The sequence below is a fragment of the Paenibacillus sp. S28 genome, from assembly GCF_016624415.1.
Taxonomy (GTDB): domain Bacteria; phylum Bacillota; class Bacilli; order Paenibacillales; family Paenibacillaceae; genus Paenibacillus_AQ; species Paenibacillus_AQ favisporus.
Genome location: NZ_JACVTM010000018.1, coordinates 57672 through 115342, shown reverse-complemented (window position 1 = coordinate 115342; position 57671 = coordinate 57672). Strand labels below are relative to the sequence as shown.

At 53.6% G+C, this 57671-nt stretch carries 51 protein-coding genes (2 of these 51 cut by a window edge); 17 read left to right on the top strand and 34 right to left on the bottom strand.

What is annotated here, in order from left to right:
- The 3 genes from IAE55_RS28850 to IAE55_RS28840 form a co-directional block, all read right to left on the bottom strand.
- Nucleotides 1-539: the 5' portion of a M15 family metallopeptidase gene (locus tag IAE55_RS28850; protein WP_200634555.1), read on the bottom strand. 487 nt of this gene lie to the left of the window's left edge; only the first 539 of its 1026 coding nucleotides appear in the window; the start codon lies at nt 537-539; its stop codon lies beyond the left edge, outside the window.
- Nucleotides 540-718: 179 nt separating this feature from the next.
- Nucleotides 719-1261 carry an NADPH-dependent FMN reductase gene (locus IAE55_RS28845; RefSeq protein ID WP_089547757.1) on the bottom strand — a complete coding sequence of 181 codons (543 nt, stop codon included), beginning with the start codon at nt 1259-1261 and terminating at the stop codon, nt 719-721.
- Between the two features lie 31 nt (nt 1262-1292).
- Nucleotides 1293-1658 carry a globin domain-containing protein gene (locus IAE55_RS28840; protein ID WP_234489955.1) on the bottom strand — a complete coding sequence of 122 codons (366 nt, stop codon included), beginning with the start codon at nt 1656-1658 and terminating at the stop codon, nt 1293-1295.
- 453 nt (nt 1659-2111) lie between these two features.
- On the opposite strand from IAE55_RS28840, the gene IAE55_RS28835 reads away from it, so the two are divergent.
- From IAE55_RS28835 to IAE55_RS28815, 5 genes are all read left to right on the top strand, one after another.
- Nucleotides 2112-3182 (top strand): Mrp/NBP35 family ATP-binding protein, encoded by a 1071-nt coding sequence (locus tag IAE55_RS28835; RefSeq protein WP_200634554.1) that lies wholly within the window; start codon nt 2112-2114, stop codon nt 3180-3182.
- 22 nt (nt 3183-3204) lie between these two features.
- A complete protein-coding gene (locus IAE55_RS28830) occupies nt 3205-3444 on the top strand; it encodes an indolepyruvate ferredoxin oxidoreductase subunit alpha (RefSeq protein ID WP_076171713.1) in 240 nt (79 codons plus the stop codon).
- Between the two features lie 116 nt (nt 3445-3560).
- Complete coding sequence (locus tag IAE55_RS28825; RefSeq protein ID WP_105442372.1) at nt 3561-4196, top strand: helix-turn-helix transcriptional regulator; 636 nt, start codon at nt 3561-3563, stop codon at nt 4194-4196.
- A 613-nt stretch (nt 4197-4809) separates the two neighbouring features.
- Nucleotides 4810-11121, top strand: a complete 6312-nt coding sequence (locus tag IAE55_RS28820) for a DUF7507 domain-containing protein (RefSeq protein WP_234489947.1) — start codon at nt 4810-4812, stop codon at nt 11119-11121.
- Nucleotides 11118-12794 carry a DUF11 domain-containing protein gene (locus tag IAE55_RS28815; RefSeq protein WP_200634553.1) on the top strand — a complete coding sequence of 559 codons (1677 nt, stop codon included), beginning with the start codon at nt 11118-11120 and terminating at the stop codon, nt 12792-12794. Before IAE55_RS28820 ends, IAE55_RS28815 begins: the two co-directional genes overlap by 4 nt.
- A gap of 97 nt (nt 12795-12891) precedes the next feature.
- Here the strand turns inward: IAE55_RS28815 and IAE55_RS28810 are convergent, their stop codons facing one another.
- From IAE55_RS28810 to IAE55_RS28800, 3 genes are all read right to left on the bottom strand, one after another.
- A complete protein-coding gene (locus tag IAE55_RS28810) occupies nt 12892-13764 on the bottom strand; it encodes a sugar phosphate isomerase/epimerase family protein (RefSeq protein ID WP_089547762.1) in 873 nt (290 codons plus the stop codon).
- Between the two features lie 63 nt (nt 13765-13827).
- Nucleotides 13828-14685: a sugar phosphate isomerase/epimerase family protein gene (locus IAE55_RS28805; RefSeq protein ID WP_200634552.1), complete on the bottom strand. Its 858-nt coding sequence runs from the start codon at nt 14683-14685 to the stop codon at nt 13828-13830.
- The gene (locus IAE55_RS28800) at nt 14682-15740 is read right to left on the bottom strand and encodes a Gfo/Idh/MocA family protein (protein WP_145159028.1); all 1059 of its coding nucleotides are present in this window, start codon (nt 15738-15740) and stop codon (nt 14682-14684) included. The genes IAE55_RS28805 and IAE55_RS28800 overlap by 4 nt, the downstream gene beginning before the upstream one ends.
- 233 nt (nt 15741-15973) lie before the next feature.
- Here IAE55_RS28800 and IAE55_RS28795 point away from each other — a divergent pair, with 233 nt between their 5' ends.
- Complete coding sequence (locus IAE55_RS28795; RefSeq protein ID WP_076171697.1) at nt 15974-16849, top strand: AraC family transcriptional regulator; 876 nt, start codon at nt 15974-15976, stop codon at nt 16847-16849.
- Nucleotides 16850-17079: 230 nt separating this feature from the next.
- Nucleotides 17080-17400, top strand: coding sequence for a DUF4190 domain-containing protein (locus IAE55_RS28790; RefSeq protein ID WP_076171824.1), 321 nt, complete (start codon nt 17080-17082; stop codon nt 17398-17400).
- Between the two features lie 136 nt (nt 17401-17536).
- Here the strand turns inward: IAE55_RS28790 and IAE55_RS28785 are convergent, their stop codons facing one another.
- From IAE55_RS28785 to IAE55_RS28755, 7 genes are all read right to left on the bottom strand, one after another.
- Nucleotides 17537-17977: a MarR family winged helix-turn-helix transcriptional regulator gene (locus tag IAE55_RS28785; RefSeq protein WP_105442369.1), complete on the bottom strand. Its 441-nt coding sequence runs from the start codon at nt 17975-17977 to the stop codon at nt 17537-17539.
- Nucleotides 17978-18118: 141 nt separating this feature from the next.
- A complete protein-coding gene (locus IAE55_RS28780) occupies nt 18119-19420 on the bottom strand; it encodes a pyrimidine-nucleoside phosphorylase (protein ID WP_200634551.1) in 1302 nt (433 codons plus the stop codon).
- 63 nt (nt 19421-19483) lie between these two features.
- Nucleotides 19484-20191: a purine-nucleoside phosphorylase gene (deoD, locus tag IAE55_RS28775; RefSeq protein ID WP_076171689.1), complete on the bottom strand. Its 708-nt coding sequence runs from the start codon at nt 20189-20191 to the stop codon at nt 19484-19486.
- Between the two features lie 49 nt (nt 20192-20240).
- Nucleotides 20241-21422, bottom strand: coding sequence for a phosphopentomutase (gene deoB / locus IAE55_RS28770; RefSeq protein ID WP_200634550.1), 1182 nt, complete (start codon nt 21420-21422; stop codon nt 20241-20243).
- 47 nt (nt 21423-21469) lie between these two features.
- Complete coding sequence (locus IAE55_RS28765; protein ID WP_105442367.1) at nt 21470-22648, bottom strand: NupC/NupG family nucleoside CNT transporter; 1179 nt, start codon at nt 22646-22648, stop codon at nt 21470-21472.
- 176 nt (nt 22649-22824) lie between these two features.
- Entirely contained in the window at nt 22825-23493 is a 669-nt protein-coding gene (gene deoC / locus IAE55_RS28760; protein ID WP_105442366.1) for a deoxyribose-phosphate aldolase, read from the bottom strand.
- A 241-nt stretch (nt 23494-23734) separates the two neighbouring features.
- Nucleotides 23735-24670 (bottom strand): sugar-binding transcriptional regulator, encoded by a 936-nt coding sequence (locus IAE55_RS28755; protein WP_076171822.1) that lies wholly within the window; start codon nt 24668-24670, stop codon nt 23735-23737.
- 284 nt (nt 24671-24954) lie between these two features.
- Between IAE55_RS28755 and coaA the strand changes: the two genes are divergently transcribed.
- Entirely contained in the window at nt 24955-25875 is a 921-nt protein-coding gene (gene coaA / locus IAE55_RS28750) for a type I pantothenate kinase (RefSeq protein ID WP_076171678.1), read from the top strand.
- Here coaA and IAE55_RS28745 read toward each other — a convergent pair.
- The 5 genes from IAE55_RS28745 to IAE55_RS28725 form a co-directional block, all read right to left on the bottom strand.
- A complete protein-coding gene (locus IAE55_RS28745) occupies nt 25861-28044 on the bottom strand; it encodes an MMPL family transporter (RefSeq protein ID WP_325168697.1) in 2184 nt (727 codons plus the stop codon). The two genes, coaA and IAE55_RS28745, sit on opposite strands and share 15 nt — an antisense overlap.
- 40 nt (nt 28045-28084) lie before the next feature.
- Entirely contained in the window at nt 28085-29227 is a 1143-nt protein-coding gene (locus IAE55_RS28740; protein WP_200634549.1) for an NAD(P)/FAD-dependent oxidoreductase, read from the bottom strand.
- Nucleotides 29228-29342: 115 nt separating this feature from the next.
- A complete protein-coding gene (locus tag IAE55_RS28735) occupies nt 29343-30077 on the bottom strand; it encodes a methyltransferase domain-containing protein (RefSeq protein ID WP_145159500.1) in 735 nt (244 codons plus the stop codon).
- Complete coding sequence (locus IAE55_RS28730) at nt 30064-31224, bottom strand: type III polyketide synthase (RefSeq protein ID WP_438822518.1); 1161 nt, start codon at nt 31222-31224, stop codon at nt 30064-30066. Before IAE55_RS28730 ends, IAE55_RS28735 begins: the two co-directional genes overlap by 14 nt.
- Nucleotides 31225-31541: 317 nt before the next feature.
- Complete coding sequence (locus tag IAE55_RS28725) at nt 31542-33236, bottom strand: M3 family oligoendopeptidase (protein WP_200634548.1); 1695 nt, start codon at nt 33234-33236, stop codon at nt 31542-31544.
- Between the two features lie 333 nt (nt 33237-33569).
- Here IAE55_RS28725 and IAE55_RS28720 point away from each other — a divergent pair, with 333 nt between their 5' ends.
- Together IAE55_RS28720 and def are read left to right on the top strand one after the other, a co-directional pair.
- Complete coding sequence (locus IAE55_RS28720; protein ID WP_076171668.1) at nt 33570-33809, top strand: helix-turn-helix domain-containing protein; 240 nt, start codon at nt 33570-33572, stop codon at nt 33807-33809.
- A 28-nt stretch (nt 33810-33837) separates the two neighbouring features.
- Nucleotides 33838-34353 carry a peptide deformylase gene (gene def / locus IAE55_RS28715; RefSeq protein WP_200634547.1) on the top strand — a complete coding sequence of 172 codons (516 nt, stop codon included), beginning with the start codon at nt 33838-33840 and terminating at the stop codon, nt 34351-34353.
- Between the two features lie 128 nt (nt 34354-34481).
- Here the strand turns inward: def and IAE55_RS28710 are convergent, their stop codons facing one another.
- From IAE55_RS28710 to IAE55_RS28690, 5 genes are all read right to left on the bottom strand, one after another.
- Nucleotides 34482-35393 carry an aldo/keto reductase gene (locus IAE55_RS28710; RefSeq protein WP_200634561.1) on the bottom strand — a complete coding sequence of 304 codons (912 nt, stop codon included), beginning with the start codon at nt 35391-35393 and terminating at the stop codon, nt 34482-34484.
- A gap of 27 nt (nt 35394-35420) precedes the next feature.
- Nucleotides 35421-36674: a DUF445 domain-containing protein gene (locus IAE55_RS28705; protein WP_200634546.1), complete on the bottom strand. Its 1254-nt coding sequence runs from the start codon at nt 36672-36674 to the stop codon at nt 35421-35423.
- A 203-nt stretch (nt 36675-36877) separates the two neighbouring features.
- Entirely contained in the window at nt 36878-37438 is a 561-nt protein-coding gene (gene lspA / locus IAE55_RS28700; RefSeq protein ID WP_234489945.1) for a signal peptidase II, read from the bottom strand.
- Between the two features lie 92 nt (nt 37439-37530).
- Nucleotides 37531-38199 (bottom strand): sporulation-specific diadenylate cyclase CdaS, encoded by a 669-nt coding sequence (cdaS, locus tag IAE55_RS28695; RefSeq protein ID WP_105442358.1) that lies wholly within the window; start codon nt 38197-38199, stop codon nt 37531-37533.
- Nucleotides 38200-38255: 56 nt separating this feature from the next.
- On the bottom strand, nt 38256-38528 hold the full coding sequence (locus IAE55_RS28690; protein ID WP_076171655.1) for a hypothetical protein: 273 nt from the start codon (nt 38526-38528) through the stop codon (nt 38256-38258).
- A 159-nt stretch (nt 38529-38687) separates the two neighbouring features.
- Here IAE55_RS28690 and IAE55_RS28685 point away from each other — a divergent pair, with 159 nt between their 5' ends.
- The 3 genes from IAE55_RS28685 to IAE55_RS28675 all read left to right on the top strand — a co-directional run bounded on the left by IAE55_RS28685 (nt 38688) and on the right by IAE55_RS28675 (nt 42270).
- Complete coding sequence (locus tag IAE55_RS28685; RefSeq protein ID WP_200634545.1) at nt 38688-39920, top strand: aminopeptidase; 1233 nt, start codon at nt 38688-38690, stop codon at nt 39918-39920.
- Between the two features lie 182 nt (nt 39921-40102).
- Entirely contained in the window at nt 40103-41332 is a 1230-nt protein-coding gene (locus IAE55_RS28680) for an aminopeptidase (protein WP_200634544.1), read from the top strand.
- Between the two features lie 173 nt (nt 41333-41505).
- Nucleotides 41506-42270, top strand: a complete 765-nt coding sequence (locus IAE55_RS28675; RefSeq protein ID WP_234489944.1) for an SDR family oxidoreductase — start codon at nt 41506-41508, stop codon at nt 42268-42270.
- 100 nt (nt 42271-42370) lie between these two features.
- On the opposite strand, the gene IAE55_RS28670 is transcribed toward IAE55_RS28675, so the two are convergent.
- From IAE55_RS28670 to IAE55_RS28660, 3 genes are read right to left on the bottom strand one after another with little or no spacing between them, the layout of a single operon-like run.
- Nucleotides 42371-43270 (bottom strand): hypothetical protein, encoded by a 900-nt coding sequence (locus IAE55_RS28670; protein ID WP_200634543.1) that lies wholly within the window; start codon nt 43268-43270, stop codon nt 42371-42373.
- Between the two features lie 24 nt (nt 43271-43294).
- Complete coding sequence (locus tag IAE55_RS28665) at nt 43295-43993, bottom strand: AlkZ-related protein (RefSeq protein WP_325168696.1); 699 nt, start codon at nt 43991-43993, stop codon at nt 43295-43297.
- Nucleotides 43994-44014: 21 nt separating this feature from the next.
- On the bottom strand, nt 44015-44953 hold the full coding sequence (locus IAE55_RS28660; RefSeq protein WP_200634542.1) for a helix-turn-helix transcriptional regulator: 939 nt from the start codon (nt 44951-44953) through the stop codon (nt 44015-44017).
- 292 nt (nt 44954-45245) lie between these two features.
- On the opposite strand from IAE55_RS28660, the gene IAE55_RS28655 reads away from it, so the two are divergent.
- Nucleotides 45246-45728, top strand: a complete 483-nt coding sequence (locus IAE55_RS28655; protein ID WP_076171647.1) for a zinc ribbon domain-containing protein — start codon at nt 45246-45248, stop codon at nt 45726-45728.
- A 100-nt stretch (nt 45729-45828) separates the two neighbouring features.
- On the opposite strand, the gene IAE55_RS28650 is transcribed toward IAE55_RS28655, so the two are convergent.
- Together IAE55_RS28650 and IAE55_RS28645 are read right to left on the bottom strand one after the other, a co-directional pair.
- Complete coding sequence (locus tag IAE55_RS28650; RefSeq protein ID WP_200634541.1) at nt 45829-46833, bottom strand: aldose 1-epimerase; 1005 nt, start codon at nt 46831-46833, stop codon at nt 45829-45831.
- Nucleotides 46834-46892: 59 nt separating this feature from the next.
- Nucleotides 46893-49175 carry a histidine kinase gene (locus tag IAE55_RS28645; protein WP_200634540.1) on the bottom strand — a complete coding sequence of 761 codons (2283 nt, stop codon included), beginning with the start codon at nt 49173-49175 and terminating at the stop codon, nt 46893-46895.
- Nucleotides 49176-49456: 281 nt separating this feature from the next.
- Between IAE55_RS28645 and IAE55_RS28640 the strand changes: the two genes are divergently transcribed.
- Together IAE55_RS28640 and IAE55_RS28635 are read left to right on the top strand one after the other, a co-directional pair.
- Nucleotides 49457-50044 (top strand): RNA polymerase sigma factor, encoded by a 588-nt coding sequence (locus tag IAE55_RS28640; protein ID WP_076171639.1) that lies wholly within the window; start codon nt 49457-49459, stop codon nt 50042-50044.
- A complete protein-coding gene (locus IAE55_RS28635) occupies nt 50025-50837 on the top strand; it encodes a DUF4367 domain-containing protein (RefSeq protein ID WP_145159000.1) in 813 nt (270 codons plus the stop codon). The genes IAE55_RS28640 and IAE55_RS28635 overlap by 20 nt, the downstream gene beginning before the upstream one ends.
- A 78-nt stretch (nt 50838-50915) precedes the next feature.
- Here IAE55_RS28635 and IAE55_RS28630 read toward each other — a convergent pair whose 3' ends face one another.
- From IAE55_RS28630 to IAE55_RS28605, 6 genes are all read right to left on the bottom strand, one after another.
- The gene (locus IAE55_RS28630; RefSeq protein ID WP_145158998.1) at nt 50916-51431 is read right to left on the bottom strand and encodes a hypothetical protein; all 516 of its coding nucleotides are present in this window, start codon (nt 51429-51431) and stop codon (nt 50916-50918) included.
- 178 nt (nt 51432-51609) lie between these two features.
- Entirely contained in the window at nt 51610-52575 is a 966-nt protein-coding gene (locus tag IAE55_RS28625) for an ABC transporter ATP-binding protein (RefSeq protein WP_076171631.1), read from the bottom strand.
- Nucleotides 52568-53551, bottom strand: a complete 984-nt coding sequence (locus IAE55_RS28620) for an ABC transporter ATP-binding protein (protein ID WP_076171628.1) — start codon at nt 53549-53551, stop codon at nt 52568-52570. Before IAE55_RS28620 ends, IAE55_RS28625 begins: the two co-directional genes overlap by 8 nt.
- A 14-nt stretch (nt 53552-53565) precedes the next feature.
- Nucleotides 53566-54495: an oligopeptide ABC transporter permease gene (gene opp4C / locus IAE55_RS28615; RefSeq protein ID WP_105442349.1), complete on the bottom strand. Its 930-nt coding sequence runs from the start codon at nt 54493-54495 to the stop codon at nt 53566-53568.
- A 15-nt stretch (nt 54496-54510) separates the two neighbouring features.
- Nucleotides 54511-55467 (bottom strand): ABC transporter permease, encoded by a 957-nt coding sequence (locus IAE55_RS28610; protein WP_076171622.1) that lies wholly within the window; start codon nt 55465-55467, stop codon nt 54511-54513.
- 81 nt (nt 55468-55548) lie between these two features.
- Entirely contained in the window at nt 55549-57303 is a 1755-nt protein-coding gene (locus IAE55_RS28605; RefSeq protein ID WP_200634539.1) for an ABC transporter substrate-binding protein, read from the bottom strand.
- 288 nt (nt 57304-57591) lie between these two features.
- Here IAE55_RS28605 and IAE55_RS28600 point away from each other — a divergent pair, with 288 nt between their 5' ends.
- On the top strand, nt 57592-57671 hold the beginning of the coding sequence (locus tag IAE55_RS28600; protein WP_200634538.1) for an SRPBCC family protein. The gene runs 373 nt beyond the window's last position; the window shows 80 of its 453 coding nt (coding positions 1-80); it begins with the start codon at nt 57592-57594; the stop codon falls past the right edge of the window.

Sequence of the window (57671 nt, the reverse complement as noted above, 5' to 3'; positions counted from 1 at the left end):
AACGTGAATGCTACGTCAGGATAGACGAGGTCCGGCGGAACGTAACCTTCCGGCAAACGATACGTTTTATTGACGAGTACCGTATCGCTTGTCGGATTGGATACGACATGCTCAACGTCGTACGTATTGACAAATTCACTGTTGTCCGATGTTCGGCCAGCGGGTTCGTCCGATCCATTCCCTGCATCCTGGCCTGAATTGCCGCCGGTTGCAGCGGAATCCTTGCCATCATCCGTTTGTCCGGCATTCTGACCGGTCGTGCCGTCACCGGCGCCTCCCGTGGCATCGCTACCGGTACCGCTCGTTCCTTCCGTATCCGATGTGCTGCCGTTATCCGATGCAGTATCTCCGTCTCCGCTGGTGCCTTCCGGATCTACTGTACCGCCATTATCGCTTTGGTCTCCGCCGCCCGATTGGGCGAGAGCCGGAGGATTCTGTACGGTCGCCTCATCCTTGGCCGTTCCTCTGCTGTTCGCAAAATAGATCAGCGCGCCGCCAACAATGATAACCGCGACGATCAATGTTGCCCATTTTCGCATGTGTTCACCTCAAATAATACCGCGTGATTCAAGACCACGGCTTTCTATCAATCTATAAATCTATCATACCCGGATCTATTATACGACATATTGGAGGAAGATACGACAAAAAAAGCCCCGATCTTTTCGATCAGGACTCATCCAACGCTAAAATATGTACGCTTCTTTGGGGACAGGTCTTATTCCGAACCTTTCAGCCGTTTTTGCATAAAGACAAGCTCGTGGGCCAGCCGCTCAATCCGCTCCAACACGTTCGGATCCGTAATCTCTTTATATTCGTTAAAATGATCATCATGGACGTAGACATAGCCTGGCGCCACATAAGAACGGAAAAATCCCGCGATCGGCTTCAGCTGGTTCTCAATCACCAGATAATGCTGGTACGTTCCGCCTGTGGCGACGAATCCTACGACCTTTTGCTGCAGCGCCGTGACCGGAATCAGGTCGAACAGGTTTTTCAGCACGCCGGACATCGACGCCTGGTAGATCGGTGTTCCGATCAAGCAAAAATCGCTGGAAATGACCGCATCGATCACTTTTTTCGTGTCGCCAGTATATGCCGATGGATCGCGTCCGTCACAGAACTGTACATCATAATCTTTCATATCGAGCAGCTCCGTCTCCACATCGGGATACTGCTTCTTGACCTCTTCCAGCACTTTGTTCACCACAAGAGCCGTCTTGCTGCCGATGATCGCGCCAGATATTCCAACCAGCTTCATGATGTTAACTCCTTTTCTGTTTGTAGTTTCCTTAATATTCGACTTCGCCTTCATCCGTATTGACGAAAAAGAATGCGGTCATCGCAAGCCGCTCCATCATTTGCTGGCGCAGCATTTCATCCTCAATAACCTCTTCCATAGCCTGCTGCATGCATCCGATCCAGGCTTCCGCGCGCTTTGGCGTGATGGCAAACGGAAGATGCCTAGCCCGCATGCGGGGATGGCCCATCTGCATCGTGTATAACTGAGGACCTCCGAAATACTGGGTCAAAAACATTTCCTGCTTCTTCATGACAGGCAATATATTCTCCGGAAACAGCGGAGCAAGCAGCGGGTGCTCCACCACTTTGGGATAAAAGGCTTCCACCAGCGCCTTCATCGTGTCTGCGCCGCCCATTTGCTCATAAAAAGACGTCGGGCGCGCTTCCCGATTCCCCTGATCCGCCGGTTGTCCGGGATCCTGATTCATATTCGAGTCCAATGGGGAATTGAACCTCCCTTCACGGGTGTGAGCCCCTAATTAGTAAACATAAACGTATACTAATTATTATAATTGAGCGTTCCCTTTGTCAATACTTGTTCCGTAAATATTCTTTACTTTATATACATATATGTTGACTATATTACCCGTGTGAACTACAATTACTCTGATAATAGTACATACCTGTTCTGTAATGGGAAAACACGACGGGAACAGATCCGTAAAAGGGCTCGAAATCGCCGGTTTTATCTACAGAAGGTCTGTACTGCTGTTTTGAGCCATACTGTAATAGGGATAGAATGGACTGAAGAAACGACGTTTCATGCACCAGTTCAATCTATCATAGATAGAGAATGAAGGTGATCAACCATGACCAAAGAAGACCTGGTCGCTGCCCTGACCCATTTGAAAGACCATGAGCATGAGCGCCCCCTTGCTGAGCTCGGCTTGATCCGGGATATTACAATCAATAAGGATCATGCCGCTCTATCGGTGCTTCTGGATCCCGTCATGTCCGCAAGCAAAGAAAGCATCGGGGAACAGATTGTCAGCGCCTTGAAGGGAATCGGCATCGCGGACGTGCATATCCGGTTTAAAGCCATTTCAAATGAAGAAAAAAATGATATTATAGCAATTAAGCTGAATAAATCGGTACGCCGTGCACCAACGCTGATGAATTCCCCGCTCGTCGCCGCCGATTCTGGCGTGACGTTCATCGCGATCGCCAGCGGCAAAGGCGGTGTCGGCAAATCTACGGTAACCGTCAACCTGGCTACGGCACTGGCCAAGCAGGGGAAACGCGTAGGAATCATCGACGCGGATGTCTATGGTTACAGTATTCCGGAAATGATGGGAATTCATGATCTTCCGAAGAAGCATAATAACCGAATCGTACCGGTAGAACGGCACGGAATCAAGGTTATTTCGACCGGATTTTTCGTACAAGGCAACAAGCCCGTCGTCTGGCGCGGCCCGATGCTGGGCAAGATGCTCGGCACGTTCCTGAATGAAGTGGAATGGGGTCCGCTCGATTTCATCGTGTTGGACCTTCCTCCGGGTACAGGTGATATTGCCTTGGATGTTCACAATAAAATTCCGCAGTGCTCGGAAATTTTGGTGACCACGCCTCACCCTACTGCCAATCATGTTGCTGCCAGGGCCGGTGAGATGGCGATTCAGACCAACCATCCAATCCTCGGAGTCATCGAGAACATGTCTTATTTTACCGACCCCTCCGGTCAGCGGCATGATCTGTTCGGCACAGGCGGCGGAGCTGCTCTCGCGGAGCAGCTCAACACCAAGCTGCTGGCCGAGATCCCGCTTTCTGCGCCCGGCCAGTCGGCGGACCCGGATAAGTCCCCGGCCGTATTTGGGGATGACAGCGAGCAATGGCGTATTTTTATGAATTTGGCTCAGAGAATTATTAACCATGATATTTAATTAATTTGAAAGGGTGAAACAAATGTCTTATGTAATTACTTCAGCCTGCATAGACGAAAAAGCGGCTGATTGCGTGGATGTATGTCCTGTCGATTGTATCGAGGAAGGTCCGGATCAATATTTTATTGACTCGGATATTTGCATCGAATGCGGTGCTTGCGAAGTTGCCTGCCCGGTAGGTGCGGTATACTATGATACCGATCTTCCGGAAGAAGAAAAACATATGATCCAAAAAGCGGAAAACTTCTACAAATCCAAATAATTGACGATTTGCGATTGGTTCAGCCTGTTGATTTCCAAATCGACAGGCTGTTTATACTTTGAATTCATTTTTACCAAGAAATGTATGGCCCGGATCAGTGAATAGGCGGTGTTAACATGAATCAACAGCTGGATATTTCAACCAGGGACAAAATACTGCAGATGCTGAAAACCAAAGGCGAACTCAGTGCAAAGGAAATTACGGAGTTTATTGGTATCACCAGCATGGCGGTCAGACGCCATATCAACACGCTAGAAAAAGAAGGCTTGATCGAATCCAAGACGATTCGGCAGCCGATGGGAAGGCCTTCCGCGATCTATCGTCTGACAGAGCAGGCCGAAGATTTTTTTCCCAACAAGTATCATTCGCTTACGCTGGATCTTCTCGGGGAACTCGAGCAGGATGCAGGGACGGAAATGGTGAACCACCTCTTTGACCGTCGGGGAGAATCGCTGCTGAAAAACCATGCCGGTAAAATGGAAGGCAAGGACTTTGCCGAAAAGGTCGAACAGCTGGCCGAAATTCAAAACGAAAACGGCTATATGGTTGAGCTTCAAAAAAACAATGAAGATGAATATACCTTATTCGAGCATAATTGTCCGATATCGCAAATTGCGAAAAAATACAATCATGCATGCGCCTGCGAGCTGAAGCTGTTCGAATCGCTGCTCGGGGCCGAGGTATCCCGCGACGAGTGTCTCGCCATGGGCGACCGAAAATGTGTCTATAAAATCCGCAAAGCCCACCGATGATCCGCAAGGTCTGCCACAAACCTCTCATTTTGGATGAGATCGCTGTGTGTGGATAAGCTTGCGGATCTTTTTTGTGCGATCGGAATGATAAGTTTTTTATTTCAGCCCCGCAATTTCACATACCCCCGGTTCATTCTTCATACCTTGAATTGTGCCATTCTGTTGTTCAGGTCCTTTCTTTCGTCTCTTCCGGATTTGACACAAAGGGGGTGATCATATTCCTCTAATCGTTAGAGCAACTTTCAATGCTACGGGAGCGGTCACGTTTACCGGGAATACCCTCGGACTCAGCCGATCGGACACGACGGGCGTTCCGGGAACGCTCGACAGTATTGGCGCGTTTGCGACGACCAACACCAGCTCGGTTTTTGGAAGCTATCCGGCAGGAACGACGAACGCTTTTCAGAGCAACAGCTCTTCGGCTGTATTATCCCTTCCCACCGGAAGTACGGTTTTATATGCCGAACTGATCTGGGGCGGATCTTACATTATTTCAGGCAGCGTTAATCTCAGCAGCTCAATTAACAATCCCGTTACGTTTATTACGCCGGCAGGCACGAACAGCGTTACTCCCGATCCGGCAACCGCCAATTCCATAGATTTCGGAAACGGAATGACGGCGTACGTCCGGTCCGCGAATGTTACATCGCTGGTTCAGCAAGGAGGTGCAGGTACTTATACGACCGGCGGCGTTGTGGGAACCATCGTCATCGCTAACGATCCTACAGGAAATCATTCCGGATGGACGCTGGGTGTCATTTACCAGAATCCCTCCCTTCCCTTCCGGAACATGTCGATCCGTGCGGGCGCCGTCCTGGTTCAAGCCAACTCCGACCCGGTTACGACGACCCTGACGGGGTTTGCTACCCCGGTTTCGGGCGCGCTGGGGGGCAGAGCGCTGTTCAGCGCCCAGGAAGGCGATGCCAACCGGACCGGTGACCAGGCATTGTTCGGCCCGACATCTAACACGGCTTCCGCCTTGTCGGGCCCTAACAACTTTGCCAACAACTTTTTCGCATCCCAGATTAACAACGATGCCGGCCAATTGAATACGACCGGGACGTTCGGTACCCGCAATCAGACCAACGGAGCGCCCGGAAGCAACATCATTGGGGGCCGTCAGGGCTGGGATATCACGAATGTCGACGTCTCCTCCCGGCTTGTCAACAACCAGTCTTCAGCAGTACTGATTCTCACGACTTCAGGAGATGCTTATGCGGTAAACGCGAATGCGATTCAAGTGGACATCAACGCGCCGGTCATCACCGTAGCCAAGAGCTCCAGCACGACGACTGCCGTTGTCGGCGATGTCATCACGTATACGGTGACGGTAAGCAATACAGGTACCGCCAATGCCAACAGCGTTGTCCTTTCTGATGCACTGCCGGCGGGATTGAGCTTCGTCAGCGGCAGTGTAACGGTTGGGGGTATACCCCGCCCGACCTACGATATTGTTGCAGGAGCACCGCTAGGGACGTTAAACTTTGGCACTACAGCAACGGTCACTTATCGGGCAACGGTAACGGCACAACCATCCTCCAACCAGTTAGTCAACACAGCGAACGCCTCCTTCTCCTTCCAAAGCGTTGCCGGCGGGCCGACGATTACCGGCGTAATCCCATCGAATGCGGTCACTGTTACCGTCGTGTCGCCGGCCCTTACGCTGACTAAAAGTTCCAACCGGACCAATGCGACGGTAGGCTCCACCGTTACATACACCATTTTGGTGGCCAATTCCGGAAATATCGCCGCAAATGTCACGCTCACCGACAACATCCCGACAGGCAGTTCTTTCGTTACCGGCACGTTCACGGTTAACGGAACCGTCATTGCAGGGGCGAATCCGGCGGCTGGGGTCGCGATTGGCAGTATTGGAGCGGGATCATCTGCGACGGTAACGTTTCGGGTACAGGTGAACTCTCTGCCCTCTCCACCGCAGTTTGTCGACCAGGCCGTTGCTGCATATACGTTCACGCCTTCAGCGGGAAGAACGATATCGGGTTCTGCATCGTCGAACACGCTCACGCTTCCGGTAACCCTGCCGAATATTACGGTTACGAAGAGCGCTAACTTCTCGGATATTGCTGTAGGAGAGACGCTGACCTATACGTCTGCAGTAGCCAATAACGGTACAGAAGCCGTGACGAATGCCGTATTCACCGATGCCATCCCTTCCGGTGCCGCCTTCGTACCCGGTAGTGTAACCGTCGGCGGCACAGCGGTGACATCAGCTAATCCCGCCAGCGGCGTATCCCTGGGAATTCTGGCAGCAGGAAGCTCCGTTACGGTAACTTTTCAGATTGCCGTTCAATCCGTCCCCGCATCCGGGGCCTTGTCAAACCAGTCGACCGTAGCGTACAGCTCAGGTGCCTTTCAAGGGACGTCGGTGTCGAACATGATTACGACCCCCGTCTATCAGCCGGTCATCACCATTGCCAAAAGCGCCTCAACCTCAAGCGCCACGGTTGGCGACACGATTAAGTACACGCTTTTGGTCCGGAACAGCGGGAACCGGGCAGCCCAGGTTACACTGACCGATAACATTCCTGCAGGAACCAGCTTCGTAGCGAACTCGGTTACGGTTGGAGGAGCAACAGTGCCCGGGGCCACTCCAACCGGAGGCATAAGCGCAGGGACTGTGGGAGCAGGGGGCTCCGTTACCGTCACTTTCCAGGTCGTGCTGAACTCGCTCCCTTCTCCGCCGTCGCTGGCCAATACGGCAGCAGCCAGTTATAACTACCAGCTGCCAAGCGGGCGCAGCCTGTTGGGATCGGCAACCTCCAACACGCTGACGATTCCGGCCTCGGCGCCAAACGTGACAGTGGTCAAGAGCGCCAACACGTCGGCGGCGACCGTATCGGACGTTATAACCTACACCATTACAGCGACCAATAACGGGATCGGGCCTGTGAGCAATGTCATCGTATCGGACCCGATACCCGAGGGGACATCGTTGATCAGCGGGAGCGTGACGGTAGGCGGAACCCCGGTTCCCGGCGGAAATCCCGCAAACGGCGTATCCGTCGGATCTTTGGGTGCAGGGGCCTCTGCCGTCGTAACGTTCCAAGTCCGCGTCAATTCCCTGACAGGTACAGGGCAGCTGAGTAACCGGGCCAGCGTCGCTTTTACGTCCGGCACCTTTGGCGGTACCTCCCTGTCCAACACGCTGGTTATCCCCGTCTTCTTGGCGGTCATCAACATCGTGAAATCGGCCAGTACGCTAAACGCCACGGTCGGTGACACGTTTTCCTACCAGTTTCAAGTAAGTAATACCGGCAACACGGCTGCTGCCGTCACGCTGACCGATAACATTCCGCCTGGCTCCGTATTTATTGAAAACAGCGTGCTCATTAACGGCAATCCCGTTCCAGGCGTTAGTCCCGTGACCGGAATTCCTCTGGGTTCTCTCGCGGCAAGCACTGCGGTAACGGTCAGCTTTGTTGTTACGATTACTTCCCTGCCCGCGTCGAGACAGCTTACGAATCAGGCGGCGGCATCCTATACCTATACATTACCGGGCGGCAGGCAAGTTACGGGATCTGCAGCGTCCAATACGGTAACGATTCCAGTAGCGCTTCCGAACGTTAGCGTTGTCAAAACAGCCTCGAGGCCGAATGTTGTCGTTGGAGATGTCCTGACTTTTTCAAGCACGGTCACGAATAACGGAACGTCCAATGTCAACAACGTCAACCTGATCGACAACGTTCCTTCAAACGCTTCGTTTATTCCTCAAAGCGTAATTGTTAACGGTACCTCGCGCCCGTCAGCAGTTCCGTCCGAGGGCATTTCAATCGGTACCCTGACCCCTGGTTCTGCGGCTACCGTAACTTTTGAGGTGAGGATAACCATGCCGATTCCATCGCAAATCAACAACCAGTCAACCGTAAGCTTTACATCTGGCACGTTCTCAGGAACCGCGTCTTCGAACATTACGACGACGCCTGTCATACAACCGCAAATCGCTGTGACCAAAAGTGCCAATACGAACAATGCCACCGTCGGTGATTCCGTTACTTACACGGTAACGGTCAGTAATAGCGGCAATCTCGGAGCAGCCGTTACGCTGACAGATACGATCCCGGCATCGACTACGTTTACTCCCAACAGCGTCATCGTAAACGGCTTTCCAATACCGGGTGCATCCCCGGGAGCCGGCATCGATCTAGGGACTCTCGCGCCCGGAGCAAGCACAGTTGTGACTTTTGTGGTGGTGATCAACTCGCTGCCGAGCCCGCAATTCATCACGAACCAGGCGACAGCCAATTTTACGTATACGCCGCCTGACGGCCGGACGCTGACTGGCTCCGCATTATCCAACACCGTTACGATTCCCGTATCCGCGCCGAACGTGAGCGTGGTCAAAACGTCGGCCACGACTTCGACGACCGTTGGGGATACCCTCGTCTACTCTGTGGCGGCCACCAATCAAGGGATCGAAACGGTCAACAACGTCCAGTTTACCGACAGTATTCCGGCGGGCGCATCATTTGTGACCGGCAGCGTAACGATTAACGGCACGCCTGCCCCGACCGCGAATCCATCCGCAGGCATCTCGCTCGGACCGCTAGATCCCGGTGCCACTGTCACGGTAAATTTCAGCGTCACCGTAAATTCCGTTCCCGTCAGCGGGATCATCAGCAATCAAGCAACTGTAACGTTTACGTCAGGGAGTTTCTCGGGACTTGCCAACTCCAACAGCGTGACCACTCCGGTATTCAACGCCGTGCCAACTGTGTCCAAGACGGCAAGTACCGCAAATGCCACTGTAGGCGATACCGTCACGTATACGTTCTCGATCGGAAACACGGGAAATTATCCTGCTCAGATCACGTTAACGGACAACATTCCGTCAGGGACCATTTTCGTCGCAAACAGCGTTCTGGTTAACGGGGCACCCATTCCGGGGGCAAGTCCCAGCACGGGCATACCTGTCGGCGTCGTCAATCCGGGACAGGCGGTGACAGCCGTATTTTCGGTTAATATCACTTCGCTGCCATCCCCGCAGCAGCTTGTAAACCAAGGCACCGTCTCAGGCACTTTTATTCTTCCGGACGGCCGTTCCTTTACCCGGACCGCCGTATCCAATATACTGACCATCCCGGTATCCGCTCCCAACGTTACGGTCGTCAAAAGCACGCCGTCAACCGCGCTGACGGTCGGCGATACAGCGACTTACACGACGACGATCACGAACAACGGGATTGAAACGGTCAGCAGCGTCCTGTTTACCGACCCGATTCCGCCTGGTGCCGCCTTAGTGCCCGGTTCCGTCACAGTCGACGGTGCACCCCGGCCTGCGGCCAATCCAGCCACAGGCATCATCATCGGCACGATTGCTACGGGGACCACGATTACCGTGTCTTTTAATATCACGGTGACCTCGCTGCCAACGCCTGCGCAGCTCGCAAATACGTCTTCGGTCAGCTTTACGTCGGGTACCTTCTCCGGGGTCACCTTCTCCAATACCGTGACTACCCCGGTATTTGAGCCGATCTTCACCGCGCAAAAGACCGCCAACACGACCAATGCAACCGTCGGTGATACGGTCGTATTTACCGTTAGCATGAACAATGCAGGCAATTTCGGCGCAGCTGTCACCTTAACGGACACACTTCCTGCCGGAACGACTTTTGTGCCAAACAGCGTAATTCTCAACGGCCAGCCGGTGCCGGGAGCCGATCCGGCCTCAGGAATCCCCCTTGGGGTTGTCGTGACAGGTGCGGTCGTCACATTCTCGGCAGTTATTGATGCGGTACCGCCAACCCAGCAGCTGACCAACCAAGCAACCGCAGCCTTTACCTTCACGCTCCCGGACTCTCGGGTCATCAATGGTTCTTTTGCCTCCAATACGCTGTCGATTCCGGTATCCGCGCCAAACGTCGCCGTCGTCAAAGCTTCCGGTGCTGTTGAAGCTTCGGTGGGCACAGTGGTTCCTTATACCATCACTGTAACCAACAATGGAATTGAAAATGTCACCAATGCAGTCTTCTCGGATATGATCGCCGCAGGGAGCCAGTTTGTAACTGGCAGCGTAACGGTTAACGGAACTGCCCAGCCCTCGGCCAATCCGGCGGCCGGCATTCAGCTGGGTACGATCGCCCCTGGTGCTGTAGTAACCGTGACGTTTAACGTAACCGTCCTGTCCATCCCTGACGACGGCAACCTGACCAACCAATCGTCCGTAACGTTCAACTCTGGCGCATTCACCGGCACCGCGTTCTCCAACGTTACGTCCGTCCCTGTCTATCAGGCAATTATCAGTGCCAACAAAACGGCCAATACGACGAACGCCACGGTTGGAGATACGATCGTTTACACGGTAACGCTGACGAATACAGGCAACATTGCGGCGACAGGAATATTAACCGACCCTGTTCCTAACGGAGCTGTCTTTGTCCCTAACAGTATTCAGGTAAACGGCGTGCCGCTGCCAGGTGCGGACCCGTCAACCGGATTCTCCGTCGGTACGATCAATCCTGGCCAGACCGTCCATGTGACCGTTACCATGGAAGTGACGGTGGATATTCTGCCAAACCCGCAGCAGCTGGTGAACCAGGCAACCGTGAACTTCTCCTTTACGCGTCCGGACGGGGTGGTCGTTACCGGAACTTCCCTATCCAACGTGCTGACGATTCCGGTTTCGTCGCCTGACGTTTCCGTCGTCAAAAGCACACCGTCCGTTGACGCGGTCGTCGGAGACATCATTACGTACTCTATTGCCGTCACAAATAACGGAATCGAAGCCGTCAACAGCGTTGTGCTTGTTGACCCGGTACCGACAGGTTCGGCGTTTGTACCAGGCAGTGTTACGGTCGCCGGAACGCCTAGACCGACCGCCAATCCGAATACAGGCATTACAGTCGGCATCATCGGGGCTGGAGACACCGTAATCGTGACGTTCCAGGTACAGGTGACGACTCTATGAAGTCCGGGCTGACATCTGATTTTATTTTAAAAAATCAAACCATGGTCCGCTTTAGCGTTGGTGGAGCCGAGTCGGTAGCCTACTCCAATACCGTCGATACGCCATGGATCGGCCCATTGCTGAAGTTCAGCAAGTTTGTCCAAAATAGCGTCGTTTCGCTGAATCAAATGGTGACCTACAGCTTTTCAATACGCAATGATGGCAATCGCGAAGCCGGCTTGATCTTGTACGATCCGCTGCCAGCCGGTTTGTCGTTTATTCCGAATAGTGTCTTGAAGAACGGCGCCCCCGTCCCGGGGGCTCAACCCGGTTCAGGTATCGATCTCGGCATGCTGGGGCCTGATGCTTCGGTGTATGTTGTGTTTCAGGCGATCGTGGTGGCGATCCCCCCATCGCTGCAAATCACCAATGAAGGACGTGCTGAGTACTCGTTCCAATCTCTCGGGGGAAGAACGGTACGCGGCTCCATCGCCTCCAACCCGGTGACGCTGTCCGTGCTACCTTCTTCCGTATCGCTAATCGCCGACGTCAGCACCTTCCAAACGTTTATCGGAGATATACTGTTCTACGAACTTCTGGTGACGAATCAAGGGAGTGTACCGCTATCCAAAGCGGTGATCTTTATTACGCTCCCACCGGGATTAACATTTGTACAGGGCAGTGTCGTCATCAATGAAGTCCTGTACCCGGACGTGCAGCCCGAAAATGGAATTCCGATCGGGACGATCGCTCCCGGCGCTTCCATCCGTATCAGGGCCAGCTTAAGAGTCGGGATGGTGGACACCGATTCCTTGGTCATCCAAAGCTGCTTGAAGTATTACATTGATGGGATGGAGTATAAGGCCATGGCCAATGAGCTTCAAGTGAACGTGATCGACCCTGACGTCAGTCTCAGCAAGAAGTCAAACAGAAACCGGGCAACCATCGGCTGTATGATCGGTTACGAATGTACGGTGCAAAATACGAGCAGCCAAGCGGTAGATGCAACGCTGCAGGATGCGTTTCCCCAGGAATTATCCCTCGTTCCGGGCAGCGTCCGGCTAAATGGTCAAAACTTGGAAGGATCACCATTGATGGATGGGCTCTTCCTGGGGACCCTTTCTCCGGGGCAGCAAGTAAGCATCACTTATGAAGCAAGCGTTGACCCGTTTATACCGTCTGCAGCCCCGCTGCGCGTACCAAACGAAGCAACCGTATCTTACGCCTTCCACCTGCCCGACGGCCGGATCGTCCGCCAGCGCACCTCGCCCGAAACGGTCATGGTGGAGCTGCTTGCCCCCAGCCTGACCGCAACGGCACATGCCGCCCATTACGTACTTGAGCCAGGGGATGAACTGCTGATTACCGTCAAACTGTATAACCGTGGAAGCTTAGGAGCGTCCGTGGTTCTCATCGGCTGGATGCAGGATCCCATTCTTTTACAGGCAGGCACCGTGATCGTAAACGGCAAAGCGGTTAATCCTCCCCATGATGTCCTGTTGGGCTCCGTGGACCCTGGCGGTTCACTGACGTTCAGGTATACAGCCAAGGTTCCCGATCCGGTGGACGGACAGCTTGAGGAAATAAACGGCTATTTTCTGTTCCGGACCCTGGCGGAAGTCGACGGATTCGTCTATGAACGGGAATGGGTATCCGAAACGATCAGCATTACCGTCAACACAGAAGATGAATAAAAGCAAAAAACAGCGAATGCCGATCCTATCGATCGCATTCGCTGTTTTGTCATTCGTTCATTTTTCGAGGAATGGTTCATACATGCCAAGTGGCTGATTATCCCCGGAACTGCTTCAAAAATTGCACCGCTTTGGAAATGTCCGCCTCCGGATCCTCCCCGACCTCGCGCTCAATGGTCAAGTATCCTTGATAGCCGATATCTTTCAGCGCCTGCAAATAGCTCTGCCAGTTCACACTGCCTTCGCCAAGCGGCACTTCGCGGAAATACTGCCCTTCCCCGGGAACAAAAGTATTGTTCTCGTTGGCAGGCGGCTCGAAGCCAAGTGTTTCATAGATGTAATAGGCAGGTACTTCTTTTAAACGGATACCGTCTTTGGCATGGGTATGTACGATGTAATCCTTCAGGTTGTGTACCCCTTCAGCCGGATCGTCGCCGGTAACCATGACCATGTTTGCCGGGTCGAAGTTGACGGATACTCCCTTCGAGCCAAGCCCGTCGAGGAAATCCTTCAGTCGTGCGGAAGGCTCAGGGCCCGTTTCGATCGCAAAGAAAGCGTTCATGCTGGTGGCATAAGAAGCCAGTTCCTCGCATGCATCGTGCATCGTTTGGTAGATTTCGCTGTTCTTGTCCTCCGGTACAAGTCCGATATGCGTCGTTACTACGCTGGTTCCGAGTTCTACCGCCAGATCGAGAATCCGCTTGGACTTCTCGATTTTCTCCGCGTTGACCGTCTTATCCTGGAAACCGTAACCGCCGAGGTCGCCCACCAGCGCCGAAATTTCCAGTCCCAGGGACTCGATATAGCTCTTCAGTTCCTTGCGCTGCGCCGCAGACAGGTTAGCCGGGTCCATTTCTCCGCTCACGGCATAGATCTGAACGCCGTCCGCTCCTACCTTCTTCGCCTTGGCCAGTCCTTCCCGGACCCCGACCCGGAAGCTGTCGACAATAACGCCGATTTTATTGTTCATTCCAGTCACCTCTCCCTTGTTTATGCTGAATCATTTAAAAGATTGGCTGCTTTGATTCCCGGCCTATACCTCGTTCCAGAAGCGTTTGACGTTTTCCAGGCCGATTTTTGTCCCCTGAAAGCTGTCTTCCATTCCTTCAAACTCGATCGAGAAATACCCGTCAAATCCGGATTCCTTGATGATCCGAATCGATTCGCGCAGGTTGATGTCTCCGTGCCCCGCAATGGCGCCTCTCAGGAAATTCCCGCTGGCCGTGCGGAACCATCCGTCACCCGGATTAAGGGCGGCTGGCCGCAGATAAAAGTCCTTGATGTGCACCATGGAAGCATAAGGAATGTTGTTCTTGACGGCGGCCACCGGATCTTCGTCCACGCACATAAAATTGCCCACGTCCAGCGTCGTCCGGAAGTTCGGCCGGTCCACGGCTTGAACCAGCGTCTGTACCCGGTCGCTTGCCTGGATATAATAGCCGTGGTTTTCCACGCTTGTCGTAATGCCATACTGCGCCGCATAATCGGCGATTTCGCGGCATGCCTCCGCCAGACGTCCAACCTCCTGGTTGAACTGTTTGATGGATGTGTCTTGGCGGCTGGCTACGTCATGGCGCATCAGCTTCACGCTAAGGCGTGCGGCGATGTCCACTTCACCTTTGACGCGCTCGATTTCCTTACGGTAAGCCTCCTCGGTGTCCACAGCGAAGTTAGCGCCGATCGCATAGTTGGATACGTCGATTCCGACTTCCTTCGCCTTGGCCACGATCTGATCCACCAGCTCTGGATTCCCGGTCAAGGTGTATCCGATCGGAACGATTTCCACGTGTTCTCCACCCATCTCGGCGATTTTCTCGATCGCGCCCAGAACCGTGATTTCACCCGATTGAATCGGACGGTACAGACTGTATGTGCTTACTCCGATTTTCATAGCTGAATTTCGACTCCCTTCTCAGAGGATTCGTAAATACCGTTCAGAATTTTCATCATTTCCACGCCGTCGTCGACCGTGGCGATCGGCACCGTGCCGTTTTTAATATTTTCGATAAAATGATTGATTTCGTTCTGGAACGCGGCGGCAAAGTTAAAGCCTTTATGGTCCACCTGCGGCTCAATGTTCAGGATCGTATCGTTTTTCTCTGTGACGATGACCAGAGCCGGATCGATTTCGAAGCCGCCATTCGTACCAAACAGCTTGATCGCCGCTTCATCCTGCTTCGCATGCAGGGAAAAGCTTACGTCCACGAGCAGCGACGCTCCGTTCTCAAAACGGATCAAGGCGTTCGCCATATCTTCTACGGTGTTTTTGCTGGCGTCATAGTCGGCCGCTTTGTAAAAAGAATAGTTCTTCACATGGCTGCGGTTGCCCAGCTTGTGGTATACGTTGCCGGACACCGATTTCACTTTCGGCTTGCCCATCATATACCAGCACAGGTCAATCGCGTGCACGCCGATATCGATCAGCGGCCCGCCGCCGGAGCGCTCCTTGTCGGCGAACCAGCCGCCCGGATTGCCCACACGGCGCAGGAGCGAGGCTTTGGCGTAGTACAGCTCACCGATTTCGCCGCTCTCCATAAAGCTCTGCAGCACTGCGACGTTCGGGTCAAAGCGGCGCACATAGCCTACTTGGAACACCTTTCCGCCGGCATGTGCGGCTTCCTGGATCTGAAGCGCTTCCTCAACCGTTCTGCACAGCGGCTTTTCCACCAGGACATGCTTGCCCGCTTTGGCAGCCGCAATGCTGATTTCAGCATGCTGGTTGTTCCATGTGCAGATGCTCACGGCATCGACATCAGGGTCAGCCAGCAGTTCATGATAGTCGGTATATGTTTTCTGAGCTCCGTATTTCTGGGCAGCGGCCTTGGCTCTTTCCCCGTTCAAATCGCAGATCGCGACGATCTCCGCCTCCGGGTTGTTTTGATACGAGTTTAAATGGGACTCCGAAATGGACCCTGCTCCGATTACAGCTACTCTTACTTTATCCATGCGTTTTCAACTCTCCTTTTGGTTCTCGCATTTGGCTTCCAAATGTAGATTGAACCCGTGCAGTCCTTCCTGCGCGTGAATGTCACCCATAAAAAGGCAAGCACGATCAGGCCATTAAGGTGTAAAAAAATTAGTTCAACCTATATATATTGAATTATAATAAGAACAGGCGGAACTGCCATGAAGAGCTATGCTAATAATTTATCTTATTGTGCGATTTTGAGGTGACTTGGATGGATAGACCCCTTGCTCTGCTGGAGCCGATGGATATGCCCGACCGTTTTTTTCCGATGAAGATCCATTATTGTACCGCCAAGGAATACGGGAAAACGCTGTTTACCCACCATTGGCACAATCATATGGAGTTTCTGTATTTTACCAAAGGCTCCGCGCTCATCGAGCTGAACTCGGTTCCTTATGAAGTTCAAGCGGGTGAGATGGTGGTCGTGAACAGCAACGACCTGCATTACGGGGTATGCCTGTCCGATGATTTGGTCTATTATGCGATGATCGTCGATATCAAGCTGCTGCAGAGCCAGACACCGGACGCTGTCGAAACGAAGTTTATTACGCCGATTACGCAGAACCAGATTATGTTCGCAAGCAAAATTTCCGGCGATCCGGAAATTACCGAGTGCGCCACGTCTCTAATCCGGGAAATGGACGAACGGGAACTCGGCTATGAGCTGTCGATCAAATCCTATCTGTACCGTCTGCTAGCCATACTGCTGCGCCGTTACGGCAAAGATACGCTTTCTCCAGAAGAGAGCCTGTACAGGCTGAAAAATTTGGAGCGGTTTACCCCTATTTTTCAATATATTGAGGAGCATTACCAAGAAGAACTGTCCGTCGATCTGCTGGCCGGGCTGGCAGGCCTCAGCCGTTTTCATTTCAGCCGCCTGTTCAAGGAGCTTACGGCTCGGACGGTAACCGAGTACGTCAACACGCTTAGAATCAACAAATCCGAATACCTGCTGCGCAACTCCAGAATGAACATTTCGGAGATTGCCCTGTCTTCCGGCTTCAAGGACATCTATTATTTCAGCCGGGCCTTCAAAAAATACAAGCATGTATCCCCCTCGGAGCTCCGAAAGAGCTTCAGCGTATAGAAAGCAATGGCTTCAAGAATGCTTCCTGTGTTCGGACAAAACAGGCAAAAGTGCGTCAAATCTGGGAATTTCGTCCGAAAAAATATCGACAAATAGGTCCGGCTAAGTGATAATAGACATGTTAAGCAGAATATATAAACATAAAGTGTTCTGCCAAATGCAGGAGGAGGAAATCACAGTTGGATCCACATTCACCAGACCCGTATCAACATTTTCAGCCGCAGCCGCCAATGACGCCGCCCAAGACGAATGGCAAAGCCATTGCCTCAATGGTGCTCGGCATCCTAAGCGTAATGATTTTGTACATAGGATTTATCCTGGGGATTCTGGCGATCATCTTTGCCGCCCTTTCTTTTAAGGAACTCAAACGGGGGTATGAACAAGGAAAAGGCATGGCGATTGCCGGGCTCGTGTGCGGTATTATCGGCGTGCTCCTATGGGGCCTGATTCTGCTCTTCGTCGTGCTCGCGGTCGCGTTCTTCGGATCGGATATCGACTCGTCCACTTTATATGACGTCATGTCTACCGTACCAAGAGTGAAAACGGCATAACTCCCGTCCAAACGGGTACACAAAAAGGAATGAGGCATCCCGTAGCCCATTCCTTTTTCTGTTTTAAAAATTTAGTGCGTTTTCTGCGCTGTTTGGCGTTCCACGGACAGAGCGCTGCGTTCCTCGGCCGGCTGATTTATGTCAATCCCTTCGTCTCCGCGACCGCATTGGCGGACATGATCTTTAATTTGCGGATCATGTCATCGGTCTCCTCAGAGGTCAGGCCGCTCGAAATGATATCCGTCCACGCCTTCAGCTTCGACCTGATAAACTTCCGCTTCTCCAAACCTTTCTCGGTCAGGGTCACCAAATACGCCCGGCTGTCCTGAGGATCCCGAATCCGCTTAACATAACCGAGCGCCTCCAGCCTGCTGATAGCCCGTGCTGTCGCCGCTTTGTTGATAAACAGGTTGGCCGACAGCTTCTCCTGCGATACCCCGTCCTCGATATACAAGTTGACCAGGAAAATGTACTCCGACGAATTAATGTCATGCTCCTTCAATTCCCGGTTCAAATAGATTTGAAACTGGCGGTGCAGCACCGATATCCACCTGGAAACACTGCCTGTCTGCTCCAATACTCTTCACCTCGAAATAATTGTTTACTAATCAACTACATATGCTGAAGTATACCTTGATTTAACGGCTTGGTCAATGAAACCCGAAGCAATAAAAAAAGCCTGGAACTTCTGCAAGTTCCAGGCTCCAGCCTGTAGGGCCTATTCTGTGATGATGCCGTACACCAGTGTTGGCGCTTCGGCATGATCGGAGATTCGGATATTTTCGTAAATCTTACCGATGACGTCGTCCACGTTTTCGCGGTTCGCATGGATCGTGACGAGCGACTCACCCTTCTTCACGGAATCCCCGATCTTCTTGTTCAGCATCAGGCCGACGGCCAGATCGATCTCCGATTCCTTGGTCGCGCGGCCGGCGCCCAGCCACATGGCCGCCGTACCGATCTCGTCGGCGACGATTTCGGCGACTACGCCGTCTTCCTTCGCCGGTACTTCGATCTGGTATTTGGCCTGCGGGAGATTCTCCGGATGGTCGACGACATCCGGGTTGCCACCCTGGTTCTTGATGAACTCCTTGAATTTCTCCAGCGCTTTGCCGTTCTTGATGACTTCCTTCAGCTTCTCTTCGGCTTCATCCAGGGAGCTGGCTTTGTTCGCCAGGAACACCATTTGGCGGCCCAGGGCAAGGCAGAGCTCTTCAAGATCCTTCGGTCCTTTGCCCTGCAGCGTATCAATGGCTTCCTTAACTTCCAGCGCATTGCCGATCGCGAGGCCGAGCGGCTGGCTCATGTCGGAGATCACGGCCATCGTTTTGCGGCCGACGTTGTTGCCGATGCTGACCATGGCGTGAGCCAGTTCCTTGGCATCGTCCACCGTTTTCATGAAAGCGCCGGCTCCCGTCTTAACGTCGAGCACGATGGCATCTGAGCCAGCGGCTATTTTTTTGCTCATGATCGAGGAAGCGATCAGCGGGATCGAGTTGACCGTGCCGGTCACGTCGCGCAGCGCGTACAGCTTCTTGTCGGCCGGCGTCAGGTTACCGGTCTGCCCGATGACGGCGATTTTGTCCTGGTTCACCAGACGAACGAATTCTTCGCGGTCGATCTCCACGTGGAAGCCTTCAATCGCCTCCAGCTTGTCGATCGTACCGCCGGTATGGCCCAGACCGCGGCCAGACATTTTGGCTACCGGAATGTCCAGCGCCGCCACGAGCGGTGCCAGCACCAGCGTCGTCGTATCGCCCACACCGCCAGTGGAGTGCTTGTCGACCTTGACGCCTTCGATGGCGGACAGGTCAATCGTATCGCCGGAATTCACCATAGCCATGGTGAGATCGGCGCGCTCGCGCTGCGTCATGTTCTGGAAAAATACAGCCATGGCCCACGCACTCATTTGGTAATCAGGGATATCCCCTTTGGTATATCCATCAATAATGAAATTAATCTCTTCCGTGGACAGCTCGCCTCCGTCCCGTTTCTTCTCAATCAAGTCAACCATTCTCATCGGATGTCTGCCTCGCTTTCTATGTGATTGTTAGTCTGTGAATGGGATGAAAGAATGCTGCGATTACAATCCGATCGCCGTTTCCAGAGCCACTTCCATCATGTCGTTAAACGTGGTTTGGCGCTCTTCGGCACTCGTTTCTTCACCTGTCAGGAGGTGGTCGCTAACGGTCAGCAGGGTCAATGCATTGACGCCAAACTTGGCTGCCAGCGTGTACAGGGCTGTCGTTTCCATCTCAACGGCCAGAACGCCGTGCTCCATCAGCTTCTCAACGATTGATTTATCGTCACGGTAGAAGATGTCGGAGCTGAATACGTTGCCCACATGCAGCTTCAAGCCTTTTTCAATCCCTTTATCGTACGCGGATTTCAGCAGGTTAAAGCTTGCGATCGGCGAAAAATCGTATCCTCCGAATTGGTGGCGGTTGGCGCCGGAATCGGTGCAGGAAGCCTGCGCAAGGATCACGTCACGCACATGTACATGCTCCTGCATGCTGCCGCAAGTGCCGACGCGCATCAAATTTTTGACGCCGTATTCGCGGATCAGTTCATTGACGTATATGCTGATCGACGGAATTCCCATGCCGGTTCCCTGCACGGAAATACGCTGCCCTTTGTACGTGCCTGTAAAACCGAGCATGCCTCTCACTTCGTTGTAGCATTGCACATCCTGCAAATACGTTTCCGCGATGAATTTGGCCCGCAGCGGATCCCCCGGTAAAAGGATCGTTTCTGCGATTTCTCCTGCCTTGGCTCCAATATGAGTGCTCATTTCTTTTCCTCCCCATAGGTCATGGATTCATGTATATTGTAAAATCGTGCTACTTCAAGTCTCCCAGGAAGCTGGTGCCGTATTTCGGCATCGGGACGCCAAAGTTCTCGGCCACGGTCGCACCAAGATCGGCAAACGTCTTCCGCAGCGGAAGCTCGCTGCCTCCATTGGCGAAGCGCGGTGAATACACCAGCAGCGGTACGTATTCACGCGTATGATCAGTGCCGCGGTATGTCGGATCGTTGCCGTGGTCCGCCGTGATGATCAGAAGGTCGTCATCCGTCATCTTGGCAAACATTTCCGGCAGGCGCGCATCGTACTCTTCCAAGGCTTGTCCATAACCCTGCGGGTCGCGGCGGTGGCCGTACAGCGCGTCAAAATCGACCAGGTTCACGAAGCTGAGTCCTGTAAAGTCCTCATCCATAATACCGATGATCTTGTCGATGCCGTCCATGTTGGACGTGGTGCGGATCGCCTTGGTCACGCCTTCCCCGTCATAGATATCGGAAATTTTACCGATCGCGATCACGTCGAAATTCGCATCCTTCAGCTCGTTCATCACGGTGCGGTCAAACGGCTTCAGCGCATAATCATGACGGTTGGCGGTACGCTTGAAGGATCCGGGCTGGCCCACGAACGGACGGGCAATAATCCGGCCCAGCATGTACGGATCGTCCAGCGTAATTTCCCGGCAAAATTCGCAAATTTCATAAAGTTCTTTCAACGGCACGATCTCTTCGTGAGCCGCGATTTGAAGCACGGAATCGGCTGAGGTGTAGATGATGAGCGCTCCCGTCTTCATATGCTCTTCCCCGAGCTCGTCGATAATTTCAGTGCCGCTCGCCGGCTTGTTGCCAATGACTTTGCGGCCTGTCTTCTCTTCGATACGCTGAATCAACTCGTCGGGAAAGCCATCAGGGAACACCCGGAACGGCGTATCGATGTACAGCCCCATGATCTCCCAGTGGCCGGTCATCGTGTCTTTCCCTGCGGATTTTTCCTGCATTTTTGTATAATACGCCAGCGGCTTGTCCGCTTTGGCAATCCCTTCGATTTCGCGGATATTGGACAGGCCGAGCTTGCCCATATTCGGCATGTTCAAGCCGCCGCGCTCACGGGCGATATGCCCGAAGGTATCGACGTCAAAATCGTCGAACTGGGCGGCATCCGGCGCTTCGCCGATCCCCACGGAGTCCATAACAATCAGGTGGATACGTTTAAAGTTTGGCATAAGTTTCTATCACTCCTTCATCCTTGAGTATACATGACGCAAGTCTTTTATAGAAACAGTCCTGCGATGATCGCGGACAAGACGCTGACCAGCGTCGCCCCGTACAGCAGCTTCAAGCCGAAACGCGCGACGACGTTACCCTGCTTCTCATGCAGGCCTTTGACCGCACCAGCGATAATGCCGATGGATGAGAAGTTCGCAAAGGAAACGAGGAACACGGATACGATGCCGGTCGTGCGTGCGGACAATGCGGTATGCTTGCCGAGTTCCAGCATGGCAACAAACTCGTTGGACACCATTTTGGTGGCCATAATGCTTCCCGCTTCCACCGCTTCCTTCCATGGAACGCCCATAACAAAGGCAAACGGTGCAAAGATGTAGCCCAGCAGTTCCTGGAACGAAATGCCGAAGATGCCGTCAAATATGCCATTGATCAGGGCGATCAGGGCGACGAAGCCGATCAGCATCGCAGCAACCGTAATGGCGACTTTGAAGCCGTCCATAATGTATTCGCCCAGCATTTCGAAGAAGGACTGCTTCTCTTCTTCCTGAACGACAAGTTCATCTTCTTCCTTGGTCACCTTGTATGGGTTCAAAATCGAAGCGATAATAAACCCGCCGAACAGGTTCAACACCAGCGCGGTGACCACGTATTTCGGATCGATCATCGTCATATAGGCGCCTACGATCGACATCGAAACGGTGGACATGGCCGAGGCACAGAGCGTGTACAGCCGGTGCTTCGGCAGCAGGCCGATCTGCTTTTTCACGGAAATGAACACTTCGGATTGGCCCAGGATCGCGGAAGCGACCGCGTTATACGATTCCAGCTTGCCCATCCCGTTCACCTTGCTCAGCACGAGGCCGATGTACCGGATAATAAACGGCAGGATGCGAAAATACTGCAGAATGCCGATCAGTGCCGATATGAAAATGATCGGCAGCAGTACGCCGAGGAAGAACGGTGCCTGTCCTTCGTTGGCGATACCGCCGAACACGAAGTTGACCCCTTCTCCGGCATAGACCAGCAGCTTTTCAAAAATACCGGAAAAGCCTTTGATCAGCACGGTGCCAAGGACGGTGTTGAGCAGAACGTACCCCAGAATAATCTGGAGAATGATCATGATCACCAGCGGGCGATAGCGGATCTTCCGCTTGTCGTTGCTGGCCACGAAGGACAGGGCAAAAACAACAAGTAACCCTAGTACCGCAATCAAATATTTCATAGCTGTCTCCCCAGTTGAAATTTTTTATGAAACCAAATCTATTAAGCGCTTACAGACTTGATATTAATAGAAACGGAAGCTTCCCGCCCGGTTTGCCATATTCCGATGTGAACCGCTTCCGTTCATTTCATGCATACTTTACTTCAGCGCGAGACTCTTCTCTTCCTTATTACTTATTAATAGGAAGCCGAGGATTGGCCGCCCTCCATAATCTTAACGCCGGAGCTAGCACCGATACGGCTTGCGCCCGCTTCGATCATTTTGTTCATGTCCTCGAGACTGCGTACACCGCCGGATGCTTTGACGCCGATATTCGGACCTACCGTTTGGCGCATCAAGCGAATGTCTTCCGGAGTAGCACCGCCTGTGGAGAAGCCCGTCGAAGTTTTTACGAAATCGGCTCCCGCCTTAACCGCCAAGCGGCTTGCGCGTTCCTTCTCTTCGTCCGTCAGCAGGCAGGTTTCAATAATGACTTTGACCAGAGCCTTGCCGGCAGCCGCATCTACCACCGCCTTGATGTCGGCTTCCACGAGATCGTCCTCGCCGTCCTTGAGCGCGCCGATATTGATGACCATGTCGACTTCCGTTGCGCCACCAGCGATCGCGTCCTTCGCTTCAAATGCTTTGACGGCCGAAGTTGTGGCTCCCAGAGGAAAACCGATAACCGTACAAACCTTCACTTTAGAATCCTTCAGCTGTTCAGCAGCGAATTTGACCCAGGTCGGATTTACGCACACCGATGCGAATTCATACTTCTTCGCCTCGTCAATCAGCTTGCTGATCTCGGCCTGGGTGGCATCTGCCTTAAGCAGGGTATGATCGATCATTCCCGCTAAATTTGTCATTCTGATCCACTCCTTGATTCAAGATGGGTTATTCTTTTATTTATCCAATTCCCTGGAATTGAAAAGCTTTTCTTTCAAGCTGCACGACTATCATAACACCGGCCTGAACATATGTAAATAGATCGTGAAATTATGTTCACAAATCATTCTGCCCACTCCCGTAATGTGCGCAAAAAAAATCCGCCCTATGTAATCCGGACGGAAATCAAAAAAAGCAATCGATATGAAATGAATGATTTTTCTAAGAGATCAGAGCCTGCGCTGTAAACTGATCCGTGATCAAAATGTTCGCATAATTGCCCGCGAGGGCCGCTTGAATGGCCTCCACCTTGCGTTCTCCACCGGCAACCAGAATGGACTTTTCCTTCTTTTGAAGCTCGTGAAGGTCGATTCCAACCGTCCGGTTATTGATCTCTTCGCTGCAAATCTGGCCCGTTTCATCAAAAAAACGTGAACAGATGTCTCCGGCACCGGACTTCTTCAGCAGCTCCTGCTCCTGCTCGTTAAAATATCCCAGCCGGAAAAGCAGCGCGTCTTCCTTCACCGTACCGACCGTGAACACGGCAATGTTCGCCTGTTTGCCAAGCTCGATGATCCGGCTGATATGCCGGTCTTCCTCCACGATCCGCTTCAGCTCGATGTTGTCGAAGATGACCGGCAGCGGGAGGTATCTCGCTACCGTCTGGAACGCCTCCGCAAACAGGTTCACCGTCTCCGCCGCATAGGTGTTGACGTGGGAATGGCTGACACCGCCCTTCAGCTGCACGACTTCGACACCTTTTACCTGCTTGGGCGCAAGCTGAAGCGCGACAGCATGCATTGTGGTCCCCCAAGTGACCCCGATAATATCCTTGTCCTGGACGATCTCGTGGAGGAATTCGGCTGCCTTTTTACTGATATGCTTCTTGATTTCCTCGTACTGATTTAACGGGGAGTAACAGACCTGTACTGTATCCAAGCCGTATTTGCGCTTCAGCTTCCGGCCCAGTACGTTTAAATCTTCGCCAGGGTCGACAATTTCGATCCGCACGTATCCTTGTTCCTTGGCATGCTGAAGCAGTCTCGATACCGTCGGCCTGGAAACGCCCAGCCGCTCGGCGATATCCTGCTGGCTGTAATCGGACTGGTAATACAGTCTGGCTGCCTCAATTGCTAATCTTTGTCTTTCAATGTCCATCGTCTTCAGCTCACTTGTCCCGCTCTCGCATGATTTGGCTTGCACTGATCCTATTATACCTCTTGTTCCCGAAAGCCCAAACCCTTTTGTCGATTGAACGGTTTTTCTGGTATCCATTTTTAACCCTAAGGTTTATTTAAGCCGCTTAACATGCTATAATTCAGTTCGCATTAGTAACGCGCAATGTCACAGTTTATTTTGGGTTTCACTTCCCGTTTACATACTCTTGAAACGACAGGAGCTGGTTTGGCATGGCCCTACTTTGTTTAGAAAGCGAGTGTACCATGAACACATACTCCCCTTATTATACATTTGACCGGAAGGACTGGAAGGCGGCACAAGAGGACTCGAAACTTCCGCTGACGGAAGAGGAATTTGAACGCCTCAAAGGCTTGAACGAGAAAATTTCGCTGCGGGAAGTGCGCGACATTTATCTTCCGCTGACCCGCCTCATCCATTTGTATGTAAGTGCTTTCCAGCAGCTTCAAGAAAAGATGAACACATTCACCGGCATCCGAGCGCCCAAATCGCCTTATATTATCGGGATCGCCGGCAGCGTAGCCGTAGGCAAAAGCACGACCGCACGCCTGCTGCAAACGCTGCTGTCCAGATGGCAGGAGCATCCGCGCGTGGATCTGGTCACGACGGACGGCTTCCTGTATCCGAACCGCGTTCTTGAGGAAAAAGGCATCATGAACAAAAAGGGATTTCCGGAGAGCTACGACATCAAAAAGCTGATGCAGTTTATCAGCAGCGTCAAATCCGGACAGCCTGCGCTGAAGGCCCCGGTCTATTCGCACCTGGCCTATGATATTCTGGCGGACGAGGAGCAGCTGATCGACCAGCCGGATATCCTCATACTGGAAGGGATTAACGTCCTTCAGGTCAATACGGAAGCGCCGGTCTTTATCAGCGACTTCTTTGATTTCTCGATCTACATCGACGCCGAAGAGCAGGATATCCGCAGCTGGTATATCGAGCGTTACCAACTGCTCCGCGATACCGCCTTCCAAGATCCAAGGTCCTACTTTCACAAATTTGCCAGTCTCTCCGAAGAGGAAGCCGTGCAGAACGCGTCGGAAATCTGGAGAACGATCAATCTGAAAAATTTAATGGAGAACATTCTGCCTACGAAGGCGCGTGCCAAGCTGATCTTAAAAAAAGGGCCGGATCATCAGATCCAGCAGGTATTACTCCGTAAATAACCAGCGGCGAAGCTGATGCGGCAGCCACCAATTGACATGCCCCATCAGCTTCATTAACGCTGGAACGAGCATAAAGCGGATCAGGGTCGCATCGATCAGGATCGCCGCAGCGATACCGAACCCAAGCTGTCTGACTCCTTCCACGTCCCCTGCGATAAACGGCAAAGTGACAGCGATCATGATGGCTGCCGCTGAGGTGATCACTTTCCCCGTGGAAGAGAGTCCCGCAGCTATTGCCTTATCCGCATTTCCTGTGCGATGATACACCTCGGTCATTCGGGACAGCAGGAAAACGCCGTAATCCATACTAACCCCGAACACCAATCCAAAGATAAATACCGGAATCATGACAGCGATGCTGCCTGATCCGCCCCCCAGCATCCCATCTTGAAAAATGTACACCAGCACCCCGAACGAAGCAGTAAGGCTGAGCAGGTTCATCAGCAGTGCTTTGACCGGTATGATGATCGAACGAAAACCTGCGAACAGCACCACAAAATTGGTTATAGCCATCCAGAGAAGCACCGAAGGAAGCCTGGCTTTGATCTCTTCACTTACTTCCAGCCGGTATTTTGCTTCTCCCCCAAGCAGTATCCGAATGTTCTTCTCACTCTGTCCTTGAATTTCCCACTTCTGCAGCCACGCCTCGGTTTGCTTATCATCCATGCCTGGCCGAAGCGTTACTGACATCAACAGGTTGTCCTCACGAACGAGCGGTTGACTCGTATTCTGTGGCAGCTGCTGCAGCATTCTGGGGCTTGACAAGACCCCCGGCTGATCATTGTACTTGGGGACATTGGAAAAGATGGAGTCAACCCGGAGCACATCCCGGTCCGCCTTCAACCTTTGCCACAGCTCGTAAGCTGCGCTCCATTCCGCTGCCGACAAGGCATCCCCGCTTCCCAGCACCACCATCGGGATCACTGAGGTAAAGGGGGCGTTGAAACGGAAATCCACCAGTTCCGCACCAAGCCGTGAAGGATAGCTTGACGGCAAAGAGGCGGCATCAGGAACGGAGGTCTGCAAGTAGCGTATCGGCAGGATGCTTGTCAGCAGAAGCGCTGCGGACACCAGCGTCATCCGGACAGGTCTCTGCATGACGTAGCGGGTCCATCGCTGCATCAGTCCGGGCTTGAAGGTGGCTGCTGCTGCTGCGGAACTCCGCCGAATCGGGATTACCGGTGACCATAAGGTCAAAAAGGCCGGGACAAGCGTTAAATTCACCAGGGCCGATACAAAAACGACGACCATCGCCCCGATGGCGACCGAACGGAACATCGGCATCCGGATGAATGTAATGGCGATGAGCCCCAGGATCACGCAGGCGGCCGAATAGAGCACAGCCCTGCCAGCCTGCCTGATGGTGACCGACAGCGCCAGCTCTACGCGGCCGCTGGATGCCCCCCATTCCTCACGGAAGCGGCTGACAAGAATCAGTCCAAAATCGATGCCGAGCGCCAGGCCGACCATCGGTATGACGTTCAGCACGAAGTTGGACAGCTCCAGCTGCAGGCCGCTCCCAAGCCAATAAAGAATCCCCATCGAAACACCCACGGCCGTGCACCCTGCTGCGATCGGGATGAGGGCATAGATCCAGCCGCCGAACGCGTAGAACAAGATCAGAAAGGCCAGCGGCAGACCGATCAGCTCCGCCCTCTTCAAGTCATGCATACTCGCCCGGTTGACATCGTCCTGCACGACAGGCTTGCCGGTCAGCGTGATCTTCACACCGGGCGGCTCGGGCAAAGCTGAGCGAATGGCGTCAAGCCCCGTCCCGGCGGTCTGATCCTGGGTGTCCAACCCCAACAGGGCATAGGCGGCTTGGTTGTCCATCATCCCCTCATGCTCCAGCGGTGAAATGACGGTCAGGCTGCCGTCCACCCGCCGGAGATGTTCCAATACCGTCCGGATTCCCGATTCAAACGAAGCGCGGGAGGCTCCGGGCTCCCGTTCGAAGACGACAACGACCGGTTCATGGGGGAGTTGGTAATCTTCCGAAAGGATCCGCTCGACCTGTGCGGAAGTTCCCTCCGTACGCAGCCCGTGATCCTTCAGGATGGAAGGCAGTGATATCGCTGCCGAACCGCACAGGACGAGCAGCGCAGTCCAGCAAGCCAGCACCCACGCAGGATAGCGGAGAGCAAGTCCGGTTATGAAACGGTAAATCACCCGATTCCCTCCTCCTGTTGGCATGCGGTCTGCAGTCTAACTAAGACATCGTGTTCTTCAGCCGCGTCGCTTTGACCAATGAATCAGCGACCGGCGGGAACAACCGGGCAAAGCCTGACAGAATCCTTCCGGCAGAGGGCCGGCCGCTAATCGCCTGCAAGTAGCGCCCTTTTCGCAAAATACCGCTGAATTCACGGTGTACCGCCTCGGTATACAGCCGCTCCCAGTCCTCCATGCTAAGCTTGCCCCGCAAATAGCGGTCGGCAAACGAGGCGCACAGAATGCCGGAACGCAGGGCGGCGCTCATCCCGTCTCCGAAGAGCGGCGGAATCATGGCGCAGGCATCTCCGGCATGCGGAATCATCCGCCAGGGCTGAGGCCGGCGGGACAAATATACCGGCGCGGTCGAGATCATCGTCCCGTCGGTCGGCGTTCCTTCCGACAATCGGCGGGCAAGCAGGGGATTACCGCTTGCCGCAAAATCCAGCAGCTCCTTCATCTTCGCTCCCGCGCCTTTCAACCGGTCCCGCCGCAGGAGCGCGGCCACATTATATGTGCCTGCTTCCACAGGGGCGATCCCGATGTAGCCTCCGGGAACCAGATAAAGTTCCACGGCTTCCGTCCCTGCTAGCCCGGTCATATGCGTTTTAATCCCGATGTAGGCATGCCCGTCCTGCCCCATTTCTTCATAATCGATCAAATCCGGCCGGCGGTGACAGCCCCAGGCGGCGATCACCGTTCTCGCCTCCAGCGTATCGCTGAGTCCGCCAGTCCGCGTCCCGACGATATATCCGCCTCCATCCTCACGGGCATGAATGCTTGTGACCGTCGTCGCGTCCCGTATTTCCACGCCCGCCTCCCTTGCAGCCCGGTGCAGGCCGGCATCCAGCGTATACCGGCTGATGCCCCAGCCTGTACCGGGGAGCGCTGCTTCCAGCACCTGTCCATGCCTCAGCACCAGGCGGGCCCGGTGAATCGGATTCGGCTCCATTCGCTCGACATCCTCCGCTACACCAAGGCTGGCCAGCGTCTCCCTCGCCTCCGGAGACAGAAATTCCCCGCATGGCTTATGACGGGGAAAATACTGTCGGTCTATGAGCACGGTCTTCCACCCTTGGGCGGACAGCCGGATAGCTAAACTGCAGCCGGCAAGGCCAGCTCCGATTATGACCGCGTCCTGCATGGGAATCATCTCCTTTCGCTGTTTTATAGAGATTGTTCAAAAAGTCCGCTTTTGATAAGAAAACCAATCGAGGCCAATCAAGGATGAGTGACCGCGATTAAAATGTAGGTTTCATTTATATTTTTCCCGTTTTATGAACAACAGCCACATAACGGAATAACGGCTTCCAGCTGTACAGCAAGTCCGCTTGCCCCTCCTGCTCCTGCAGCCGCTGTCTCAACCTGATCCAATCGGAAGACTTGAAACCCTTCGCTACCGACAGGGGCCCATCATGCCGTATATAACGGTTGCCTGAAACCAGGTGCGCCACGACCCAAACGGCGGACCACGAAATCCAGTGCCGGTGAATATCGCTGATCACGACGCCCAGACGGGATGCCTTCAGCATCTGCCCCACCACTTCGGGAAGCCGGACGTCGTCAAAGTGGTGAAGGAACTGCGAGGACATGACGATATCGGCGCTGCCTTCCGGAAGGTCAAACAAATCGCAGCGTCTGACCGTAATATTCGATACTCCCTGGTACAGGTTTCTGGCCTCCTCGCAGGCTTCTTCCGTAATGTCCACTAATGTAATCCGGACATCGACCCCGTTTCGGGCAGCCCAGCGCAGAATGCGGCGGTTCACATCTCCCGAGCCGGCGCCAATATCCAGCACCGATACCCTGTCCGGTCGGCCGAATTGACGCCACAACCGCTTGAACCCGTATAAGGATGGAGACGAAGCACCAAAGATCCGGTTCAGTCGTCGCAAATGGCGCAGCGCTTCCAGCAGCTCGTCGCCGCCCGTGCTGAAGTCGTCCATGTATTCCTCTTCCACGGCCCGCCGGTTTAACCGCTTAAAGGCCGGCATACTCATAACTTGACTCCCGTTTCGTAACGAATGAAGGAACATACGTAAATCGAAGGAGTTCTGCAGTCAAGCCCGGGCCAAACGCGAGGGCCACTCCGGACCGTTCACCCTCGCCTTGTTCCCTCAAACGCTCTCTCATCCCTTTTAATACGAACAGCAGCGTCGCAGAGGATAAATTCCCGAAGTCCCGCAGCACGTTCCTACTGAATTCGGTCTGGCTGTCCTCCAGCCCAAATAAATCCTGGACGGCATCTACGATGCCCCGTCCGCCCGGATGAATCGCCCATAGCGGCGGAAGTGCTCCTCCGTCCAGCAGCCGGTCCACTTCATCCCGCAGGAACGTTCTGAGCAGCTTGGGGATATTGGGGGAGAGGTATAAATCAAAACCGGTGTTCCCGACCTCCCAAATCATTTCGTCTGCAGAATCCGGAAGGAGCACAGAGTGTCCTCCGCCGAGTTGGAACCCTCCCTGTTGGTCGGCTTCACCGGAGCTGACGATACATGCCGAAGCCCCGTCCCCAAAAAATGAAGCGCCGAACAAGGCTTCACGGGATCCCGAAGGCTGCAAATGGATCGTGCACAGTTCGACGCAAACGATGAGCACCGTTGCTGCCGGGCTCGCCGACACGATTTTTTGTGCTAACTGAATCGCCCTCAAACCGGCGGCGCAACCTTGAAAGGTCAGCGGGATCCGCTGAATCCGCGCAGACAATCCAAGCCGGTGAATCAAGACGGTGTCTAATCCGGGAAGAAATTGACCGGTACAGCTTACCGTCAGAATGTGAGTGATTCCGGAAGCCTCCACGCCTGCATCACGCATAGCTTCTTCCGCCGCCTTCTCCGCCAAAGGAACCGATTCTCTCCGGTACACCTCCATCCGCTTGGAGGTCGAAGGGGCAGCCCGCTGCTTGTCCGTGGACAGATACGTGCACTGATCGGCAGGTTTGAGGAAATCCTCCTCACAGGTGTACCTGACCTGGACTCCGCATTGCTTAAATATTCTTTTCGCCCACCTTAGCGCGTGGGGCTCTTCCCTTAACGAAGCTTCGATTTTGGCAAATACGTCATCCTGGCAAAGGCGGTGAGGCGGAAGCGCCGTACCGATGCCCTGAATCAATGCCCTGCCTGCACCATGTTCACTGACGATCGTCAAAAGATCACCTCCATTCATTCATTTACGTCCCATTTACGCACATAAGCCTTAGAACAAGTATATTCACCGTAATAACGCATATGCTCCGTAAGGACAAATACCTGTTTGCCTGCTTTAGGTGGTATAAACCGGAAGGATCGCTTTGTTCAGAAATCTCCAGCTTAAAAGGGAAAACACCCTCCTGCTACTGATGCTTACCCGATTCTGGTCAGCGGAAAACGTGTGCACCAAAATAACGGCATACACAAAAAGCAGGCATGGGGCTCATCCCCAATGCCTGCTTCTACATTTTTATTGGCAATCATTCATTTTTACAGCGCTTTGTCGTCCACGCTGTTCAACCAGTTCTCAATGACGCCGATCACCGAAGCGACGGTGCCGTCTTTAAACGGCGACTGCAGTCCGGCAAGCTCCACAAGTCCGGTAAAGGAACGGGATCCTCCCGCCTGGCACAGTCTCAGGTAATCCGCCCAAGCCGCTTCGCGGTCCTCGTTCATCTTCTTCCAGAACTGGAACGCGCAAATTTGCGCCAGCGTATAATCGATGTAATAGAACGGCGCCTGGAAGATATGCCCCTGTTTGTGCCAGAAGCCGCCCCGTTCCAGGTATTCGTTGTCCGGGTACTGCCGGTGCGGCAAATACTTCTTCTCGATTTCGCGCCAAGCGCGTTTGCGCTCCTCCGGCGTCGCGTCCGGATTCTCATACACGAAGTGCTGGAATTCATCGACGGATACGCCGTACGGAATGAAGAGAAGCGCACTGGACAGGTGGTCAAAATGGTATTTCTCCGTGTCTTCCTTAAAGAAGTTATCCATCCACGGCCACGTGAAGAACTCCATGCTCATGGAATGGATTTCGGCCGATTCATACGTAGGCCACAGGTATTCCGGCACCTGATAATGACGGCTGGAATAGACCTGGAAGGCGTGGCCGGCTTCGTGCGTGAGAACGTCAATATCTCCGGAAGTGCCGTTGAAATTGGAGAAAATAAACGGCGATTCGTATTTGCTGATAAACGTGCAGTATCCGCCGCTTTGCTTGCCCTTTTTGCTGACGAGATCCATCAGCTCCCGGTCTACCATGAATTTGAAAAATTCGTCGGTTTCCGGAGACAGCTCCGAGTACATCTTCTTCCCTTGCTCCAGAATCCAGTCCGCATCCCCTTTTGGTGTCGCGTTCCCGGTCTTGAAACTGAAATTGTCGTCATAGATCCGCAGGGAATCGACGCCGATCCGCTCGCGCTGGCGTTCCTTCAGCTTTTGGGCTACGGGTACGATGTGTTCCAGCACTTGCTTCCGGAAGTTGGCCACCATGTCGGCGTCATAGTCCGTACGGTTCATGCGAATATAGGCAAGCTCAACGTAATTTTTATAACCGAGCTTTTGAGCCATGCGCGTCCGGGTTTTCACGAGTTCATCGTAGATCCGGTCAAAATCTTGCTCATGCTCCGCCATGAAGGAATATCTCGCTTCCGACGCTCTCCGGCGCAGATCGCGGTCCGGCGACAGCTCAAACGGCAGCAGCTGGGACAGTGTCCGCTCCTCACCTTCGAACGGAATCTTCGCAGAGGCGATGAGCTGACTGTACTCGGTGGCCAGCTTGTTATTGAGCTGCATATCCTCGATGATATCCGGATGGAAGGACTTAAGCGCCAGCTCGGCAAGCTTGAACAGTTGCGTTCCACACTTGGCTTCGAGTTCACTTCTGAATTTGGACTCTACAAGCGCTTTATAATAATCGGTTATGTATTCTTGATAGACCGGACTTGCTTCATCGATGTATTCTTGTTCGGCCTTGTAAAATTCATCGTTCGTATCGATGGAATGGCGAATGACGGCAATCTCTGCCATGCTTTCGAATTCGCTGCGCAGCTTGTTGATATCGGACATGGCCTTGTCCTGCTCTTCAAAGGAAGCCGCCTGCTCGAACTGCTGGATCAGTTGTTTAAACCGTTGTTCAATTTCTTTCACGTCTGGCCGCTTGTATTCGTACTCGCTGAACTTCATGCATCACGCATCCCTTCTTGATTGGCTTTCGTTACCATTATACTAGAGAATCAGGCTTAGACAACAGATACGTCAAAAAAAATTTAATGTTCGTGAAAGCACTTCCCGTTAGTCAAAATTCTACAAGCTTCCCTACATGGAATGGCTATATTTTACAGATGGATCCATAGTAAGGTTCCGAGAATTGCCCAATATTAACCGCGCTTATGCTTATATCCTCGTTCTTCCCTTTTACAATTGGTTGTGATATATTAGTTCGTACCTAAAAATATTAGGCAGCACCTAAATGATTGAATATACATATACTGAACATACAAAGGTGGTTTGAAAGCGATGCTGATATGGATGCTGCGCCAAGTGATGGCAGAACGCGGAATTTGGACGGGAGCCGCACTGGCCCGTTTACTGAAAGACAAAGCCGGCTACGAGCTGTCTCCCCCCTCGATCAGCGCCCTGCTGAACGGCAATCCGAAGCAGATAAAGGCCGATACGATGGATGCGCTGTGCACAGCTCTCGACTGCACTCCTAGCGACTTATGGCATCATACCCCATCGAACGTTAGAGGGGCCTAGACGTTTATTGAAACTGGAGGTAACAAGCATGTCGGAAAAAGAAATCCTTCCCTTCGGAGACCCGATTCTCCGCAAAAAAGCCAAACCCGTTACGGAAATAACGCCGAGAATTCACAAGCTGCTGGATGATATGGCGGATACCCTGTACGCGGAAGAAGGCAGAGCCGGCCTGGCCGCACCGCAGATCGGCATTCTCCGCAGGGTGATCGTCATGGACTGCGGGGACGGGCTAATAGAGCTGATCAATCCAGTGCTGCTCGAGCACGCGGGGGAGCAGACCGGACCGGAAGCCTGCTTATCCTACCCCGGGTATACCGGTATCGTGAAGCGGGCGAAATACGTGAAGATCAGTACGTTAACCCGTGAGGGCAAAACGATTGTAATGGAGGCAGAGGATTATTTGGCACGCTGCATTCAGCATGAGATGGACCATCTCGACGGCATTTTGTACATCGACCATATCCAAAACGGAGAGCTGTTTGTCAATCGGACGGAACGCAGAGCGGATTTGATGGCTGCCTTAAAGCTGACTCAGAACGTTTAGCTGCACTTCTATGCTCTTATTGACATCTCATAAAGTCTCTTTATAAGTCCCCACATATGAAAAAACAAGGAGCTGTCCAAAGGTCATTCACGACCCGGGACGGCTCCTTTTTATAAAGAAATATAATGTTATTGACGGTGCGCTGTATACTGATTAGCTCTACTAAAGCTGCGGATCCGTTCGATCTCCTCGTCAGTGAGCGCCGGAGCGTCTCCAGCCGCAGTATTGTGGATCAGCTGCTCCAGGGAGCTTGCTCCCGCGATGGCCGTCGCCACGACAGGATTTGCCAAGGCGTACCGGATCGCGGTCTGCCCCATACTCCGGTCATTCTTGACCAGGCGCTGCAATTGCTCGCGGATCTGGATCAGTTCGTCGGGACTGTAATCCAGGTACCCCTTCGCCACTTTCGCTCCGCCCTGCTCGGTCAGGACACCGGAAGCCACCGGTCCGCGGGCGATGACACTGATATGGTTATCGGCCAGTAAACGCAGCACCTCTTCCTCTGGACGGCGGTCCAGAATGCTGTACTGGCTCATGACGCTGACGATTCCGGAACGCTTTACGTATTCCCGGATCACGTTTGGACGGATCGACGAAATGCCGTAATAACGGATCACGCCTTCCTGCTTCAGCTCCTCAAACGCCTCGATCGTCTCGTCAATCGGATCGTCCAGAGTACCGCCATGGAGCTGGTACAAATCGATATAATCCGTTTGGAGGCGGCGAAGGCTTTCCTTTACCGCAGAGCGGATATACGCTTTGGAAGGGTCCCATACCCAACCTTCTTGACCAGGAATTCTCCGGTTTCCTACCTTCGTCGCCAGAACAACGTCCTGCCGGCGTCCGCGGATCGCCTTACCGACAATTTCTTCGTTTCTGCCGCTGTCGTAGAGATCCGCGGTGTCCAAAAAATTCACGCCCCGCTCCAGCGCCGCGTGAACGATTCGCTCAGCCTGCGCCTCGTCGGTTCCCAAGGACATACAGCCCAGTCCGATCTCGCTGATGTTCAGTTCCGATGTTCCCAATTGGTTCCTTTTCATTAATTTCACCTGTCCCTTCCCCTGGAATTACCCGTTTAAAATCAACAAATGAATGGCGCTCAGCACGATGCCGATCACGAATCCGCAAATCGCGCCGTTGACCCGGATCCACTGCAGGTCGCTGCCGACCTTCTCCTCCAGCATGTTGACGAGCGACTGATCGTCCAGCTTGTCCAGATTTTCCCGAACCAGCACGCCGATGCGATAATAATTGGATTCCACCAGCTGAACGATCATTGCCAGAACCCCTTGTTCCCACCGGTGGGTTAACTCTTCCTTGGATTGCAACAAATCATGGCACCAGCGGAACAGACGAATCCATATACGCCCGCCGCGCTCCCGTTCGGCTTCCATCCATTGCAGCAGACGTTCACGCAAATGGTTCAGCTGGCCGGCAATCCATGCTTCCGCGTTCTCAGAGCTCAGCTTGTCATCCAGCCATCCCTTTACGCGGCTTTCCGTTTCCGGACTGTCGGCTACTTGGGCCAAACGCTCCCGGATGCCTGTGACAACCCGTTCCCGGTATGGACTTTCCGGATTCGCCACTTCAAGCAATGCCGAGAGGATCAGCTTCTTCAGAATCGCTCCCAGTTTCTCCTCATTCATAAAACCCAGCATGGCCTGCACGGCAAAGCCCTTCATTCCTCCAAGCTGAAGCTCATCCAGTTTGGCATGCGCCAGCTTGCCGAGCATCATTTCGTTATCCGGGTTGTTCACCCATTCTGCGGCGTACAGCAGTCCGTAGTCCAATACCTTCTCGTCCAACTGGTGCGCTTCCGTCTCTTTGACCGCACGGTTTAACAATTCGGTGATGTTCCGGCTATGAATATACCGAAGCACCATGTCCCGGATGTGCGGGGCCGCTTTCTCCAGCGGCAGTTCGCGAACGGCCTGCTCCAGCGAAGACAGGAGCTTCATGCGGACCTCTTTCCGCCGGATCAGCTTGAACAGCCCGGTCGATACGGACTGGAACAGTTTCATCTGCCGAAGCCTGGACGTGATGCTCTCCTTATTCAAAAGTTCGGTTTCCAATGCGGAAATGAGCGAATTGACGATTTTGTTGCGGTTTTTAAGCAGCAGCGACGTGTGTGGGATCGGAATGCCCATCGGATGGCGGAACAAAGCGGTGACCGCAAACCAGTCGGCAAATCCGCCGACGAGTCCGGCTTCAAAGCCTCCCAGCAGCAGCTTAACCCACGAATTTTGCGGCAGGAAAAGCATTACGAGAAAGCCCGCACCCATAACAGCCAGGGAATACCCGGCCAAATATCTGGATTTCAATCTGCATACCCCCATATGTACGTATACCATGATGGCGTCGATTCGACTTACTTCAATGACCGATCACGCTATCAAACTATTAACCATATTGTAGCCCATTTGTTTCGTTTACAGCCGAAAAACCCGGGCTCGCGAAAAACTCCCGGCTTCCCGGGAGTCTGCTGTCTGCACATCATGATTCCAAATGTCCGGTTAACAGGACATCAGGAATAAGACTGCTTGGGCTCGCGGCGGAAGATCACGGACAGAATAATGGCCACGATGCCGATATTAATCGCGATATCCGCGATATTCATAATGCCTGTCATGCGGCCGAGGACGATAAAATCGGTAACCTTGCCGAAGAGCACCCGGTCGATCGCATTGCCGATCGCCCCGCCGACGAGAAAGCCCGTGGCCAGCTCCATCCACGTCCCTTTAAGCACGCCTTTGGTCCGGTAATAGATAATGACGGCCGTAACAAACACCGCAAATACGACGAATAACTTGCCGTAGCCTTGGAACGAGCTGAACGCGGCTCCGGTATTTTGGTAGTACTCAAAATGAACGTACGGGTCAAGAAAAGGCCTCGAACCTCCGACGACCATGGATGAGCGGACCCAGAGCTTGCTCAGTTGGTCGATCGCAATGACGATCAGCGATATGATGTAAAACAAAATAATGATGCACCTCTTTCCCTCTGCGTCCGTTGTCTCGTTTCCCTTGTTCAGCAAAGGAACAAAATGGGTAGAGACGCCGATGCTGACCCTTTCTAATGGAGTCATGCAGCATGCCTGTATGTCCATTATGCGTCAGATCGCTCTGCGTACACAAGTTTGACTCCGATCCTGCAGTTGCTGGCTGCCACGAACTTGCATCAATCCCCTCCAGGGACGGCTACTTCCGGGCTGAACACCGGCCGTGAATCCATTTCCCCCGGGCGCACCGGGTAGAGCGTTCCGTTCAGCGCAAAAGAAACCCTCCCCGTCTCCTCTGAAACGACAAGGATCAGCGCATCGCATATTTCTGACAGCCCCAACGCGGCCCGGTGACGGGTTCCAAGCTTCCCCTCGCGCAGCGCTTTGGAAACGGGCAGTACATTGCCGGCGGAGACGATTTGGTTCTTATCGACCAGCACCGCCCCGTCGTGCAGCGGTCCCCCCGGATAAAAAATCGATTCCAGCAGGGTATGCGACACGTCTGCCCCGACCGGTATGCCGGAATGCACCAGCGGCGGGAGCGCATCGTTTCTTTTGACGACGATGAGTGCTCCGTGATTCCGCTCCGACAGATGCTGCAGCGCCGTGGACAATGCTACGTAGCGATCTGTATAAGGCGACAGATACGCATTCAAATAATAGGATGCGGCCGTCATCTGCATGTCGGTAAAGACGCTGTGGATCTGCTCAAACTCATTCAGAATGCAGCATTCCTTCTGGTCGATCGTCGCCAGCATGCTCTCGATTTCCGCCTTAATAGTGGACAGGCTCTTTTTCAGATGGACCTGTATCGTTTCAGACAGACCCAGCTCATCTTCATTGTTCACGTCGGCTCACCTTTCCTTATGACTTAAAATATAGACTGCTCCGTCCAGCCTTCCGACTATTCGGCGTCTTCCATCGTATCCATCGCGGCATCAAGCAGCGCATCAAACAGGTCGTCGTCCTCTTCCAGCCGTGCATCGGCCTGAAGCATCTCCTCTTCGATGCCCGATTCGTCCGCATAGTTCAGGCTGTAATCCCAATCATCGCCCTTCTTGCTGAAAAAGGTAACCTCATACTTGGACTTATGCCCCTCCAAAGTAAAAATGGTATGCCCCACGTAGTGTCGTTCCTCGTCCAGCTTCATCCCGGCTTCGATAATTGTAAAGTCCATGAATCCATTGCTCCTTCTAAGTGGTGTATTTGATACTATAGTATACCATGGAGGCGGCTGTTTCCATCAAACGGCAGAGCTTAGGTTTTCATTATGCGGAACAATTTAGTACAATACTACTTGTGTCAGTTGATAACCAGTATCTGGAGGGATGAATCCATGACCGATTTCATCAGTCAATTAAACAAATATGCCGATCTTGCCGTCCGTGTAGGCGTCAACGTCCAGAAGGGCCAAACGCTGGTCGTCAACGCATCGATCCAGTCGGCGGAATTTGTCCGCTTAATCGTGGAAAAAGCATATGATGCGGGCGCCAAGCTCGTCAAAGTCAATTGGAGCGACGAAATCGTTACCCGTCTGCAGTATGAACGGGCCGACGATGAAGTTTTCGCGATTCCACCGAAATGGTTTGCAGGGGAAATGATCGAACTCGTGGAAAACGGGGCAGCCGTGCTGCACGTGATTGCCGAGAACCCGGATTTGCTGAAGGGGATCAAGCAGGAACGGATCGCCATGAATCAAAAAACACGCGGCCAGGCGATGGCACCTTACCGTGCTTACCAGCAGGCGGACAAGTTCAGCTGGTCAATCGTGGCTGTCCCTTCGCCGGAATGGGCTGCAAAGGTGTTCCCTGACGTTCCCGAATCTGAACGGGTTCAGAAGCTGTGGGAAGCGATTTTCCATACGGTGCGCATTGATCAGGAAGACCCGGTCGGTGCTTGGAAACAGCATCTGGCCACATTGGATGAAAAATCGAACATCCTGAACGCCAAAAAATATAAGAAGCTCCACTATATCGCACCGGGAACCGATCTGACCATCGAGCTTCCGGAAGGACATATCTGGGCAGCCGGCGAGAGCATCAACGAGAAAGGACACAGCTTCGTCGCCAATATGCCGACCGAGGAAGTGTTCACCGCTCCGCTGAAGACGGGCGTAAACGGCACGGTGCGCAGCACCAAGCCGCTGAGCTATGGAGGCAACATCATCGACAACTTCTCCATTACATTTGAGAATGGCCGGATCGTAGGTGTCAGCGCCGAACAGGGACAGGAAACGCTGGAGCATCTCGTCGAAATGGACGAAGGCGCGCACTACCTCGGCGAGGTCGCGCTGGTTCCGCATCAATCACCGATTTCCGAGTCGAACATTTTGTACTTCAATACACTTTTTGACGAAAACGCCTCCAACCATTTGGCGATCGGCAGCGCCTACGCCTTCTGTGTTGAAGGCGGCAAGAACATGAATCAGGAGCAGCTTGCTGAGCGCGGTCTGAACACAAGCGTGACCCATGTCGACTTTATGATCGGCTCGGGGGAAATGGACATTTTCGGCGTTAATCCTGACGGTTCGGAAGAGCCTGTATTTAAAAACGGAAACTGGGCATTTTAAGGACTGACTCCAATCGGTCCATTAATGCTGTGAATCCTTGTTCTGCATACGATGAAATATTGGAGCCGCAAGAGCCTTCCTGGAGCGATGACAGGAGGGCTCTTTTGTAGTCAGGTGTTTTATTTATCCAGTGGTTAATTTATAATGGGGAAGAATTGAATACATATGTGGAGGTAGAGCCTATGCTCTCGTTCGAAGAGAAATTAAACAATTATGCCGAGCTTGCCGTCAAAATCGGCGCAAACGTGCAGCCCGGACAAACGCTGGTCGTGAATGCAACGATCGACGCCGCCCCGCTCGTTCGCTTGATCGTCCGCAAGGCGTATGAGATCGGCGCCAAGCTCGTCAAAGTCAATTATACCGACGAGGCGGTCACCCGGCTCCGGTACGATCTGGCACCGGCGGAATCTTTCCTTGAAGCTCCGACTTGGTATGCGGGCGAAATGACCGAGCTCGCTGAGAACGGAGCCGCTTTCCTGACCGTTCTCTCCTCCAGTCCCGACCTGCTCAAAGGAGTAGAGCCTGGAAGAATCGCCGATTATCAGCGCACCTACGGTCAGGCGATGGCGAAATACCGCCAGTTTCAGCAGGCGGATAAAATGAGCTGGACGGGCGTTGCCTTCCCTTCCCCGGACTGGGCCGCGAAGGTGTTCCCGGATGCGCCGCAGGATCAGCAGGTCGGCAAGCTGTGGGACGCCATCTTCCATGCATGCCGCGCGGACCGCGAAGATCCGATCGCCGCTTGGGAAGAGCATATCGATACGCTGCAGCAAAAATCGGATGAGCTGAACGCCAAAAAGTATCAAAAGCTGCATTTTACGGCGCCGGGCACGAATTTGACGATCGAGCTTCCCGAAGGCCATATTTGGGCGCAGGCGGGCAGCGTCAATGAGCAGGGTACGACGTTTGTCGCCAACATCCCAACCGAAGAGGTGTTCACCGCTCCGCTCAAAACCGGCGTAAACGGAACCGTGAGCAGCACCAAACCGCTCAGCTACGGCGGCAACATCATCGACCGCTTCACGCTGACATTCGAAAACGGCCGTATCGTAGATTACAAAGCGGAAGAAGGCCAGGACACGCTCGCACGCCTGATCGAGATGGACGAAGGCTCCCACTACCTTGGCGAGGTAGCCCTTGTTCCTTTCCAGTCTCCGATTTCACAAAGCAACATCCTGTACTATACGACTTTGTATGATGAGAATGCTTCCTGCCACCTGGCAATCGGCAGCTCTTACGCCTTCAATATACAGGGTGGTAAGACGATGTCCCAAGACGAGCTTGAGTCCCAAGGCATGAACCAGAGCATCACACACGTCGACTTCATGATGGGTTCCCCCGAAATGAACATTACCGGAATCACCCATGATGGCAAAGAAGAGCCGGTGTTTGTCAACGGAAACTGGGCATAATTCACTGGCAGCACCCTGACGGTCGCATGACCGACGGGGTGCTTTTTTGTGTTTACAAAACGTCGCCCTCTCCCCACCTCCCCTTCAGGTATAATCATGGATTCCATTTGACGCTCCCGGATGCCGGTGGTACGATTTGTACGAATTCACCTACCATGGAGAGGAGCAGTTTGATGATATCCATAGATCTTACGGGGAAAACCGCTTTGATCACCGGCGCCTCCGGCCAGCTTGGACGGGTCATGGCCCGTACACTGGCCCGTGCCGGGGCCGATGTGGCCGTCCACTACCGCGGCAACGAACAGAAAGCGCTGGAGCTGAAGCAGGAAATTGAGGCGCTGGGCCGGCGCTGCATCGCCGTTCAAGCCGACATCACCGATGCCGCATCGGTTACGGCGATGAGAGACCGCCTGCTGGGAGAGTGGCAGGCTATTGACATCGTTGTCGCAAACGCTGTCATTCAATATGAATGGACCAGCGTGCTGAACCAGCCGGCCGAGGATTACCGGAGCCAGTTCGAATCCTGCGTGCTGCAGAACGTCCTTTTGGCCAAAGCCTTCATCCCGGCCATGATCGAGCGCAAGCAGGGGCGGATGATCGGCATCAACACCGAGTGCTCCATGCAGAACTTCCCCGGCCAGTCCGCTTACGTTGCCGGCAAACGCGGCATGGACGGCGTCTACCGCGTGCTTGCAAAGGAGGTCGGCGAGCATAACATCACGGTCAATCAGGTCGCTCCCGGGTGGACCATCAGCGACCGCGACCGGGAGAATAACACTGAGGTTAGCGAAGGGTATTCGAGCAGCGTTCCTCTCAAGCGCCGGGGCACCGACCAGGAAATTGCTAATGCGGTACTGTTCCTGGCGTCCGACTTGTCGAGCTTTATCACCGGGGCTTACATTCCGGTGAACGGCGGCAACGTCATGCCGGCCATTTAGAGGCAACATACTAAACTTTATCAAAGCGTATACAGTAAAAGGACAGCCGGGTGCTGTCCTTTTGTTTTTTATCATATATTATCCCTATGATATGACGCCGCTACAGCCTGCCGTATGCCCGCAGTGTGATCAGCCGGTTGACCGTGATATGCCCCCGCCATTCCGCTCCGTTGCCCGGACTGATGGATGGGAACGACACCTTCCATCCGCCATCGGCCTCCTGCTGTTCTTCCAAATCGTCCAGGTGACGCTCGATATCCGCCGTTGAGATCAGCTCCGCGGCGTAACTGGTCGGAACAGGCGCCCAGTCCAGCACTTTGTGGACATAGCCTTCCGCGCGGGGGTCAAGCTCAATAACTCCCGGCTGGCGGAGCCATTCGTTCAGCTCCTCCTGCATCGCTGAGGCCCTTCCCCGATCGGGAGCATATTGCAAAAAGGTAATGCATTGGTGCAGGTCATGATAATCCGTCTGATCTGCCTGGGGAATCCGGTTCCAGATGAATTCCGCGCTTCGCGTGAACCATTCCTCTTGCTTGAAATCGTTCACAGCCGTCTGCTTGTAGAGCAGACCGAGAATATTACCGGTTGGATTCAGCGATGGCTGCTGGTCGTCCTCCGTTATCCACCAAGGAGCATGCGGAGCGTCATTAACGGTCAGCAGTGCCCGGGGGAAACCGCCTGTGGCCGGGACGGTAATCGATTTGAGATATGACGCGATCCCCGCGATGATTTCCGCATCAAACCGGTTCGCCTCGTCCATGATCCAGAGCGCCTGCTCCACCGCTACAGGCTGGCTTGCGGATGTACGCATGTCAGGCTCCAGGGCATTGCCGAACCCGCCGTCAGGGTTCTGATAGGCTTTGAGCGCAGAAATAACCCCATCCGCGGATCCTCCTTCGAACTGCATTTCATAACGACGCCGATCCAGCAGCCGCGCATTGGCAAGCACGAATGCTCTGGCTTTTTCCAGACGGGCTGCCCTTCCTTCCTTTGCTCCCATCAACAGTTCCTCCTTTAATCCAGATTATCGGATGCCAAATATTTTATGCATGTACGTCGCCGCTTCTGGTGTACATGCATGCTCCATTTTAAACTTCAGCTCAGACTGCGCCTGCTCCCTCGTTCCCCGGAACCGCTCGATACCATACTGACGCATCCAATCCCCTGTCGTCTGGTAGGAGGTGCTGCTCCAGCCGTTTTTCTCTCCGAGCAGGTTCCGCTTCTCCTTGACACCGGAAATGACGATGGCGAGCTGCCCCTGCAGCTCCGCCAGTGCCTGGTCAAACTCCTTTTTCCGGTCCGGTGATTTCATGCCCGCGCGGGCCCGCAGCTCCCTCGTCTCGATCCCTTCGTCGTCCCGGATCAGCTGGTACAGCTCCCATGCCGGCTTGGATAGCAAGCCGTCCCGGTAACGCTTCTCGGGATCCTCTTCTCTACCAAGCAGCCGCAGCACCAGAGGAAACCAATCCGCCGCGATCAGCACCGCCTTCTTTTTGATGAACTTGCCGTAAGCCGCCGACCCGTCGCCGGGAAACTGGGCGCGCCACAGCCAGGGATCCCGATCGGTTCCCGTATGCCAATTCTCCTTGGGAGTGACCCCGTCCAGGGACGGATGTCCCGGGATCAAGCCGGCCAGCGGCAGGATGCCGACATGGGCGATTAAATCGCAAGCGTCCTCGTACCGTTCGATGTGCAGCGGTTTTTGTTCATTTTCCTTAAGCACCTGATCATCTCCTCCAACGTCTTATGTATGGTCTGACTCATAGACTGTCAGCAGACGCACAGCCTTGGCGCAAACCTCCCGGCGAAGAGCCTCAGGCTCAAGCACCTCCGCCTCCGTACCAAGCGCGTAAAAAAGCTGCACGGCCCAATGCCACTCCGACACCGGCAGATGAAAATCCGCCAGCCACTCTTCGTTTCCGACCGCGCTGATTTTCTCTCCGACATGCTCGTCCCGCTCGACCTGAAGCATTCCGCGGTAGGTCAGCTTCGCCCGGATATGGACCGTTTGCGGCTCCGACTTTCCTTGATGACGATCGCCATCGCCTTCACCAACTTCAGGCGGGTCTTCCGGACGAAGCTCCGTCATCCGGTCGATCCGGAAGATCCGCTGCTCCCCGTGGGTTTGCGAGTAGGCATCGCAGTACCAAAACCCGTTGGCGGCGTAAATCCTCAGCGGATGGATCAGCAGCCTGCGGCGGTTGTTCATCGAATGGTAAAACACCGATACCCATTGATTGCTGGAGGCATAATCCAGCAGTTCGTTCAAGTGCGGAACGGTATACTTACGCTTGGGCACCTCCACTTCCAGGCGATCCAGCATCGGGTGGACCGTCTCCGCAGTTTCCCGGGGCAGAATGGCCTTGATTTTGTCCATTACGGTCCACCGCTCCGAATTGAACGGCGTGTCCGCGTAACGGGTCAGCCCTTCCAGCGCGAACAGCAGGCAGAGGGCTTCGCGGGAATTGAGCTGCAGCGGCGGCAGCTGATAGCCCTCCATCAGATAATATCCGCCTTGTGGGCCGCTCACCGCGGCAAGCGGGATACCCATTTCGGAGAGGGCCTGCATATCCCGCAAAATGGTCCTCCGCGACACTTCAAGCTTGGCAGCTAGCCCTGCGGCCGTCTGATTTCCCTGCTGAAGCGCGATGAGTATCGCCATCAGGCGATCCATACGGTTCATGTTTTTCACCTCTTCACGCTCTAGAATCATTGTATCAGCCGATTGGTGACAACTTGGATGTCACTAATGTTTGGCCGAATTTTCTTTTTTAACATAATGCAAAAGTTGTCGAATGACGCGGTATAGGACGCTGGCGGGACTTTCCCTTCGGCCCCGGCTCAGTTATAATGCATTGGGAAGAGCCATACAATAGCATAAAAGCGAGTCAAACGACTGGACAGGATATGAAAAGCCGCTGTGACCGACGCAGGGGCTTCATCAGAACACGGACGCAAGGAGGAGAAAACCCGTCATGTCCAACTTTTTCAACAAAATCAAGCAGGGCGTTTCGGATGCCGGCAAGAAAGCGCAGAACACGGTTGAATCCACAACCCTGAAGTTTCAAGCGGCGGCGAAGGAAAAGGAAATCGAAAAAAATTATACGGAAATCGGCCGTATCGTCCATCAGTCCTTGGAGAAACCGGACGGCACGATCCCCAGCGCGGAGATCCAGAAATACCGGGAGGCCATTTTTGCCTTAGAAGAAGAAGTGGAAGAGCTACAGCGGAAAATCCAGCACCTGCAAAACCTGAAGGAATGCGGATGCGGCAAGATGCTTCCCGCGGACGCAACCTACTGCCCGTTCTGCGGACAGCAGTTCCATACGGTGGTCGTTCAGCCGGCAGCCGTTTCGAGCTCGATTCCTAAAAGCGCCTACTGCACCAAATGCGGAGAACCGGCCTCATTTTCAGATCATTTCTGCCGCAGTTGCGGTCATAAGCTTCAGCACGAGTAATTTATCAGGTAAATCAGAGAACGCCGTATCCCTCACTGCAGCAGGGACACGGCGTTTTGTCGTTTATTCAAGAGCGGATCAGGAAGCCCGGCCGCGATGCTTAATTTCTTTTGAGCGCATACAGAAAGGTCGTCTCTTCCCACTTCTCGCCCGGGGTCAAGCCGAACAGTCCCATTTCCTCTGCGGGAATGTTCTTGATATTCGGAGCGTTGACGAGGTTGATCTGAGGCTCAGGGCAGAAAAATTTGCCGCCGGCGAACTGGTTCCAAACCATCCAGTGCTTATAACTGGTACCTACGTCGTAAATCAGCACGTCCCCAGTGCGTGTATCCGTGAGCTCCATCCGGTTGCGTCCGTCCTGCGGTTCAGCAGTATAATGGAAGTCCATTTCGGTGAAGTAAGGGAACACGCCTTCTCCTTTGAGCTGCTCTTCTTCCGGAGACAGCGGCTGGAAAGCACCTGTCGGCAGCATCCGGTCATCCAGCTCACGCCGCTGGCCGATCGTAATTTTAACTTGGTAATCCTTCGCTTCGCTTCCCGGCACGAACGGGGCATTGACCGCCGTATGGAACGCCAGCAGTACAGGCATTTTTTCCTTGCCGTCATTCGTGATGGTGACCTGCTGCCGCAGCCCTTCCCGGTTCAGGGAGTATCTCAGCGTAATCGTGAAATCGAAAGGCAGATACTTTTTATACAGATGCCCTTCTCCTACGCGCTGGGACACAACGACTGCGCTTTCATAAGCGTCACTGGTTATGTAATCCACGGTCCATGGGATCGTATGCATGTATCCGTGCAGCTGGTTGCCCGTGGCTTCTTCATTGATTGGGAATTGGTAGACTTTGCCCTCCCATTCGAATTTGCCGCCATCGTAACGGTTAGGCGGAAACAGTACCGGAATGCCGTAAACACCCGGATTTGCCTTGAAATCTTCCATTTCACCGGCTTCGGGTTCCCGCAAAAACTTGAAGTTTTGCTCGGTATCCCGGAATAAAATCAGATTGGCGCCGATCTCCGGCAGCACCGCCGCTTCGTATTTCCCATGCTTCAGCCAGATCGCCTTTTCCCTATTAAAATCGCCTTCAAATGCCGCAAATTGTGTCAACTTGTTCTCCTCCTGTTCATGATTAAAAGGAACGTTCTTCTAATATACCATTTGTGGCATTATACGAGAAGCACATCGATCCGGCTTGCCCCATGAATCAGCCGTTTAAGCATTCTTCGGCGTGCATATCTAGTGAAAATTCCTTCTTCTGGGCGTCCTAGAATCATCTGAGTAGCATGGATCTGTTCGGCCTGTCCCAGCACTTTGGCCGGCAGTCCTTTCCACCCGTCTTTTTCAAGAATGCCGAAATGCCCCTGCAAGCTTTCGGTCAGCCCCTGCCATCGCCCAAGGTCGCAATCCCGGCCTTCCATGCGGACGCAAGTCACGTGAAGCGCGGCCTTGAGGCGGTAAGCGATCCGGAATCCGCGCCGGATGAGGCGCTCGGCAGATGTTCCGGGGAGGATACACACAAAGATCACCTCCTCCTTTCTCCAGGGTCCGCGAAGGGACATATTCCGCTGCCAGGACTCCAGCCGCTCGTCCACATCGTCGGCCAGTTCCCGGAGGGCAAGCTCCCTTAGCGCGATCAGGTTCCCCGTTCGGAAAAAGGAACCCAGCGCCTGATCGACCTTGTCCGCCGCATAAATTTTCCCTTCCCTCATCCGCTCCTGCAGCGATTGCGGCGTAACGTCAATCAGCTCCACCTCATCGGCCATTGACAGCAGCGTGTCCGGAACCGTCTCGGAGACCCGGATGCCGGCGATGCGCTCGACGGCATCGTTGAGGCTCTCCAAATGCTGAACATTCAAGGTTGTTATGACCGAAATCCCGTTCTCCAGCAGAAGCAAAATATCTTCATACCGTTTGCGAAAACGGCTGCCCGGCATGTTGGTGTGAGGCAGCTCATCGACGAGCACAAGCTCCGGGCTTCTTGCCAGCAGCGCCTCTGTATCCATTTCGTACAGCGTAGTGCCTTTATAGGAAATCTCCTTCGGTGGGATAACAGGCAAACTGCCGACCTGCGCCGCCGTCTCCGCGCGCCCATGCGTCTCGAGCCACCCGATAACCACATCCGTTCCCTTGGCCAATATGTCATTCCCCTCGCGAAGCATGGTGTACGTTTTGCCTACGCCCGGGGCCGCGCCGATATAAATTTTGAACCGGCCGCGCTCGATCCGCTTCACTTTATCGTTCATTTCCTCGCGGCTGAGACGGTGATACCCCTTCATCTGCTTGTTTTGCGTTCGGCGGGCCGGCAGAATCCGCGGTTCCCCTTGCGCCGTGCGGTCGGCCACCCAGAACACGTCGATGCCATGCGCATGCTTAAGAATGCCGTTCGTCACCGAACCCTGCCACAGTTCCTGCCAGGGGCTTTTCCGGGAATGCCCCAGCACGATCCGGGTCACTTTTTTATCAAAAGCATACCGGATCAGCGACTTGGCAAACCGTCTTGGAGCCGACAAAGGCAGCTCCTCCAGCTTGGCGTCCGTCTTGTCCGCCATTTTGTGCAAAGAACGCTTAAATGCCTCTTGCTCGCGCGACAGTGACTGCTTGGGCCGCGTAAAGACAACGACGAGCAGTTCGCCGTTCAGGCGCTTTGCGATTTGCTGTCCGCGCCGTACATAGATCGAACCGTTCCAATGGTATTGCGCCGCCACCAGGATACGCTCCGAGGCACCGGAGGGACCGCTGATGCCCTCGTGCTCACGGAACTTCTCCAGCGACTGGTTCACATCGTCGGCCATCAAGCGCAGCGCAAGCTCCCGAAGGAGGGTCAAATCCTTGCGGGTAAAGGACGCCCCGTCCCGGATGCTCTGCAGATGGCCTTCGTTCAACCGGGAGATGAGCGTTTCCGGAGAAACGTCGATCAGCCGAACCTCGTCGGCCATACCCAGCGTCGTTAGCGGAACGGTTTCCCTGACCTCTACCCCGGTCCATTTGCGGGCAAGTTCGTGAATGCCTTCAATTTCATACACATTGACGGTCGTGATGACGCTGATGCCGTGATTCAGCAGAAACTGGATATCTTCCAGCCGGGTTCGATGCTCGGCGTGCTTGCGGTTTCGATGAGCGAATCCGTCCACAAGCACAACTTCGGGATTTCGGCTTACAATGCCCGGCAGATTCAGATCCTTGTATTCCGTTTCTCCTTCATTCCAGTGGATGCTGGGCACCCTCTCCAGGTCTGCGAGCTGCTTTTTCGTTTCTGTACGCTGCAGCGTGGACACCGCGCATATGACGACGTCAATCCCCTGGGACTTCAGGGTTTGGCCCTCGCGGAGCATATGATAGGTTTTCCCGGAACCGGTCACCGCCCCGATGATGATTTTGAGCCGCCCCCGCCGCAGTCTATGGATTTCTTCGAGAATTTCTTCCGGCGATTTGCGTCTGTAATCCCCCATGGCTCAAGCCCCTTCTGCACATTGTTGATATGTGGTGAATCTTACCTGTTCACAGCCATTTTTGTAAAATCGTTCACCGCCGTTTTTGGATCACCCTGTATTGGTATTGCCCGATCTAGCGTCTTTTTCGGAAGAAAAAGCGGCTATTTAAGCCTGATTCGCCCTGTCTCTTCCGTATCCGTTTCACATGAAAGAATAGGCTAAACTGGACATATCATGTAAAATGGGAAAGATGAGATAAAACAGACGAGAGACGGGCGAATGGGAAAGAGGGGAAAACCATGCCGAACATGATCCGGCTTCTTGTGTCTACGGATTACAACGATCTCAGCCGGGATTTACAGGAAGAAATCTATTATGAGTACTATGATTATGCCTACGGCATGATCATGTATATCGTGAAAAACCATTCCGTGGTGGAAGATATTATCCAGGATGCTTTCATTAAGATCATCAAAAGCAAACCCGTGTTTGAAAATGAAGCCAAGCTGAAAGCCTGGCTCAAAGTCGTGACGCGCAACACGACCATAAATTATTTGCGAAAAAATAAAAAATACCGTAACCAAGTCGATGTCGAAGGTGTCTTTATGTATAAAGAAGAGATTGCGCAGCCGACGGTGTCAATCGAAAATACGGTAGAAACGAAGTTCATGGAAGAATCGATTATTCAGTATTTAAGGGAATTGAAACCGGAATACCGGGTTCTGGTCGAGTATCGCTGGCGAAAGGGCCTGTCGTACCGGGAAATCGCCGATCTGCTTGAAGTTACCGAGGATGCCGTCAAACAACGTCTGTACCGGGCACGCGAAAGTATCAAGAAAATGCTCTTTAAGGAGTGGGGGGTAAAGGATGAAAAGCGAAAAATTTGAAGATTGGTTCGATTCCGCCTTCGAGAAGGCAGCCTCTTCAACTTCCTTGACGTCCGAAGATAGCAAGAAGGCATCTTGGAACAAGGTTCAAGCCCGGCTGAACGAAGTGAACCGTTCCCGCAGACGTAATCGGCACCTGCAGCTTGGCGGTGTGGTGGCCGCATCTTTCGTGGCCGGAGCGGTCATTTTCAGCTCCACAGCCGTGACGAAGGCAATTTCTCCGCTGCTCGACTCCATTGTTGACTGGGGAGACGGCGTTAAGAATGTGGTTTTTTTCCAAGACGACCAGTCTGATACGGGAGGGATCGCGAAAACCCCTCCCCCGCCAAATTATATGGACGGGGAGCCGGAACCGCCGCCAGGGGATGGGAAAATCATTTCTTCGGAACAGGGTGTCCCAACAACGCGCCCGCTCAGTGAAGTGCAGAAAGAATTGAGTTTTACCATTCCGGATTTTAGCGGCCGAATTCCCGAGCGTTATCATTTCAAGCAATCCACCGTCATAGCAAAAGATCTCGAAACAAAGAAATATAACGAAATTACTATGCTTTATACCGGGCCAAAGGAAGACGATAATCTGTTCATTACCGTGAGCCGGATTCTCCCGAATTCCAGCACAGGCTATTTCACGAACGGAGAACCTGTCAAGATCAAGCTCAAGAACGGTTATGAAGCCTATTACACCGAAAGCAACATGAATTCGCTGATCATGAAATATAATAAGGTCCAGTTGATCATCATGACCAAGGCGAGTAAAGAGGAAATTCTCAACTTGGTCGAGCCGCTTCCCTAATGATTGATTTGTTGGCATATCCCTATTCAGCGTGACCAGAAAGTGACCGCCCGTAGGCGGTCACTTTTATTTGTTATCCTATTTGGCCAACACTTGTGGGGAATACGTGGTGGTCTGTTCGAAAGCAGATCCTTGATATACGGTATGGTAGGCTTTGGCGCGGTAATAATAGCCCGTGGTTACCGTACCGTTGTAATCCCCGGATATAGCGCTGTTTCCAGTGTCCAGGAACCGTCTCGTTTCCATATCGACCCATGCGGATCCGGTCCAGCGCTGCAGGGTTAGATCGACACCTATCTTGTCAACGCTCTGTTTGGCGAAAGTACTGGCCTTTAAAGCCACGGTTGTGCTATTGACGAGCGAGGCCGACGCATAGCAGTTGTTCAAGTATGTGAAAGACGCGAAGCTCGTGATGTAGTGTTCAGGAGGCGGAGGAGTGGTTAAGGCTCCCGGCTCTTTTACGGCGGCTGCGGAAATGTCCGCATCATCGGATCCGGCTGGTTCGGCACCCGCCCCGGTCGCGAGAAGCATACTGAGTACGGTAGTGGCGGCAATAATGGCTGGCAGTTTGTGGTTGATCCATTTCTTCGTCATGACTCTCACCTTTCCTTTAGGAAATATTGAATTTCACTACTATTAACGGCGGCCACCTTTCAGAGGTTTCATCATTTTTTCATCATTTTCTTTGTTTTTTCTCACATTTTCATTAAAAGCACTAAAAAACCCCCGTTTCGCTCGAAACGGGGGTTTCCCTTCCCCTAACAAGGGGCAGTTACACCAGGTGACAGGCAACGAAGTGACCGCCGCCCGCATCGCGGAACTCCGGCACTTCTTCTTTACAGCGGGCCACCGCAAACGGGCAGCGCGTATGGAACTTGCAGCCCGAAGGCGGATTGGAAGGGCTCGGAATGTCGCCCTTCAGCACGATGCGCTCCCGCTTCAGCTTCGGAATCGGAACCGGCACGGCTGACAGCAGCGCCTTCGTATACGGATGCAGCGGATTTTTAAACAGCTCATCCCGGGTCGCCGTTTCGACCATGGAGCCCAGGTACATGACGCCGATCCGCGTGCATAAATGCTCCACGACGCTGAGGTCGTGGGAAATGAACAAGTACGCAAGCCCGCGGGTTTCCTGCAGCTTGCGGAACAGGTTGATGATCTGTGCCTGGATGGATACATCCAGCGCCGAGACGGGCTCATCGGCAATAATGAGATCCGGATTAAGCACCAGTGCCCGGGCTATTCCGATCCGCTGCCGCTGACCGCCCGAAAATTCATGCGGGAACCGGTCGATATGGTAAGAGGACAATCCGCAGGATTGAAGCACTTCCAGCACCCGGTCGCGAATCTCCGCTTTTGGCACCAGGCCGTGATCGAGCAGCGCTTCGCCGATGGCGTCTCCGACGCGGATCCGCGGGTTCAGGGAACTGTACGGATCCTGGAAGATCAGCTGCATGCTCGGCCGAAGCTTGCGCAGCTCCTCGGGAGGGAGATCGTAAATATTGATACCCTTGAACTTGACCTCCCCTGACGTCTTCTCGATCAGGCGGATGGCCGTGCGGCCAACCGTGCTTTTGCCGCTTCCGGACTCGCCGACCAGCCCGAACGTTTCGCCCGGCCGGATCGTGATGCTGATATCGTCAACGGCCTTCACGTGACCGACGGTGCGGTTCAGCAGACCTTTCTGGATCGGAAAATACTTTTTCAAATGGCTGATTTCAAGCAATGCATCAGACATGAACAACCGCCTCCTCATACAGCCAGCAAGCGGCTTTTTGCTGATCCGCAACTTCTTTAAGCGCCGGCTGCTTCGTTCTGCAAATGTCCATGCAGTGCGCGCAGCGGTCATGGAAATAGCACGATTCGGTCAGATCCAGCGGATTCGGCACCTGCCCCGGGATCGAATACAGCTCATCCTGCCGCTGGTTAATGATCGGCTTGGACTTGAGCAGCCCCTGCGTATACGGATGCTTCGGCGACTCGAACAGCTTCACCACTTCGCCTTCTTCCACGACTTTGCCGGCGTACATGACAACGACGTAATCCGCCATTTCGGCCACGACGCCCAGATCATGGGTGATCAGCATCATCGACATGTTCGACTTCTTTTTAAATTCGCGCAGCATATCCAGAATTTGAGCCTGGATGGTAACGTCCAGCGCCGTCGTCGGCTCATCGGCAATCAGCAGCTTCGGACCACAGGAGATCGCAATCGCGATCATGATCCGCTGCAGCATACCGCCGCTCAGTTCATGCGGATAGGAATCGGCGATTTGCTCCGCCCGCGAGATCCCCACCTGCTCGATCAGTTCGATCGCACGGGCGCGGGCCTCCTTCTTGCTCAGCTTCTGGTGCACCATAAGCGGCTCCATAATCTGCTGCCCAATTTTCAGAACCGGGTTCAGCGAAGACATCGGCTCCTGAAAGATCATGGAGATGTCATTCCCGCGGATCGTACGCAGCTCGTTTTTGCTGAGCTTCAGCAGGTCCCGGCCGTCAAACTCAATGCTTCCGCCAACCACTTTACCTCCCGGTTCCTCAATCAGACCCATGATGGACATGGCGGTAACACTTTTACCGCAGCCCGACTCGCCGACGACACATACCGTTTCGCCTTCCCGGACGCGCAGGCTGACGTCATTTACGGCTTTGATCACGTTTTTGTCGCTGAAGAAATGCGTGCGCAGATGGTCGATTTTAATGAGATCTTTCATAGAACGCTGTTCACCTACCTCTTCTGTTTGGGATCCAGCACATCCCGGAGTCCGTCTCCAAATATGTTAATGGCAATTACCGTAATAAAAATAGAGAATCCTGGAGGAATCCACAGCCATGGATGCTCCTGAAAATCGATCAAATTGTTCGCCGCGTCGATCATATTCCCCCAAGTCGGTGTCGGTGGCATGACGCCGAGGCCGAAGAAGCTCAGCACCGACTCGCTGAGGATCGATCCGCCAATATTGAGCGTTGCAATGACGATCAGGAGCGGAACGATATTCGGCAGCAGATGATTGAACAGCTTGCGGCGGTCGCGCAGACCGAGCACTACGGCAGCCTGCATGAATTCGCGTTCGCGAAGGCTGAGCATCTGCCCCCGGACCATCCGGGCAAGCCCCGGCCAGTTGACGAGGCCGAGCATCAGCATGACGATATACATACGATAATTCGTCGGCACTTTCCACTCCGACAGCAGCGCGCCGAAAATAAACAGCAGCGGCAGTCCCGGAATCGTCAAGAGCAAATCAGCGATCCGCATAATGATTTGGTCCACGATCCCCCGATAGTAGCCGGCGATCGCGCCGAGCAGCGAACCGATAAACACGGACAGGAACATGGAAGCCAGACCTACCGTCAAGGAAATGCGGCCGGCCTGTAGCACCCGCGTAAGCACGTCACGCCCCAGGGCATCGGTCCCGAGCCAGTGCTTCATGCTTGGCGCTTTGTTCATCACATTCATATGAATCTTGTTATCGGCATAAGGCGAAAATACGGGCCCAAGAAAACAAGCGATAAACATGATGACCACGACGACAAGTCCGAAAATCGCCAGCTTGTTACGCAGCAGCCTCCGCATCGACTGTTTAAATAAGGAGGAAGACTTCGGCGTCGTTGTTGCAGCCGGAACGGCATCGGTCATTGGTGTACTGTTAATGGCCATAAGCGTCTCCCCTCCCTAATGCAGCCGCACGCGCGGATCGGCGATGTGATAGAGCACATCCGACAGCAGCGTGCCGATGACCGTCAGAATCGCCAGCAGCATCGTGAAGCCCATGAGCAGCGGATAGTCCCGCAGGCTGAAGGACTGCATGTACAGCTGGCCGATTCCCGGCCAGTTAAAGATTTTTTCAATAATAATCGATCCGCCGAACAGGGCCGGCAGTTCAAAGCCAACCAGGGTGATGGCCGGCAGCAGCGCATTGCGCAGAGCGTGTCTGAACAGCACTTTGTCTTCCTTCAGCCCTTTCGCCCGGGCCGTGCGGATATAATCCTGCTTGATGACGTCGATCATATTGCTGCGGAAATAGCGCGTCAGCGAGCCGACGCCAAGCAGCGTCATGACGATCACAGGCAGCGTCATATGATGGATGACTTCCTTAATATAAGCCCAGCCGGTCGCGTTGCTTCCCGTCGTTAACATCCCGCCCGGCGGCAGCCATTTCAGGTCGACGGCCAGAATCTTGATCAGGAACAGGCCGATGAAGAAGGAAGGGATCGACATGGCGGCAAAAATGGCCACCATCACAATCGTGTCGAACCACGAATACTGCTTATAAGCGGAAACGACCCCGATGATCACGGCGATGACCCAGGTCAAAAACGTGGATACGACCGCCAGCAGGAAAGAGTTCCAAATATACTGGTTAAACAGCTTCAGCACCGGCTGCTGCTGCGCCAGCGAGAAACCGAAATCTCCGTGAAATACGTTGTTCATCCATATGCCGTACCGTTCCAGCAGCGGCTTGCTCAGTCCGTAAATCTCCCTTAACTCCGCTTTACGTTCCGGGCTCAGCTTAATGTTGCTGCTGATGAAATCCCCCGGAGTCAGCGCGTAGAGGCTGAAGATCAAAAAGGATGCCGCAAACAGGATGACGATCATGTAAATGATACGCTTCGTCAAATAAGTGCCCATCATTCGCCTCCTAATTACATGGTCCCCCGCCGCAGAAGCGGCTGCTTCGCGGTCGGGGGACTCCATTGTGGGTCCTTCTGATTATTGTACCGGCTTCAGCGACCAGTCAGGCAAGCTGTTGGCAAGTCCGACGAACGGGCTGACCTTCAGGTTCTCGATACGGCCGTTGTAACCGTACACCGTCTTCTTGTAGTTCGTGAAGATGACCGGCAGCTCGTCGTTCAGCAGCTGGAACAGCTCTTTGTAGATGGCCTTGCGCTCTTCGATGTCGGAAGTCGCGAGCGCTTTGTCATAGAGCTCTTTGACCTTCGGATTGTCGTAGGCTTTGATCTCGCCGTCGATAAACTGCATGACGCCGTCCGACGGATCCTGCAGCAGCGGAGTCGAGAAGGATACGAGATCGTAATCCCCGCTCTCCACTTTGGACACGAGGGAGTTGAAGTCGGCGAACACTTCCGGCTGGAAGTCGACGCCGATCGCCTGGAAGTTCTCTTTAGCTACCGGAATAAAGATATCCGTCTGCTTGCTCTTCGAGCCCAGGTAGTGGATCGTCAGCTTCTTGCCGTCTTTCTCGCGGATGCCGCCTGCGCCCACTTTCCAGCCGGCTTCGTCCAGCAGCTGCTTGGCTTTTTCCGAATCAAATTTGTACGGGTTAATGCCGTCTTCGGTGTAAGCCCAGGAGATCGGCGGAGCCGGAATGTTGGCTACGGCACCGGCGCCTTCGTTTGCGTCCACGTAGATGCTTTGACGGTCGAGGCCGTAAGCGATCGCTTGGCGTACCTTTTTATCCTTCAGCGCTTCGTGTTCCAGGTTGACCTGCAGGTAACCATAGTTGCTGGCCGTGTAAGGCAAAATGTTGGTGAAGCCGAGGGACTTCAGCTTCTCGATATTTTCGGTTGTAGCCGGGAACGAAGTATAGTCAATTTCTCCGGTCTCCAGGTACTGCCAAGCGTCGCCTTCGGACGTTTTATAAATGAAGTGCTCTGTTTTCGGCTTGCCTTTATAGTAGTTCTCATTGGCGACAAAACGGACTTCCTGGCCTGGAATGAATTTCTCCAGCTTGTATGGGCCGTTGCCGACCGGCGTTTGATGCAGGTTTTTGATGTAGCTCAGGTCACCGAACTTATAATCCTTGCCGTAGTACGCCTTGGACAAAATGTTCGAGCCGAGCGTCACAAGCGCCGTTGCGTTCGGCTTATCCAGCGTGACGGAAATCGTCTGCGGATCGACCACCTTGATGCCGGAAATGCTCTTCGCCTTGCCAGACTTGTAATCCTGCGCGCCCTGGATCGCGATCGTGCTCGGGATGATCGAATCGCCGTCATAGGACGGGTCGAACAGGATCGTCCACGTAAACGCGACATCGTCAGCCGTCATTGGCGAGCCGTCGCTGAATTTCAGATCCTTCCGCAGATGATATGTAATCGTCTTCTGATCTTCGGAAATGTCCCATTTCTCTGCAAGGTCCGGAACCGGCAATCCCTTATCGTCCACCGTCACCAGCGAACCGAACAGCAGGGAGTTAACGTTGCCGTCATAACCGCTCTGGGTAAAATAAGGTGTGAACGCGCCGCTCGGATCAGTCAGCGCCACGATAATTGTGTCCGTACGCTGCTTGGCCACATCGGGCAGTTTGGACAAGTCGGCTGCCGTGTAAGGCTCGGTCAGTGCAGAGGTTCCTCCGGCATCGGACGAAGCCGCTGTATCTTTTGTACCCTGCTCCGTTTGAGCCGTTCCGCTGGATGAACCCCCGTCATCACTATTGTTCGAGCATGCCGTAACCAGCATTGATCCGACGATCAACAGCGAAGTTAGCAAGTACACTCCTTTTTTCATCATCATAACCTCCCGTTTTTACTCACCATTCCGATGAATTAAGTATGATTTATATTTGTAGATGATATCGTTATTATAGAAACCATTTCGAGTTCTGTAAATAGAGAACTAAAAGTTTTTTTCTGAAAGTTTGTCATATGCGTTTTCTGTAAGGGAAACAGCCCGTTTCAACGTAGAGGAGATGTCCCCAGTTTGTTCCCGTTTCGGCATGACTTCGGCCGTAAAAATATGCTAGGATAAGGTAAATCATAGATTCATTGACGACTGGCCAAAGGAGACTTCATTACAGTGACCATTAAACACGAAATATTCATTGAAAAAGAGCTGGATCCGGTATGGAGGGCTTGGACGGAAGAAGACCGCGTTAA

Coding starts and splice junctions, on each gene's coding strand:
- IAE55_RS28845 (WP_089547757.1), bottom strand. CDS start 1,261: ATGAAGCTGGTTGGAATATCTGGCGCGATCATCGGCAGCAAGACGGCT.
- IAE55_RS28840 (WP_234489955.1), bottom strand. CDS start 1,658: ATGGGCGGCGCAGACACGATGAAGGCGCTGGTGGAAGCCTTTTATCCC.
- IAE55_RS28835 (WP_200634554.1), top strand. CDS start 2,112: ATGACCAAAGAAGACCTGGTCGCTGCCCTGACCCATTTGAAAGACCAT.
- IAE55_RS28830 (WP_076171713.1), top strand. CDS start 3,205: ATGTCTTATGTAATTACTTCAGCCTGCATAGACGAAAAAGCGGCTGAT.
- IAE55_RS28825 (WP_105442372.1), top strand. CDS start 3,561: ATGAATCAACAGCTGGATATTTCAACCAGGGACAAAATACTGCAGATG.
- IAE55_RS28820 (WP_234489947.1), top strand. CDS start 4,810: ATGACGGCGTACGTCCGGTCCGCGAATGTTACATCGCTGGTTCAGCAA.
- IAE55_RS28815 (WP_200634553.1), top strand. CDS start 11,118: ATGAAGTCCGGGCTGACATCTGATTTTATTTTAAAAAATCAAACCATG.
- IAE55_RS28810 (WP_089547762.1), bottom strand. CDS start 13,764: ATGAACAATAAAATCGGCGTTATTGTCGACAGCTTCCGGGTCGGGGTC.
- IAE55_RS28805 (WP_200634552.1), bottom strand. CDS start 14,685: ATGAAAATCGGAGTAAGCACATACAGTCTGTACCGTCCGATTCAATCG.
- IAE55_RS28800 (WP_145159028.1), bottom strand. CDS start 15,740: ATGGATAAAGTAAGAGTAGCTGTAATCGGAGCAGGGTCCATTTCGGAG.
- IAE55_RS28795 (WP_076171697.1), top strand. CDS start 15,974: ATGGATAGACCCCTTGCTCTGCTGGAGCCGATGGATATGCCCGACCGT.
- IAE55_RS28790 (WP_076171824.1), top strand. CDS start 17,080: ATGACGCCGCCCAAGACGAATGGCAAAGCCATTGCCTCAATGGTGCTC.
- IAE55_RS28780 (WP_200634551.1), bottom strand. CDS start 19,420: ATGAGAATGGTTGACTTGATTGAGAAGAAACGGGACGGAGGCGAGCTG.
- deoD (WP_076171689.1), bottom strand. CDS start 20,191: ATGAGCACTCATATTGGAGCCAAGGCAGGAGAAATCGCAGAAACGATC.
- deoB (WP_200634550.1), bottom strand. CDS start 21,422: ATGCCAAACTTTAAACGTATCCACCTGATTGTTATGGACTCCGTGGGG.
- IAE55_RS28765 (WP_105442367.1), bottom strand. CDS start 22,648: ATGAAATATTTGATTGCGGTACTAGGGTTACTTGTTGTTTTTGCCCTG.
- deoC (WP_105442366.1), bottom strand. CDS start 23,493: ATGACAAATTTAGCGGGAATGATCGATCATACCCTGCTTAAGGCAGAT.
- IAE55_RS28755 (WP_076171822.1), bottom strand. CDS start 24,670: ATGGACATTGAAAGACAAAGATTAGCAATTGAGGCAGCCAGACTGTAT.
- coaA (WP_076171678.1), top strand. CDS start 24,955: ATGAACACATACTCCCCTTATTATACATTTGACCGGAAGGACTGGAAG.
- IAE55_RS28740 (WP_200634549.1), bottom strand. CDS start 29,227: ATGCAGGACGCGGTCATAATCGGAGCTGGCCTTGCCGGCTGCAGTTTA.
- IAE55_RS28735 (WP_145159500.1), bottom strand. CDS start 30,077: ATGCCGGCCTTTAAGCGGTTAAACCGGCGGGCCGTGGAAGAGGAATAC.
- IAE55_RS28725 (WP_200634548.1), bottom strand. CDS start 33,236: ATGAAGTTCAGCGAGTACGAATACAAGCGGCCAGACGTGAAAGAAATT.
- IAE55_RS28720 (WP_076171668.1), top strand. CDS start 33,570: ATGCTGATATGGATGCTGCGCCAAGTGATGGCAGAACGCGGAATTTGG.
- def (WP_200634547.1), top strand. CDS start 33,838: ATGTCGGAAAAAGAAATCCTTCCCTTCGGAGACCCGATTCTCCGCAAA.
- IAE55_RS28710 (WP_200634561.1), bottom strand. CDS start 35,393: ATGAAAAGGAACCAATTGGGAACATCGGAACTGAACATCAGCGAGATC.
- lspA (WP_234489945.1), bottom strand. CDS start 37,438: ATGACTCCATTAGAAAGGGTCAGCATCGGCGTCTCTACCCATTTTGTT.
- IAE55_RS28690 (WP_076171655.1), bottom strand. CDS start 38,528: ATGGACTTTACAATTATCGAAGCCGGGATGAAGCTGGACGAGGAACGA.
- IAE55_RS28685 (WP_200634545.1), top strand. CDS start 38,688: ATGACCGATTTCATCAGTCAATTAAACAAATATGCCGATCTTGCCGTC.
- IAE55_RS28680 (WP_200634544.1), top strand. CDS start 40,103: ATGCTCTCGTTCGAAGAGAAATTAAACAATTATGCCGAGCTTGCCGTC.
- IAE55_RS28675 (WP_234489944.1), top strand. CDS start 41,506: ATGATATCCATAGATCTTACGGGGAAAACCGCTTTGATCACCGGCGCC.
- IAE55_RS28670 (WP_200634543.1), bottom strand. CDS start 43,270: ATGGGAGCAAAGGAAGGAAGGGCAGCCCGTCTGGAAAAAGCCAGAGCA.
- IAE55_RS28660 (WP_200634542.1), bottom strand. CDS start 44,953: ATGAACCGTATGGATCGCCTGATGGCGATACTCATCGCGCTTCAGCAG.
- IAE55_RS28655 (WP_076171647.1), top strand. CDS start 45,246: ATGTCCAACTTTTTCAACAAAATCAAGCAGGGCGTTTCGGATGCCGGC.
- IAE55_RS28645 (WP_200634540.1), bottom strand. CDS start 49,175: ATGGGGGATTACAGACGCAAATCGCCGGAAGAAATTCTCGAAGAAATC.
- IAE55_RS28640 (WP_076171639.1), top strand. CDS start 49,457: ATGCCGAACATGATCCGGCTTCTTGTGTCTACGGATTACAACGATCTC.
- IAE55_RS28635 (WP_145159000.1), top strand. CDS start 50,025: ATGAAAAGCGAAAAATTTGAAGATTGGTTCGATTCCGCCTTCGAGAAG.
- IAE55_RS28630 (WP_145158998.1), bottom strand. CDS start 51,431: ATGACGAAGAAATGGATCAACCACAAACTGCCAGCCATTATTGCCGCC.
- IAE55_RS28625 (WP_076171631.1), bottom strand. CDS start 52,575: ATGTCTGATGCATTGCTTGAAATCAGCCATTTGAAAAAGTATTTTCCG.
- IAE55_RS28620 (WP_076171628.1), bottom strand. CDS start 53,551: ATGAAAGATCTCATTAAAATCGACCATCTGCGCACGCATTTCTTCAGC.
- opp4C (WP_105442349.1), bottom strand. CDS start 54,495: ATGGCCATTAACAGTACACCAATGACCGATGCCGTTCCGGCTGCAACA.
- IAE55_RS28610 (WP_076171622.1), bottom strand. CDS start 55,467: ATGGGCACTTATTTGACGAAGCGTATCATTTACATGATCGTCATCCTG.
- IAE55_RS28605 (WP_200634539.1), bottom strand. CDS start 57,303: ATGAAAAAAGGAGTGTACTTGCTAACTTCGCTGTTGATCGTCGGATCA.